General features: G+C 69.4%; 54 protein-coding genes (1 of these 54 cut by a window edge). 41 read left to right on the plus strand and 13 right to left on the minus strand.

Annotation, left to right across the window (positions count from 1 at the left end):
- Positions 1-157: 157 nt before the first annotated feature.
- From AB6V29_RS12030 to AB6V29_RS12045, 4 genes are all read right to left on the minus strand, one after another.
- Complete coding sequence (locus AB6V29_RS12030) at positions 158-3,508, minus strand: discoidin domain-containing protein (RefSeq protein WP_369358879.1); 3,351 nt, start codon at positions 3,506-3,508, stop codon at positions 158-160.
- A gap of 596 nt (positions 3,509-4,104) precedes the next feature.
- Complete coding sequence (gene purB, locus AB6V29_RS12035) at positions 4,105-5,484, minus strand: adenylosuccinate lyase (protein ID WP_369358881.1); 1,380 nt, start codon at positions 5,482-5,484, stop codon at positions 4,105-4,107.
- A gap of 27 nt (positions 5,485-5,511) precedes the next feature.
- Positions 5,512-6,018, minus strand: coding sequence for a low molecular weight protein-tyrosine-phosphatase (locus tag AB6V29_RS12040; RefSeq protein WP_210076739.1), 507 nt, complete (start codon positions 6,016-6,018; stop codon positions 5,512-5,514).
- Between the two features lie 34 nt (positions 6,019-6,052).
- Entirely contained in the window at positions 6,053-6,457 is a 405-nt protein-coding gene (locus AB6V29_RS12045; RefSeq protein ID WP_369358882.1) for a phage holin family protein, read from the minus strand.
- A 133-nt stretch (positions 6,458-6,590) separates the two neighbouring features.
- Here AB6V29_RS12045 and AB6V29_RS12050 point away from each other — a divergent pair, with 133 nt between their 5' ends.
- From AB6V29_RS12050 to AB6V29_RS12070, 5 genes are all read left to right on the plus strand, one after another.
- Entirely contained in the window at positions 6,591-7,667 is a 1,077-nt protein-coding gene (locus AB6V29_RS12050; protein ID WP_369358884.1) for a histidinol-phosphate transaminase, read from the plus strand.
- 98 nt (positions 7,668-7,765) lie between these two features.
- Positions 7,766-8,896, plus strand: coding sequence for a thiamine pyrophosphate-dependent dehydrogenase E1 component subunit alpha (locus AB6V29_RS12055; protein ID WP_369358886.1), 1,131 nt, complete (start codon positions 7,766-7,768; stop codon positions 8,894-8,896).
- A gap of 8 nt (positions 8,897-8,904) precedes the next feature.
- Positions 8,905-9,870 (plus strand): alpha-ketoacid dehydrogenase subunit beta, encoded by a 966-nt coding sequence (locus AB6V29_RS12060; protein WP_369359111.1) that lies wholly within the window; start codon positions 8,905-8,907, stop codon positions 9,868-9,870.
- A 113-nt stretch (positions 9,871-9,983) separates the two neighbouring features.
- Positions 9,984-11,312 carry a dihydrolipoamide acetyltransferase family protein gene (locus AB6V29_RS12065; protein WP_369358888.1) on the plus strand — a complete coding sequence of 443 codons (1,329 nt, stop codon included), beginning with the start codon at positions 9,984-9,986 and terminating at the stop codon, positions 11,310-11,312.
- Positions 11,269-11,787, plus strand: a complete 519-nt coding sequence (locus tag AB6V29_RS12070; protein WP_369358889.1) for an aminotransferase class V-fold PLP-dependent enzyme — start codon at positions 11,269-11,271, stop codon at positions 11,785-11,787. The genes AB6V29_RS12065 and AB6V29_RS12070 overlap by 44 nt, the downstream gene beginning before the upstream one ends.
- Positions 11,788-11,856: 69 nt before the next feature.
- Here the strand turns inward: AB6V29_RS12070 and AB6V29_RS12075 are convergent, their stop codons facing one another.
- The gene (locus AB6V29_RS12075) at positions 11,857-12,768 is read right to left on the minus strand and encodes a LysR family transcriptional regulator (protein WP_210076750.1); all 912 of its coding nucleotides are present in this window, start codon (positions 12,766-12,768) and stop codon (positions 11,857-11,859) included.
- 232 nt (positions 12,769-13,000) lie between these two features.
- Here AB6V29_RS12075 and AB6V29_RS12080 point away from each other — a divergent pair, with 232 nt between their 5' ends.
- Positions 13,001-14,113: a PrpF domain-containing protein gene (locus AB6V29_RS12080; protein ID WP_307313844.1), complete on the plus strand. Its 1,113-nt coding sequence runs from the start codon at positions 13,001-13,003 to the stop codon at positions 14,111-14,113.
- A gap of 57 nt (positions 14,114-14,170) precedes the next feature.
- Positions 14,171-15,529 carry an SLC13 family permease gene (locus AB6V29_RS12085; RefSeq protein ID WP_307313841.1) on the plus strand — a complete coding sequence of 453 codons (1,359 nt, stop codon included), beginning with the start codon at positions 14,171-14,173 and terminating at the stop codon, positions 15,527-15,529.
- 367 nt (positions 15,530-15,896) lie between these two features.
- On the opposite strand, the gene AB6V29_RS12090 is transcribed toward AB6V29_RS12085, so the two are convergent.
- Entirely contained in the window at positions 15,897-17,342 is a 1,446-nt protein-coding gene (locus AB6V29_RS12090) for an MFS transporter (RefSeq protein WP_369358892.1), read from the minus strand.
- Positions 17,343-17,519: 177 nt separating this feature from the next.
- On the opposite strand from AB6V29_RS12090, the gene AB6V29_RS12095 reads away from it, so the two are divergent.
- The 15 genes from AB6V29_RS12095 (at position 17,520) to rpsN (ending at position 31,463) form a co-directional block, all read left to right on the plus strand.
- A complete protein-coding gene (locus AB6V29_RS12095) occupies positions 17,520-18,419 on the plus strand; it encodes a MetQ/NlpA family ABC transporter substrate-binding protein (protein WP_369358894.1) in 900 nt (299 codons plus the stop codon).
- The gene (locus AB6V29_RS12100; RefSeq protein ID WP_307313834.1) at positions 18,416-19,441 is read left to right on the plus strand and encodes a methionine ABC transporter ATP-binding protein; all 1,026 of its coding nucleotides are present in this window, start codon (positions 18,416-18,418) and stop codon (positions 19,439-19,441) included. Before AB6V29_RS12095 ends, AB6V29_RS12100 begins: the two co-directional genes overlap by 4 nt.
- Positions 19,438-20,097, plus strand: coding sequence for a methionine ABC transporter permease (locus AB6V29_RS12105; RefSeq protein WP_307313831.1), 660 nt, complete (start codon positions 19,438-19,440; stop codon positions 20,095-20,097). The genes AB6V29_RS12100 and AB6V29_RS12105 overlap by 4 nt, the downstream gene beginning before the upstream one ends.
- Before the next feature lie 868 nt (positions 20,098-20,965).
- Positions 20,966-23,200: a putative Ig domain-containing protein gene (locus tag AB6V29_RS12110; RefSeq protein WP_369358896.1), complete on the plus strand. Its 2,235-nt coding sequence runs from the start codon at positions 20,966-20,968 to the stop codon at positions 23,198-23,200.
- Positions 23,201-23,461: 261 nt separating this feature from the next.
- Positions 23,462-24,460 (plus strand): metal ABC transporter solute-binding protein, Zn/Mn family, encoded by a 999-nt coding sequence (locus AB6V29_RS12115; protein ID WP_267788645.1) that lies wholly within the window; start codon positions 23,462-23,464, stop codon positions 24,458-24,460.
- Positions 24,457-25,272: a metal ABC transporter ATP-binding protein gene (locus AB6V29_RS12120; RefSeq protein WP_141378000.1), complete on the plus strand. Its 816-nt coding sequence runs from the start codon at positions 24,457-24,459 to the stop codon at positions 25,270-25,272. The genes AB6V29_RS12115 and AB6V29_RS12120 overlap by 4 nt, the downstream gene beginning before the upstream one ends.
- On the plus strand, positions 25,269-26,129 hold the full coding sequence (locus AB6V29_RS12125) for a metal ABC transporter permease (protein ID WP_141378002.1): 861 nt from the start codon (positions 25,269-25,271) through the stop codon (positions 26,127-26,129). The genes AB6V29_RS12120 and AB6V29_RS12125 overlap by 4 nt, the downstream gene beginning before the upstream one ends.
- 87 nt (positions 26,130-26,216) lie before the next feature.
- Positions 26,217-26,630: a Fur family transcriptional regulator gene (locus AB6V29_RS12130; RefSeq protein WP_103207737.1), complete on the plus strand. Its 414-nt coding sequence runs from the start codon at positions 26,217-26,219 to the stop codon at positions 26,628-26,630.
- Positions 26,611-27,645 (plus strand): permease, encoded by a 1,035-nt coding sequence (locus AB6V29_RS12135; RefSeq protein WP_369358900.1) that lies wholly within the window; start codon positions 26,611-26,613, stop codon positions 27,643-27,645. The genes AB6V29_RS12130 and AB6V29_RS12135 overlap by 20 nt, the downstream gene beginning before the upstream one ends.
- Positions 27,638-28,495 carry a DUF1980 domain-containing protein gene (locus AB6V29_RS12140; protein WP_210076776.1) on the plus strand — a complete coding sequence of 286 codons (858 nt, stop codon included), beginning with the start codon at positions 27,638-27,640 and terminating at the stop codon, positions 28,493-28,495. The genes AB6V29_RS12135 and AB6V29_RS12140 overlap by 8 nt, the downstream gene beginning before the upstream one ends.
- Positions 28,485-29,909: a hypothetical protein gene (locus AB6V29_RS12145; protein ID WP_267788638.1), complete on the plus strand. Its 1,425-nt coding sequence runs from the start codon at positions 28,485-28,487 to the stop codon at positions 29,907-29,909. The genes AB6V29_RS12140 and AB6V29_RS12145 overlap by 11 nt, the downstream gene beginning before the upstream one ends.
- Positions 29,909-30,607 carry a DNA-3-methyladenine glycosylase gene (locus AB6V29_RS12150; RefSeq protein ID WP_369358901.1) on the plus strand — a complete coding sequence of 233 codons (699 nt, stop codon included), beginning with the start codon at positions 29,909-29,911 and terminating at the stop codon, positions 30,605-30,607. Before AB6V29_RS12145 ends, AB6V29_RS12150 begins: the two co-directional genes overlap by 1 nt.
- Positions 30,608-30,746: 139 nt before the next feature.
- Complete coding sequence (gene rpmB / locus AB6V29_RS12155; protein ID WP_055832508.1) at positions 30,747-30,983, plus strand: 50S ribosomal protein L28; 237 nt, start codon at positions 30,747-30,749, stop codon at positions 30,981-30,983.
- Entirely contained in the window at positions 30,983-31,153 is a 171-nt protein-coding gene (gene rpmG, locus AB6V29_RS12160) for a 50S ribosomal protein L33 (RefSeq protein ID WP_013584775.1), read from the plus strand. The genes rpmB and rpmG overlap by 1 nt, the downstream gene beginning before the upstream one ends.
- A gap of 4 nt (positions 31,154-31,157) precedes the next feature.
- Positions 31,158-31,463, plus strand: a complete 306-nt coding sequence (gene rpsN, locus AB6V29_RS12165) for a 30S ribosomal protein S14 (protein WP_022878196.1) — start codon at positions 31,158-31,160, stop codon at positions 31,461-31,463.
- A gap of 81 nt (positions 31,464-31,544) precedes the next feature.
- On the opposite strand, the gene AB6V29_RS12170 is transcribed toward rpsN, so the two are convergent.
- Complete coding sequence (locus AB6V29_RS12170; RefSeq protein WP_369358903.1) at positions 31,545-32,996, minus strand: LuxR C-terminal-related transcriptional regulator; 1,452 nt, start codon at positions 32,994-32,996, stop codon at positions 31,545-31,547.
- 397 nt (positions 32,997-33,393) lie between these two features.
- On the opposite strand from AB6V29_RS12170, the gene AB6V29_RS12175 reads away from it, so the two are divergent.
- Both AB6V29_RS12175 and AB6V29_RS12180 read left to right on the plus strand, forming a co-directional pair.
- Positions 33,394-33,681, plus strand: coding sequence for an HU family DNA-binding protein (locus AB6V29_RS12175; protein ID WP_013584778.1), 288 nt, complete (start codon positions 33,394-33,396; stop codon positions 33,679-33,681).
- A 77-nt stretch (positions 33,682-33,758) separates the two neighbouring features.
- Positions 33,759-35,741, plus strand: coding sequence for a cytochrome c oxidase assembly protein (locus AB6V29_RS12180; protein WP_369358906.1), 1,983 nt, complete (start codon positions 33,759-33,761; stop codon positions 35,739-35,741).
- A 14-nt stretch (positions 35,742-35,755) separates the two neighbouring features.
- Here AB6V29_RS12180 and AB6V29_RS12185 read toward each other — a convergent pair whose 3' ends face one another.
- Together AB6V29_RS12185 and AB6V29_RS12190 are read right to left on the minus strand one after the other, a co-directional pair.
- Positions 35,756-36,835, minus strand: coding sequence for a hypothetical protein (locus AB6V29_RS12185; protein ID WP_369358907.1), 1,080 nt, complete (start codon positions 36,833-36,835; stop codon positions 35,756-35,758).
- 42 nt (positions 36,836-36,877) lie between these two features.
- Positions 36,878-37,711 carry an NAD(P)/FAD-dependent oxidoreductase gene (locus AB6V29_RS12190; RefSeq protein WP_369358908.1) on the minus strand — a complete coding sequence of 278 codons (834 nt, stop codon included), beginning with the start codon at positions 37,709-37,711 and terminating at the stop codon, positions 36,878-36,880.
- Positions 37,712-37,763: 52 nt separating this feature from the next.
- On the opposite strand from AB6V29_RS12190, the gene AB6V29_RS12195 reads away from it, so the two are divergent.
- Positions 37,764-38,249: a MerR family transcriptional regulator gene (locus AB6V29_RS12195; RefSeq protein ID WP_267788617.1), complete on the plus strand. Its 486-nt coding sequence runs from the start codon at positions 37,764-37,766 to the stop codon at positions 38,247-38,249.
- A 9-nt stretch (positions 38,250-38,258) separates the two neighbouring features.
- Complete coding sequence (locus AB6V29_RS12200; RefSeq protein WP_369358909.1) at positions 38,259-39,632, plus strand: ATP-dependent RecD-like DNA helicase; 1,374 nt, start codon at positions 38,259-38,261, stop codon at positions 39,630-39,632.
- Positions 39,633-39,653: 21 nt separating this feature from the next.
- Here AB6V29_RS12200 and AB6V29_RS12205 read toward each other — a convergent pair whose 3' ends face one another.
- Positions 39,654-40,307 carry a heme oxygenase (biliverdin-producing) gene (locus tag AB6V29_RS12205; protein ID WP_210076792.1) on the minus strand — a complete coding sequence of 218 codons (654 nt, stop codon included), beginning with the start codon at positions 40,305-40,307 and terminating at the stop codon, positions 39,654-39,656.
- Positions 40,308-40,494: 187 nt separating this feature from the next.
- Here AB6V29_RS12205 and AB6V29_RS12210 point away from each other — a divergent pair, with 187 nt between their 5' ends.
- The 6 genes from AB6V29_RS12210 (at position 40,495) to AB6V29_RS12235 (ending at position 47,956) form a co-directional block, all read left to right on the plus strand.
- On the plus strand, positions 40,495-41,766 hold the full coding sequence (locus tag AB6V29_RS12210) for a serine hydrolase (protein WP_307313807.1): 1,272 nt from the start codon (positions 40,495-40,497) through the stop codon (positions 41,764-41,766).
- 7 nt (positions 41,767-41,773) lie between these two features.
- Positions 41,774-42,733: a DMT family transporter gene (locus AB6V29_RS12215; protein ID WP_369358912.1), complete on the plus strand. Its 960-nt coding sequence runs from the start codon at positions 41,774-41,776 to the stop codon at positions 42,731-42,733.
- A 436-nt stretch (positions 42,734-43,169) separates the two neighbouring features.
- Positions 43,170-44,723 (plus strand): RCC1 domain-containing protein, encoded by a 1,554-nt coding sequence (locus AB6V29_RS12220; RefSeq protein ID WP_369358913.1) that lies wholly within the window; start codon positions 43,170-43,172, stop codon positions 44,721-44,723.
- Between the two features lie 198 nt (positions 44,724-44,921).
- On the plus strand, positions 44,922-45,251 hold the full coding sequence (locus tag AB6V29_RS12225; RefSeq protein WP_369358915.1) for a DUF3140 domain-containing protein: 330 nt from the start codon (positions 44,922-44,924) through the stop codon (positions 45,249-45,251).
- Between the two features lie 88 nt (positions 45,252-45,339).
- On the plus strand, positions 45,340-46,338 hold the full coding sequence (gene corA, locus AB6V29_RS12230; RefSeq protein WP_141378021.1) for a magnesium/cobalt transporter CorA: 999 nt from the start codon (positions 45,340-45,342) through the stop codon (positions 46,336-46,338).
- Positions 46,339-46,429: 91 nt separating this feature from the next.
- Positions 46,430-47,956: an amino acid permease gene (locus tag AB6V29_RS12235; protein WP_307313801.1), complete on the plus strand. Its 1,527-nt coding sequence runs from the start codon at positions 46,430-46,432 to the stop codon at positions 47,954-47,956.
- A 336-nt stretch (positions 47,957-48,292) separates the two neighbouring features.
- Here the strand turns inward: AB6V29_RS12235 and AB6V29_RS12240 are convergent, their stop codons facing one another.
- Positions 48,293-49,474: a 4-hydroxybenzoate 3-monooxygenase gene (locus AB6V29_RS12240; protein ID WP_369358919.1), complete on the minus strand. Its 1,182-nt coding sequence runs from the start codon at positions 49,472-49,474 to the stop codon at positions 48,293-48,295.
- Between the two features lie 164 nt (positions 49,475-49,638).
- Positions 49,639-50,391 carry an IclR family transcriptional regulator gene (locus tag AB6V29_RS12245; protein ID WP_210076812.1) on the minus strand — a complete coding sequence of 251 codons (753 nt, stop codon included), beginning with the start codon at positions 50,389-50,391 and terminating at the stop codon, positions 49,639-49,641.
- Positions 50,392-50,481: 90 nt separating this feature from the next.
- Here AB6V29_RS12245 and pcaH point away from each other — a divergent pair, with 90 nt between their 5' ends.
- From pcaH to AB6V29_RS12290, 9 genes are all read left to right on the plus strand, one after another.
- Positions 50,482-51,294 carry a protocatechuate 3,4-dioxygenase subunit beta gene (pcaH, locus tag AB6V29_RS12250; RefSeq protein WP_267788605.1) on the plus strand — a complete coding sequence of 271 codons (813 nt, stop codon included), beginning with the start codon at positions 50,482-50,484 and terminating at the stop codon, positions 51,292-51,294.
- The gene (gene pcaG, locus AB6V29_RS12255; RefSeq protein ID WP_369358921.1) at positions 51,291-51,848 is read left to right on the plus strand and encodes a protocatechuate 3,4-dioxygenase subunit alpha; all 558 of its coding nucleotides are present in this window, start codon (positions 51,291-51,293) and stop codon (positions 51,846-51,848) included. Before pcaH ends, pcaG begins: the two co-directional genes overlap by 4 nt.
- Entirely contained in the window at positions 51,838-53,208 is a 1,371-nt protein-coding gene (locus tag AB6V29_RS12260; protein ID WP_267788603.1) for a lyase family protein, read from the plus strand. Before pcaG ends, AB6V29_RS12260 begins: the two co-directional genes overlap by 11 nt.
- Complete coding sequence (locus tag AB6V29_RS12265) at positions 53,205-53,978, plus strand: alpha/beta fold hydrolase (protein WP_369358923.1); 774 nt, start codon at positions 53,205-53,207, stop codon at positions 53,976-53,978. Before AB6V29_RS12260 ends, AB6V29_RS12265 begins: the two co-directional genes overlap by 4 nt.
- Positions 53,978-54,358 carry a 4-carboxymuconolactone decarboxylase gene (pcaC, locus tag AB6V29_RS12270; protein WP_267788601.1) on the plus strand — a complete coding sequence of 127 codons (381 nt, stop codon included), beginning with the start codon at positions 53,978-53,980 and terminating at the stop codon, positions 54,356-54,358. Before AB6V29_RS12265 ends, pcaC begins: the two co-directional genes overlap by 1 nt.
- Before the next feature lie 84 nt (positions 54,359-54,442).
- Entirely contained in the window at positions 54,443-54,832 is a 390-nt protein-coding gene (locus AB6V29_RS12275; protein WP_210076822.1) for an ester cyclase, read from the plus strand.
- A 134-nt stretch (positions 54,833-54,966) separates the two neighbouring features.
- The gene (locus AB6V29_RS12280) at positions 54,967-55,251 is read left to right on the plus strand and encodes a hypothetical protein (RefSeq protein ID WP_210076823.1); all 285 of its coding nucleotides are present in this window, start codon (positions 54,967-54,969) and stop codon (positions 55,249-55,251) included.
- Positions 55,248-55,685, plus strand: a complete 438-nt coding sequence (locus AB6V29_RS12285; RefSeq protein WP_369358926.1) for a BLUF domain-containing protein — start codon at positions 55,248-55,250, stop codon at positions 55,683-55,685. Before AB6V29_RS12280 ends, AB6V29_RS12285 begins: the two co-directional genes overlap by 4 nt.
- A gap of 40 nt (positions 55,686-55,725) precedes the next feature.
- Positions 55,726-56,349 carry a Pr6Pr family membrane protein gene (locus AB6V29_RS12290; RefSeq protein ID WP_369358929.1) on the plus strand — a complete coding sequence of 208 codons (624 nt, stop codon included), beginning with the start codon at positions 55,726-55,728 and terminating at the stop codon, positions 56,347-56,349.
- Here AB6V29_RS12290 and AB6V29_RS12295 read toward each other — a convergent pair.
- Positions 56,344-56,584: the end of an SGNH/GDSL hydrolase family protein gene (locus tag AB6V29_RS12295; protein WP_369358931.1), read on the minus strand. 464 nt of this gene lie beyond the right edge of the window; only the last 241 of its 705 coding nucleotides appear in the window; its start codon lies beyond the right edge, outside the window; its stop codon occupies positions 56,344-56,346. The two genes, AB6V29_RS12290 and AB6V29_RS12295, sit on opposite strands and share 6 nt — an antisense overlap.

Below are 56,584 nucleotides of genomic sequence, written 5' to 3' on the forward strand. Positions count from 1 at the left end.
AACAGTCGGCGGCCTGCGCGGCGCGCGCTGCCTCCGCTGGGCGGTCGGTGACGCGTCGTCTGCCCGTTGAGTGTCCAAAACACCCGGACGTTCCGAAATTTCGTCCGGGTGTTTTGGACACTCGCGAGGTGCGCGGCGGGGGAACGCGCGCACCCGGTCAGGCGCGGCGGCGGCGTGCCCCGAGCAGTGCGGCGCCGAGAGCCGACAGAGCCAGGGCCAGGATGCCGAGAACCACGGGCGCCTCCGAGCCTGTGCCGGCGAGACCGCTGGCGGTGCCGCCGTCCGAGCTCCCCGGCCCGCCGATCGTTCCCGCGGGAGCACCGGGCGTGCCGGAGCCCGTGCCGGGGCCCGTGCCGAAACCGTCACCGTCGCCCGGGGCGGTGCCCGCTCGCACCGTGACGGTCACGGACTGCACCTGTTCGCGGTTGCCCGCCACATCGGTCGAGCGGAACTGCACGACGTGGTCGCCGGCGCCGGTGAGGGTCACGCGGGAGCCGGCGGTCCATGTGGTTCCGTCGAGCGAGTACTCGGTCAGGGCAACGCCCGAGGTGGCATCCGTCGCCGCGAACACCACCGTGGCTTCGGTGGGGGCCAGAGCCTGGAACACCGCGGCCGGCTGCATCAGGCGCCGCAGGGTCGAGGGCTCCTCGACCGAGGCCGCGGTGGTCGGGGCGGCGGTGTCGATGCGGACGGGCAGGGATCCGGCGACCTCGGGCACCTCACGGCCGTTCCACAACGCGCGGTAGTCGACGGTGTGGTCGCCGTCGGCGGTGATCGTGAAGTCGAGGTCGTCGCTCCACGCCCCGCCGTCGAGGCGATGCTGCACGACGACGTCGCTGTTGCCGTCGTGGTACAGCGAGACCGAGACGGGAGCGGTGGTGTGCCAGCCCGAGGCGTTCGGGGCCGTCTTCACTGCCGGGTCGATGTGCACGATGCCGCCGGCCTCGGGCACGAAGATCTCGGGGATCTTGAGATACGACCCGGGGGTCGCGAAGGTGAGGCGCAGACCCGTGGCGAGGACCTTCGGGAACGACAGCGTCGTCTCGGTGCCGTTCGTCACGGTGGGCGCGTCACCCGTGAGAGGCAGCGGCTTCCACTGGTTCTCGTGGTAGTCCCGGTACTCCAGCGAGACGCCGGCGATCGATCCCTCGATGTTCGTGAAACGCACCTCGTTCAGGCGGTGGATCTCGAACGTCTCCATCGTGAAGGTCGCGGTGTCCTTGTAGCCCGCGTCGGTCCAGGTCGACCATGCCGTCCCCAGTCGGCCGTCGCACGCGTTCGAGGCGGGCATCGTGGCCCACTTCGTCTGGTGGAAGGATGCCGACACCTGGGCGTCGCCGCCGCGGCACACGTTCACGGCCGAGGCGCCGCCCCACACGTCGACCTCCGAGATCGACTGCCACGTGTTCGCCTCGCTCGTCAGACGCAGTCGCAGAGCGCTCGCTGCCGGAAGCGTCCGGGCGTTGATCACGGCCGTGGGGGCCGGGGTGCTGGCATCCTGAGCGAGGGTCGCCTCGACCGTGGTGTCCTTCCACGCGCCGGCCGGGTCGCGGTACTGCACCTGGATGCGCGAGGGCCAGGTCGCGGTCGAGCCGTCCTTGTACGTGTGCACCACGATCGAGTCGAAGGTGCGGTCCGTACCCCAGTCGAACTGCAGCCAGCTGTCGCGCGGATAGCCGTTGCCGGTCCAGTCGTCCCAGCCCTTGGCCGTGGGATTGTCGTCGGTGAGCGTGCCGACGAGGTCGTTGCGGCTCGACGCGGTGACGGTCGCCTCGGGGGCGATGTCGGCGACGCCGGGCTCGGCGACGGTGATCGTGCGCTGGAACGTGCGACCGGCGGTGAAGCTCGCGTCGGCGGCGAGAGTGCCGGTGATGGTCTGGGGGCCGAGCGCGCTCGTGTCGATCGTCGACCACGTGACGGCGACCGGGGCGGTGCCGGCGGAGGTGGTGATGGGGACGCTGGCCGGCAGCTGCGGGGTGGCGCCACGTCGGACGTTCTGGGGGAGCGCGGCGGTGTCGGCCTTCCAGGTGCCGTGACCGAAGCCCTTGTCATCCCAGTAGGAGGCATCCCAGCCGTCGCCGTAGCGCGCGGGATCCTCCGCCGCGGGGTTGTGCATCTCCAACCGGCCGTTCTCGCCCACGGTGAGCGGGAGCCAGACGTAGGTCGAGTCGGACTTTCCCTCGTTCCAGCGATCGCCCATGTAGACGAACTTGCCGGGCTCGAGCTCGAACACGTTCGTCGTCTGCGAGCCGAAGGTCGAGCGGCGCACGTCGCCGATCGAGAGCAGGCCGTCGCCCCCGTCGGGGATGGCTTCGTACGAGACGGTCTCGTTCACGTCGTTCGCATCGACACCGCGGATCCACGTGCCCATCAGGTTCTTCGTGGTGTAGTACGTCTGCGGGTTGGGTGCCCAGCCGGTCGCCCCGGAGGTGACGACGCTGTAGGTGCCGTCGCGCTCGAAGATCGCGGGGGCCTCGAGGTGGCCGCATTCCTTGACGATCTGGAAGTCGGTGCCGCGCTTCGGCGCATCGGGCGTACCGTCGGCGAACACGTAGGGGTACCGGCCGTCCTCGGAGTACTGGTTCACGTCGAGGGTGTCGCGGTCTGTGGTGTGCGTGACGTTCGTGTAGCTGTCGTCGAGCGCGGCGACGTAGAGGCTGTAGTTCTCCTCCGACGAATACGAGATGTACGCCTTGCCGTCGTCGTCCTGGAACACCGTCATGTCGCGCGCCTGACCGGGCACCGCGTACTGCGTGCACGCCTGGTAGTCGGTGCGGTTGGGCATGCGGAAGGCGCCCGTCATGCGGAAGGGCCCCGCGGGGGAGTCTGAAACGGCGACCGCCGCCATCGATCGGGCATAGGTGCTGCCGCCGGGTTCGATGCGTCCGTCGGCGTGCCACCACATGACCCACTGGCCGGTCTTGTTGTTGTGCAGCACCTTGGGGCGCTCGAAGATCGCGGTGTAGTCGGAGTTCTGCGTCGAGTTCAGGTGGTAGGCCAGGGCATCGATCTTCTCGGTGCGCGGCTGGCCGTTCTCGTCGACGGTGTCGTAGAGGTCCTCGAAGTAGGGCGTGAGGAGGTCGTCGCGCGTCGAGATGCTGCGCAGGGCGTCTCCGAGGTTCGTCCAGTTCTTGGCATCCGTCGACCGGTAAACCGCCACGCCGGGGCTGTTCCAGTAGCCGTTCGTGCGGTCTTCGCCGTACCAGTAGTAGACGGTCTGGCCGTTCTCCTCGGTCGTGACGACCTGCCCGCCGTGCGCCTGGATGTGCCGGCCGTCGGTGTCGAACCACTTCGGCTGGAAGTAGTCGGTCGCGCCGGAACCCGGATCAGCGAGCGGCTGGAAGGTCGTATACGTGACGGGTGGGTCGACGCGGGGGACGCCGTCGTTCGGATCGGTTGGGACACCGGCTGCCGCGCTCGCCGCGAGGGGGGATGCCAGGGCGGTGGCGAGCAGAGCGGCCGTGGCGGCGGCCAGCAGGCGGGAGGTGAGCGGGCGTCGAGGCGTCATTGCGTCTGTTCCGATCCGCGCCGCGACGGTGCGGCGCTGGGCGACCCGGGGGTCGAGGGGGTGTTGACGTCAACACTATGGGCCGGCGGTGCGCGGCGTCCAGGGGGGATTTGCGTGGACGCTGGCCGGGGGCGGCGCGTCGCTCGCCGCCCGCGCACCCACGTCGAGTGTCCAAAACACCCGGACGTTTTCAAATTTCGTCCGGGTGTTTTGGACACTCAACAGGCGGGCGACGCGACACGGCGGACCCGGTGCGGAGCCACGGGAAGGGACGCGTCATGGCGCCGTTGCCGCCCGCGCACCCACGTCGAGTGTCCAAAACACCCGGACGTTTTCAAATTTCGTCCGGGTGTTTTGGACACTCAACAGGACGGCGGGCGACGCGACGCGCGGAGCCTGGCGCGGGGACACGCGAAGGCGCGGCGCGGGGGACGCGAAGGCGTGACGCGGGACACGCGAAGGCGCGGCGCGGGGACACGCGAAGGCGCGACGCGGCCCCACGTCACGACGTGAGTGTCCGAGAAACGCCGTCGGCGCGGGGGCCGACGCGGCGTGTCTTGGACACTCGACGGAGGGGGCGCGTTCCCCGCAGCGCGTTACAGCGCGTCGACCACCCGCGACGCCAGTCCCGCGTACGCGGCGGGGGTCAGCGCGAGCAGGCGCTCTTTCGCGGCGTCGCCGATGTCGAGGCCGCGCACGAACTCGGCCAGCTCGGCCCCGCCGACGCGGCGGCCGCGCGTGAGGTCCTTGAGCAGCGCGTAGGGGTCGGTGATCTGCGAGCGGCCCGCGGCGATCTCGGCGCGCACGACCGTCTGGATCGCCTCGGCGAGCACTTCCCAGTTCACGTCGAGGTCGGCCAGCAGCACGTCTTCGGCGAGCGAGATCTCGGTCAGGCCACGCTGCAGGTTGTCGAGCGCGAGCAGAGAGTGCCCGAAGGCGACGCCGATGTTGCGCTGGGTCGTCGAGTCGGTGAGGTCGCGCTGCAGGCGGCTCGTCACGAGAGTGGATGCCAGGGTGCCGAACAACCCGCCCGCGATCTCGAGGTTCGCCTCGGCGTTCTCGAACCGGATCGGGTTGATCTTGTGCGGCATGGTCGATGACCCGGTGGCGCCCGCGACGGGGATCTGGGTGAAGTACCCGAGCGAGATATACGTCCAGATGTCGGTGGCGAGGTTGTGCAGGATGCCGCCGGCGTGACGGGCACGGTCGTAGAGCTCGACCTGCCAGTCGTGCGACTCGATCTGTGTGGTGACCGGGTTGAAGCCCAGGCCGAGCGACTCGATGAACGCGCGCGTCAGCTCGGGCCAGTCGACGTCCGGCTCTGCGGCGACGTGCGCCGACCAGGTGCCGGTGGCTCCCGAGAACTTCGCGAGGTACTCGCCGGCATCCAGTTGACGGATGACGCGCTCGAGGCGCCACGCGAAGACGCCGATCTCTTTGCCCATCGTGGTGGGCGTGGCCGGCTGGCCGTGGGTGCGCGAGAGCATCGCGGCGTCGCGGTGCTGCTTCGCGAGCTCGGCGAGTGCGGCCGTGACCGAACGGAGCTTGGGCAGCCACACGCGTTCGACCGCGCGCTGCACGGTGAGGGCGTAGGCGGTGGAGTTGATGTCCTCGCTGGTGCAGGCGAAGTGCGTCAGCTCGGCGAGGGCGGTGAGGCCGAGGGTGTCGAGGCGGTCGCGCACGAGGTACTCGACGGCCTTCACGTCGTGGCGGGTGACCGCCTCTTTCTCTTTCAGCCACGCGATCTCGTCGGCGCCGAACTCCTCGTACAGCGCGCGCAGGCGGGTCCGGTCGTCGTCGGAGACGGGAGAGGTGCCGAACAGCGAGCGGTCGGTGAGTGCGAGGAGCCATTCGACCTCGACCTCGACGCGGGCGCGGTTAAGCCCGGCCTCCGACAGGTAGTCGCCGAGCTCTGCGACGGTGGCGAAGTATCGGCCGTCGAGGGGGCTGAGGGGCTGCGGGGGCAGAGAGGACACGGGTCTCCCGGGGATCGCGCGAACGGGTCAGCCCGCGGAACGGATGGCGGGCTCGAGCTGTCGGAACAGGGCTCGGCTTGCGCGTTCGATCATACCGAGCACCTCGTCGAACATCGGGGCCCCGGCGTAGTACGGGTCGGGGACGTCGAGGGTCTCGGCATCCGTCAGGAAGGACTGCAGCAGCGCGATCTTGTCGGCGTCGTCGTCGTCACGCGCCCACCCGCGGAGCACGCGTTCGTGGCTGCGGTCGAGGGCGACCACGAGGTCGTTGCGCTCGAAGTCGGCGTACTGGAACTGGCGGGCGCGGTGCGACGAGCCGTCGTAGCCCAGGCGCTCGAGGGCCGCGAGGGTGCGGTGGTCGGCGCGTTCGCCGACGTGCCAGTCGCCGGTGCCGGCCGACGTCGACGCGATGTGCGCTCCGAGACCGGACGTGTGGGCGATGCGGCGGAACACCACGTCGGCCATCGGTGAGCGGCAGATGTTGCCGCTGCAGACGAACACGACGCGGAACGGCGCGTCGGGGTTCGCGGTCATCCCTCCATCATGGCGGTGATGAGCCCCGCGCGCATCAGCGGCGTTCGCGCTCCTCGCGCCGCGGGCGCAGGATGCCGCCGAGCACGGCGTTGATGATGCCGATGACGAGCGCCGCGACGACCGTCAGCCAGAACTCGCCGGTGCGCAGGCCCCAGTCCCAGTTCTCGGTGATGACGCCCGTGAGCCACAGCAGGAAGCCGTTGATGATCAGCGAGATGAGCCCGAGGGTGAGGATGTAGAGCGGGATCGCGGCGATCTTGACCACGGTGCCGATGATCGTGTTCACCAGGGCGAAGATGAGCCCGACCAGCAGCAGCGTGAGCAGCACCTGGAACCACTCGCCCGGCGCGAACGGGATGAGCCGCACCTGCAGGGCGGGCAGCAGGGTGACGATCCAGATGGCGAAGGCGTTGACGGCGACGCGGACGACGAAGCGCATGCCCCCATCGTGGCACGCACCCGCTGGAGCACCACGGCCTTGTGGAGAGCTCGCGGCTCTCCCCATCGTGGGGAGGAGCGGGTCGGAAAAGTCGGACTGACGCGCGCGGCGGGCCCCCGGTTAGGCTCGCGGGGTGAGTGAAGAGCCGGTTCTGCCCCGTATCCGCCCCGAGATCGCCGCCCTGCCCGCGTACCGCCAGGGGCGACAGGCCAGCCCCGACGCCTTCAAGCTCTCGAGCAACGAGAACCCCTTCGAGCCCCTCCCCGGCGTCCTCGATGCGGTCGTCGCGGCGGGAGCGTTCAACAGATACCCGGATGCCACGGCCGCACGCCTGCGCGAGCGTCTCGCCGCGCGGTACGGCGTCTCGCCCGACGAGGTGCACGTCGGTGCCGGCAGCGTCTCGGTGCTCGCGCAGCTGCTGCTGGCGACCTCGGGCCCCGGCGACGAAGTCGTCTACGCCTGGCGCTCGTTCGAGGCCTACCCCTCGCTGGTCGCCGTCGCGGGCGCGAAGAGCGTGCAGGTGCCGTTGACGGCGGACTCGCGTCACGACCTTCCCGCGATGGCCGCCGCCGTCACCGAGCGCACGCGCCTCGTGATCGTCTGCAGCCCCAACAACCCCACCGGCCCGACCGCCGGCTACGACGAGTTCGCTGCCTTCGTCGACGCCGTGCCGCGCGATGTGCTGATCGTTCTCGACGAGGCCTACGCCGAGTTCGTCACCGACCCCGACTCGGTCGAGGGCAGCCGCGTGCGCGCCGTGCTCAACCGGCCGAACGTGGTCGTGCTTCGCACCTTCTCGAAGGCGTACGGTCTCGCGGGTCTGCGCATCGGCTACGCGATCGGCCACACCGGCGTGCTGAACGCCGCGCGCAGCACCGCGATCCCGCTCTCGGTCACCGCTGCCGGCGAGGCCGCGGCGATTGCGAGCCTGGATGCCGAGAGCGAGCTGCTGCACCGCGTGAAGGTCATCGCCGATCGCCGCGACCGGCTGGTCGACCGCCTGCGCGAGGCCGGGTGGGACGTCCCCGACGCGCAGGGCAACTTCGTGTGGCTCGCCGCCGGCGACCGCACGGTCGAGGTCGCCACCGCTTTCGAAGAGGCCGGGCTCATCGTGCGCCCCTTCCCGGGCGACGGCATCCGCATCTCGATCGGCGAAGAGGAGTCGCTCGACCGCGTGGTCGAGGTCGCCGCGGCCGCCGCCGTGCGCTGACCCGCGGGGGCGCCTTTGTCGATCGGGCACGTCGGATTCCGGCATCCGTTGTGCACCTCATGCGGTCGCGCGCATGGGTCGCGCGTTAGCGTGGGACCATGACCCCGCTCGACGATCCCGCTCTCGTGCGCGTTCTGGCAGCCGACGGCACGCTGGCGCCCACGCCCGCGGCCGAGCGCTACCTGCCGCTCATCGACGCCCTCAGCGACGCCGAACTCGAGACCTTCTACCGCGACATGGTGTCGATCCGCGCCTTCGACGTGCAGGCGACCAACCTGCAGCGTCAGGGCCAGCTGGCCCTATGGCCGCCGTCGTTCGGGCAAGAGGCGGCGCAGGTCGGCTCGGCTCGCGCGGCCCGCGCGCAGGACCACATCTTCCCCTCGTATCGCGAGCACGTGGTCACCCGCATTCGCGGCGTCGACCCGCTCGACATCATCCGGCTCATGCGCGGACTCACCCACGGCGGGTGGGACCCCACCGACCCGAAGAACGGCAACACCCACATCTACACGCTGGTCCTCGGTGCGCAGACCCTGCACGCCACGGGTCTGGCCATGGGCCTGTTGTTCGACGGCAAGAGCGGCAGTGGCGACCCCGATCGCGACGAGGCCGTCATCGTCTACTACGGCGACGGTGCCTCCAGCCAGGGCGACGTGCACGAGGCGATGGTCTTCGCCGCCAGCTTCCAGACCCCCGAGGTCTTCTTCCTCCAGAACAACCAGTGGGCCATCTCGGTGCCCGTCGCCACGCAGTCGCGCTCGCCGCTGTACAAGCGCGGCGAGGGCTACGGCATCCCGAGCCTCCAGGTCGACGGCAACGACGTGCTCGCCAGCTACGCCGTGTCGAAGGTCGCCCTCGACGAGGCGCGCGCGGGCGGCGGCCCCCGCGCGATCGAGGCGATGACCTACCGTATGGGCGCGCACACCACCAGCGACGACCCCACGAAGTACCGCACCTCCGACGAAGAGAAAGCGTGGGCCGGGCGCGACCCGATCGCCCGTATGCGTGCGTTCCTCGAGGCCCGCGGCGCCTCGCAGCAGTTCTTCGACGACGCGGATGCCGAGGGTGCCGCCCTCGCCGACGACGTGCGCGTGCGCACGAACGAGCTCGGTTCGATCCCCCGCGCGCACATGTTCGACAGCGTCTACTCCGAGGCGCACGCGCTGATCTCCGAGGAGCAGCGCTGGCTCGACGACTACGAGGCCTCGATGGAAGGGGGCGCGCAGTGACCGAGAACATGCCCATCAGCCGCGCCCTGAACGCCGGTCTTCGCCGCGCCCTCGAGACGGACGACCGCGTCCTGCTCATGGGCGAGGACATCGGCCCGCTCGGCGGCGTCTTCCGCGTGACCGAGGGCCTGCAGAAGGACTTCGGCCCGCGTCGCGTCATCGACTCCCCGCTCGCCGAGTCGGGCATCGTCGGCACCGCGATCGGCCTGGCGATGGGCGGTTTCCGCCCCGTCCTCGAGATCCAGTTCGACGGCTTCGTCTTCCCCGCCTTCGACCAGATCACCTCGCAGCTGGCGAAGATCACGAACCGCCACGAGGGCGCCGTGCGCATGCCCGTCGTCATCCGCATCCCCTACGGCGGGCACATCGGCGCGGTCGAGCACCACCAGGAGAGCCCCGAGGCGTACTTCACGCACACCGCGGGACTCCGGGTCGTCAGTCCGTCGAACGCGAACGACGCCTACTGGATGATGCAGCAGGCGATCGCCTCGCCTGACCCGGTGATCTTCCTCGAGCCGAAGGCGAAGTACTGGCAGAAGGGCGAGGTCGATACCGAGGCGCCCGCGCTGCCGCTGCACGCCAGCCGCATCGTGCGCCGCGGCACCGACGTCACGCTCGTCGGCCACGGTGCGATGGTCACGACGCTGCTGCAGGCCGCGGCGCTGGCCGAGAGTGAGGGCACGAGCTGCGAGGTCATCGACCTGCGCTCCCTGTCACCCGTCGACTACGGTCCGTTGCTCGACTCGGTGCGCCGCACCGGCCGCATGGTCTACGCGCAAGAGGCCCCGGGCTTCACCTCGCTCGGCTCCGAGATCGCCGCGACCGTGATGGAGAAGGCGTTCTTCGCCCTCGAGGCGCCCGTGCTGCGCGTGTCGGGCTTCGACGTGCCCTTCCCGCCCGCGAAGCTCGAGGGCACCTACCTGCCCGACGCCGACCGCATCCTCGAGGCCGTCGACCGGTCTCTGGCCTACTGACCCGCTCTTCCTCTCCCCGCCATGAACCGCGAGACTGCATCTCGCTGACGAAACAGCGACAACCTGCCACCGTTTCGTCAGCCGATTGCCGTCTCGCGAGCAAAGGACACCCCGTGACCGAGCAGACCTTCGTTCTCCCCGACGTCGGAGAGGGCCTCACCGAGGCCGAGATCGTGCAGTGGCGCGTGGCGCCCGGTGACAGCGTCGCCGTCAACGACGTGATCGTCGAGATCGAGACCGCGAAGTCGCTCGTCGAGCTGCCGTCGCCCTACTCGGGGACGGTCGGCGAGCTCCTGGCATCCGAGGGCTCCACCGTCGAGGTCGGCGCCCCGATCATCACGATCGGATCGACGGATGCCGGCACCCCGGCGCCCGCGGCCCCGGTCAGTGTCCCCGAGCCCAGCGACCCCGGCGGAGCGGTGCTCGTCGGTTACGGCACGGGTGGGGCGGTGTCGTCGCGTCGTCGCAAGCCCGCCGAGCGCCCCGTGAAGGCCTCGGTCGGCGTGGTCGCGAAGCCCCCGATCCGCAAGCTCGCGCGCGACCTGGGCGTCGATCTCTCGGCCGTGACGCCGAGCGGCCCCGCGGGTGAGGTGACCCGCGACGACGTGGTGAAGCACGCCGAGCAGGCGAGCGTCTTCCGCAACATCGAGACGCCCGCGTGGGGCGCGGTGCGTGAGGAGACGATCCCGGTGTCCGCTCCCGCGGCGCCCGCGCCCGTGGCATCCGCCCCTGCCTCCGACGCCCGCGAGGAGTCGATCCCCGTCCGGGGCGTCCGCAAGGCGACCGCGAACGCGATGACCTCGAGCGCCTACTCGGCGCCGCACGTGTCGGTGTGGGTCGACGTCGACGCCTCGCGCACCATGGAGCTCGTCAAGCGTCTCAAGGCCTCACCCGACTTCGCCGACGTCAAGATCTCGCCGCTGCTGATCATGGCGCGCGCCGTGATCTGGGCCCTGCGTCGCACGCCGATGATCAACGCCGCGTGGGTCGACACCGAGGACGGCGCGCAGATCTCGGTCCGCCACTACGTCAACCTCGGCATCGCCGCGGCGACCCCGCGCGGCCTGCTGGTGCCGAACATCAAGGACGCGCAGTCGATGAATACGCGCGAGCTCGCCAAGGCGCTCGAGCACCTGACGCTCACGGCGCGCGAGGGCAAGACGAGTCCCGCAGACCAGACCGGCGGCACGTTCACGATCACCAACATCGGCGTGTTCGGAGTGGATGCCGGCACCCCGATCATCAACCCCGGCGAGGCGGGCATCATCGCGCTCGGCGCGATCCGCCAGAAGCCGTGGGTCGTCGACGGCGAGGTGCGCCCCCGCTGGGTGACCACGGTGTCGGGCTCGTTCGATCACCGCGTGGTCGACGGTGACGGGATCTCGCGGTTCATCGCGGATGTGGCATCCGTGCTGGAGGAGCCGGCGCTGCTGCTGGACTGAGTTCGCGGATACGGTCCCCGGCGCAGCCGGAAGTCTGCTCGAACAGACGGCTGCTCACACCGGGCGACGTGTCGCGCGCCCGCCTCGAGACCCCGGGAACCGCGCATGTCGCGCACCTGAACAACGCCGGAGCGTCGGATGCGACGTGCTCTCGGGCACGGGACGCGAGTTCTTGCGCAGCCCCCGCGGCGCCGGCTTCCTGTACGTGCGCGAGAGCTTCCTCGACCGCATCGAGCCGCCCTTCCTCGACCTGCACGCGGCACGCTGGACGGGCCCCGACAGCTACGTCGTGCGCGACGATGCCCGTCGGTTCGAGAACTGGGAGACCAACTACGCGGGCAAGATCGGTCTCGGTGTCGCCGCCCGGTACGCGGCGGGCTGGCGGCGCGACGGGATCGGGCCTCGGCAGCACGGCATCGGTCCCCGACGATTCGCCGTGATGAGGCCGCCCGGCCGGCGAGAGTCAGGGCAGTGACGGGTGCTCCCCGGCGATGTTCGACGTCATCCGGCCGCTCGACGTCTGCGCCGCTCCGCGCGGCGTGCCTCACCCTGTCGTCAGGTGCTCGCGGGCGACCTCGACGAGGATCTGGTGCATCGCGCGCTCGCCCGGGGGCCGTACGCGGTCGCTGCGGTGGGCGACGACGACGCGCCGTGAGGGCGCTTCCTGGCCCAGGCTGACGATCCTCACGTCGGGCCGCGCGGACTGCACCGCGGTCCGTGGGGCCAGGGCTACGCCGAGTCCGACGCTGACCATCGCGAGCGCCTCCTGATAGTCGTTCGCCTCGAAGGCGATCGTCGGAGTGAACCCGGCTGCGCGCGAGCTGCGTTCCAGCACTTCGGCGACCGGATGGTCGCGTTTGCGAACGATCCACTCGTCGTGTCGCAGCATCGACATGCTGACCTGTCGGGCTCGGCCGAGACGGTGATCTTGCGAGACGACGAGCACGGTGGGGTCCTCGAAGAGCGGGGTCACCGACAGGTCGGGTTCGTCGATGCGGTTCCATTCGTAGTCCCACAGCAGCGACAGGCCGATGGTGTTCTCGAGCAGGGACGCCACGAGCTCGTCGAACCTCGCACTCTGCACGTCGAGCCGGACCTGCGGATAGTCACGGCGGAAACGGCTGATGGCGATCGGCATGAGCGTGCTGCCGATGGTCGGGAAAGTCCCGACCGCGATCCTTCCGCGGCGAAGGCCGGCGAGCTCGCCCAGTTCCGATTCGGCGGCTTGCAGACGGCGGAGGATGTAGCGAGCGTGCCCCGCGAGGAGGGCCCCGGCCTCGGTCGCGATCACGCCGCGGGGCTGCCGGCGGACGAGCGGCTGGCCGACCTCCTGCTCCAGGCGCTGCAATTGCTGCGAGAGAGCCGACGTGGAGTAGCCCAGCGTCTTCGCGGCAGCCGTCAGGGAGCCGCTGTCGAGGATGGTCACGAGCACGGAGAGGCGACGAACGTCGAGCATGGAACCTCCGACTTTTGTGTACAGCCTCCCGGCCTTCGGTAAATGTGCGTTAAGCAAACCTACATGCATAGCAGTGCGCTGAGGCCGTCGTCACAGCCCATATCCACTCGCAAAGAGCGTTTTTGCCGACCTAGTGAGGGTTAAGCAAGACAGTACCCCAATGAAGCAAGTGACTGTTTTTATGAACCTTCGCTCGGACGAGTATGGAGCCCGATCCACCGAGGAGGCTTTGATGCTCGACATTCCTGCGACGCTCATGCGAGGCGGAACCAGCAAGTGCTGGGTCTTCCGCCGAGACGACCTGGAACGGGTCGGCGCCCCGATCGACGAGGTGCTCCTGCGCTTGTACGGTAGCCCCGACGGACGGCAGATTGACGGGATCGGCGGCGGCACCTCCACCACCAGCAAGGCCGTCATCCTCGCACCCAGCCGGCGCGACGACGCCGACATCGACTACTCCTTCGCCCAGATCGGACTCGCCGATTCCCGCGTGGACTGGTCGAGCAACTGCGGCAACTGTTCCGCGGCGATCGCGCCGTATGCATTGCACGCTGGATGGCTCCGGCCGAGAGGAGAACGAACGGCCGTCCGCATCCACAACACCAACACGGGCCAGCTCATCGTCTCCGACGTGCCCACGCCCGGCGGAAACTTCTCCGAGTCGGGAGACGCGCGAATTGCGGGCGTCCCCCACGCGGGGCTCGCGGTCACGCTGTGGTTCGTCGATCCGGCTGGTCGAACGACGGGCAGCCTGCTCCCCACCGGTCGGACGGCCGAGTCGATCGGCGGCGTGCCGGTGACGCTCATCGACGCGGGCGCGCCGGTCGTCGCCGTGATGGCCGCATCGCTCGGGCTCAGCGGGTTCGAGAGCCCGGCCGACATCGACAGCCGCCCCGACCTCCTGGCCCGGATCGACGGCATCCGGCGCGAGGCGGCGGTGCGCATGCGTCTGGCCACGACTCCGCAGGAGGCGGCGAAGGCGATTCCGAAAGTCGCACTCGTGTCCGCTCCGCGCGGAGACGACCACGATCTCGGCGTGGTCATGATGTCGATGGGAAAGACCCACCCCGCCCTGGCGATCACCGGCAGCGTCGCCCTGACGCTGGCCGCGACCACGGAGGGCACCGTCGTCCATCGACTCGCCGCATCTCGCGAGCCGGGGGCCGTCTCGTTCCGGACGCCGTCAGGCGTCATCACCACCCAGGCGGGGCGCCGAGGCGAATCGCCGGCGGTCGGCGTCGTGCGCACGGCACGTCGACTCGCCGATGCGTCCGTCACGCTGCCGACCGAACAACTCGTCGGCTTCGCTCCGGCCCTGGCCGAAACCGCCGTTCTCGTTCCATGATCAATTCGGCGGACAACCGGTAACGCGGACGTTCGCCTCCATCCTCGGGAGACAAAGATGTCACCAGAACTCATTTCCATCCTCGCCCTCTTCGCGATGGTCGTCATCGCGACGCTTCGTCCGATCAACATCGGCATCCTGGGCTTCATCGGCACGTTCCTCGTCGGAACGCTCGTCCTCGGACTAGACGAGAAGCAGATGCTGGCGGGGTTTCCCGCCGACCTCTTCCTCACGATCGTCGGCGTGACCTATCTCTTCGCCGTCGCCAAGCTGAACGGCACCGTCGACCTCATCGTCGACCGTGGGGTGCGTCTCGTCCGGGGGCGCACCGCGCTCGTTCCCTGGGTGCTGTTCGGCGTCGCCGCACTCCTGACGGCGATGGGAACCTTCCCGCCTGCCGCGGTCGCTCTCGTCGCCCCTGTCGCGCTCAGTTTCGCGGCGAAGCACGGGATGGATCCCCTGCCGGTCGGAATGACAGTCGTGTACGGCGCGCTTGCCGGTTCGCTATCGCCGATCTCGGTGCTGGGGCTTCTCGTCAGTGGCATGGTCGGAGACGTCCCTGGGTTCTCCCCGATCGTGCTCTTCGTCACGGCTTTCGTGTACTCGACGCTCATCGCGGTCCTCACCCAGGTGTTCTTCGCTTACAAAGCCCGAATCACCGGTTCTCGACACAGCGCCTCAACGGCCGACGGATTCGTTGGGACGGGCGGTGCGGTCCGCGGCCCACGTGTGCCGGCCACCGGCAACATCTCGGTCGATAGCGTGTCGGGGGGCGCGACCATGACACTGACCGAAACCTTGCAGACCACGCGCCTTAGGGTGACACCCGCCCAGGTGCTGACCCTTCTCGCGCTCGTTTCGCTGGCCGTCGGCGCGATGGTCTTCCACCTCGACATCGGCATCCTCGCGCTCGTCGCGGGAACGATCATCGCCTTCATCGAGAAGCGCCACCTCACGGCGGCCGTCGAGGGCATCAGCTGGTCGACCATCCTGCTGGTCGCCGGAATGATCACGTACATCAGCATCGTCGAGGAGGCCGGTGCGATCGAATGGGTCGCCAGCGGCATCGGCAGCCTGGGTTCTCCCCTGATCGGCGTGCTCATCCTGTGTGTCATGGCCGGCATCGTCTCCGCCTTCGCGTCGTCGACAGCCGTCATCGCCATCTCGATCCCGATGCTGCTGCCTCTGATCGAGAGCAGCCCGGTCGCAGGAGGCATGGCGATCTCCGCGGTGGCCATCGCCGCGAAGGTGGTCGACGTCTCGCCCTTCTCCACGAACGGCGCACTCGTCCTCGCGAACGCGCAGAACGTCGATCCGGCTGCCTTCTACCAGCGGATCCTCCGCTACTCCGCGGTCATCGTGCTCGTCGGGCCCCCGCTGGCGTGGGGGGCACTGGTCGTACCCTTCTCGCTCTGACGATTGCAAGCTGTGCCGGGTGGCTGCTGACGCCACCCGGCTCCGTCATCGACGGCGAGATGCGCGATGATCCGTGCCGCCGACGCCGAAGACCCCGGCTGGGTTCCTCCCACGCGAACACGGCCTCCCACGCTGCGTTCGTCGAGATCGGCGACAACGACGACGCGCCGGCTGCGCGGCACGGTCTGCACCGCCGTTCACGCATCGGTGCGCGCACCTCCAGCGCAGAGCGCATGCGGGAGATCTTCGCCGAGCACGAGGTGATCGTCGAGGCGGTGATCGCCCCGGTGACGCTGAAGCAGCATCGGCGGCGGCGCTCGACCACGCCGAGAAGGCGCGCGCGATCACCTTGGCGCGCTCGCTCGCCTCATTTTCCGGGCAGGGAAGGCCGCTTCTCGATCGGCGTCGATCGCGTGGGAATGAGCAGCGCCAGCACCAGCGCGACCGCCGCGGCTCCGATTCCCAACAGGAACGACACCTGGAACGCCTGCGAGGTCGGGACGCGGGTGTCGCCGTCGCCGGTCGAGAGGGTCGCGAGCACGACGCCGACGATCGCGGCGGCCGTGCTCGTCCCGAGCGAGCGCGCGAGGGCGTTCAGGCCGTTCGAGGCGCCCGTCTCGCTCGGCGGCACCGCGCGCATGATGAGCATCGGCATGGCCGCATAACCGAACCCGATCCCGAAGCCGATGAGGATGTTCGCGACGACGAAGTGCCAGACCTCGGTCGAGAAGATCAGACTGAAGCCGTACGCGAGGATCAGCGAGATCGAGCCGGCGACCAGCAGCACCCGGGGGCCGATCGTGCGGGCGAGGGTGCCCGAGATCGGCGAGAGCACCATCATCACCAGGCCCGACGGCATGACGACGAGGCTCGCGGCCAGCAGCGACAGGCCGAGTCCGACGCCGGTGGCGACGGGCAGCTCGAGCATCTGCGGGTACGCGACGTTCGAGGTGAACAGGGCGAAGCCCATCGCGACGGATGCCAGATTGGTGAGCAGCACGGGGCGGCGGGCCGCAACCCGCAGGTCGAGCAACGGGTTCTCGACACACAGCTCGTACCAGCCCCAGACGAGCAGGATCAGGATGCCGCCGATGGCGAGGCTCAGCGTCAGCGGCGACGTCCAGCCCCACGAGTTACCGCGCGAGATGGCCAGCAGCACGCCGATCAAGCCGATCGCGAGGCCGACGGCGCCGAGGTAATCGAAGCGCCCCGCGGTGCGGAGCACGCTGACGGGGACGATCCAGAGGATCAGGACGAAGACGAGCGCGCCGAGGGCGCCGGCGATCCAGAACAGCCAGTGCCAGTCGGTGTTCTCGGCCACGAGCGCGCTGATCGGCAGACCCAGGGCGCCGCCGACGCCGAGGGTCGCGCTCATGAGCGCGATCGCGCTGTCGACGCGGTTCTCGTGCAGAACGTCGCGCATGATCGAGATCCCCAGCGGCACCACGCCGACGACCGCCCCCTGCAGGGCGCGACCGATGATCATGCCGATGATCCCGGTCGACAGTGCGGCGACCACCGAACCGAGCATCATCACGACCAGCAGCACCAGCACGATGCGGCGCTTTCCGTACATATCGCCCAGGCGGCCGGCGATCGGGGTGATGACGGCCGCAGCCAGCAACGTCGAGGTCACGACCCAGGCGGTGTCGTCGCGCGAGGCGTTCAGCAGCTGCGGCAACTGCGACTGGATGGGCACCACGAGCGTGAACATGAACGACGAGCACAGGCCCGCGAGGGCCAGGATCGCGACGATCAGACCCTGCGGGCTGTTCCGGGACAATCTTTTACGCGCGTTTTCATCCCGTGACATCGCCCCCCAGGCTACGCCCGCACTGAGAGCCCCGGGCTGCGCTCCGCGGGTAGGCGGCGGTCGGGGATGATCGCCGATGCCTCGGCATCCACCCAATCCATTACCCCGCATGACAGCCCGTTACCGGCCGTAACGCCTCGACTTCGGCATCCGCTGTGTCCGTGGTGGCCTGGAGCTATGACTTCTCGCACCTCCCGCCTGGCCACGATCCTCGGCGCCTCCACCGCAGCCCTCCTCCTCACCCTCACCGGTTGCGCCGGGGGTGCGGCATCCGGAGGCGACTCCTCCCGCCTCGTGCTCGGAGCCGACGACGGCAACGAGACGCACTGGACGGTGCTGAAGCAGAAGCTCGCCGACGAGGGCATCGACCTCGAGGTGCGCACCATCAACGACGGCGTGCAGCTCAACCAGGGCGTGCAGGACGGTGAGCTCGACGGCAACCTCTTCCAGCACCTCATCTACCTGTCGCAGTTCAACGTCGAGAACAACGGCTCGCTCGTTCCGGTCGGCGCAACCGCGGTGTACCCGCTCGCGCTGTACTCCGAGCAGTACACCGACGTGAAGGACCTGCCCGAGGGCGCGAAGGTCGCGATCCCCAACAACCCGACCAACCTCGCCCGCGGCCTGCTCAACCTGCAGACGGCGGGGCTGCTCACCCTCAAGGACGGCGGCAACGCCCTCTCGACCCCGGCCGACATCGTCTCGACCAAGGTCGAGCTGCTGCCCGTCGACACGAACCAGACCGTGACCGCGCTCAAGGACGGCAGCGCTCAGGCCGCGATCGTCAACAACACGCAGGCGCAGAAGGGCGGGCTCGGCGACGAGCTCATCATCTTCAAGGAAGACCTGAACAACCCGCAGCTCGCGCCCTACATCAACGCCTTCGTCACCCGCGACGACAAGAAGGACGACCCCCGCTGGGCCAAGCTCGTCGCCGCGTACCACTCGCCCGAGGTCGAGGCCGCGGTCACCGAGCTGAACCAGGGCAACCTGCAGTTCAAGACCGAGTGGACCGCCGCGCAGCTGCAGGACGAGCTGACGAGCCTCGAAGACGCCCTCAAGGCCCAGAAGGGATGACCGCGGTCATCGAGCTGCGGGGCGTCACCAAGAGCTTCCGCACCGATCGCCGCTCCACCACCACCGCGGTCGACGACGTGTCGTTGACCGTGGAGGAGGGGTCGATCGTCGGCGTCATCGGATACTCCGGAGCCGGCAAGTCGACCCTCGTGCGCCTGCTGAACGGCCTCGAGCAGCCGACGTCGGGCACCGTCGAGGTGCTCGGCGTCGACGTGGGAGCAGCGTCCGAGGCGAAGCTGCGCGACCTGCGGCGCCGCGTCGGCATGATCTTCCAGCAGTTCAACCTGTTCACCTCCCGCACGGTGGCGGCCAACGTCGCCTACCCGCTCAAGGTCGCGGGCTGGAAGAAGGCCGACCGCGACAAGCGCGTCGCCGAGCTGCTCGACTTCGTCGGCATCGGCGACAAGGCGAAGCAGTACCCGCGGCGCCTGTCGGGCGGGCAGAAGCAGCGCGTCGGCATCGCCCGCGCGATCGCCACCGACCCGCGGATCCTGCTCGCCGACGAGGCGACGAGCGCCCTCGACCCGCAGACCACGGCCGAGGTGCTCGACCTGCTGCGCGAGATCAACCGACGCCTGGGCATCACCATCGTCGTCATCACGCACCAGATCTCGATCGTGCACGAGCTGTGCGACCAGGTGATCGTGATGGAGGGCGGCCGCGTCGTCGACAGCGGCGACACGTACCGCGTCTTCGCCCACCCGCGCGCCGAGCTGACCAAGCGCTTCGTCGCGGCGGTCACGCAGGGCGTCCCGTCGGGTGAGGCGCTGGCGGCACTCGCCGCGGGCGGCGGCGACCTCGTCAGCGTCGAGGTGAACGAGTTCTCGAGCGAAGACGTCTCCGAGGTGTTCCACCGCCACGGCGCGCGCCACTCCGTGGTCTATGGCGGAGTCACCGACGTGCTCGGCAAGCAACTCGGCACGCTCACGTACCGGGTGCACACCGAAAATCTGGATGCCGTCGTGAACGAGCTGCGTACGCATACCGACGTCGTCGTTCCCACCGTGGAGGCCCGCGCATGAACAAGTGGGACACCCTCACCCCGGTGCTGCTGCAGTCCATCGGCGAGACCGTCTACATGGTCGCGGTCTCGCTGCTCATCTCGGGCCTCGCGGGCCTGGTCATCGGCGCGCTGCTGTACGCCACGCGGCCGGGCAACCTGTTCGAGAACCGCGTGGTCTTCGCCGTCGCGAACCTCGTGATCAACCTCATCCGCCCGATCCCCTTCATCATCTTCCTCACCGCCGTGGCCCCGGTCACGCGCGCGGTGACGGGGACGACTCTGGGGACGGATGCCGCGATCGTGCCCATCACGATCATGGCCACGGTCGTGATCGCCCGCGTCGTCGAACAGAACCTCGTGGCGGTCGACCCGGGCACCGTCGAGGCGGCTCGGGCCGTGGGTGCGCGCCGCATCGGCGTGCTGTTCGGCGTCGTCATCCCCGAGGCCCTCGCCCCGCTGATCCTCGGCTACACGTTCATGTTCATCGCGGTCGTCGACATGTCGGCGATGGCCGGATACATCGGCGGCGGCGGCCTCGGAAACTTCGCCATCATCTACGGCTATCAGCAGTTCAACCAGCAGGCGACGTGGGTGACCGTGGCGATCATCGTCGTCATCGTGCAGGCGGGCCAGCTGATCGGCAACGCGCTCGCGCACCGCATCCTGCGCCGCTGACGCGGATCGGCTCGCACGGCGCGGCGCTCGCGCCTCGGCATTCCGGCGGCTGCCCACACACGCCGCTCTGCCTCACGGCGGGGCGGCGTGTTCACGACACCGGGCACAGAACACCGGATGCCGGGGACTCGGCGCGCATATCCGTCGCTCGGGCGGTCGAGGTCACGGTCGCGGCCTCGTACCCATTGCGTTCCGTCCGATACCGTTTCTTTCCCTATGGTACCTTTCGTTGGTCTACATCGGTCCGCGGCTGCCCGAGGTCTCGGCGCGAGCGGTGAGGGGTGGGCGCACTCGCGTTGAGTTACCGCAGTCAATGAGTCCAGATGAGAGGTCGGACGGGATGTCTAAGAGTTTGAGGTGGGGGCGACCGGTGCTGCCCGGGGTCCTGGTGGGGGTGCTCGCACTGTCTGTTCCGACAGCGGCCTCCGCAGCGGACGTCACTAGCATTCCGGTCGGCAAAGGACCGTTGTCGGTGGCGGTGTCCAAGGATGGGGCTGTGGCATACACCGCCGACTTGGATAATAAGACGGTGTCGCGGATCACAGATCTGGCGGCTGCGACTCCGAAAGTCGTGAGCATCCCCATTGGTGTGGGCCCCCGCGCGGTGGCGGTTTCTCCGGACGGGAATGCGGTTTTTACGGCCAACTCCGACGCGAACACCGTGTCACGGGTCACCAATCTGACCGCAGTGACGCCGACCGTCACGAGTATCCCGGTCGGCACGAGACCCTGGTCGGTCGTTGTGTCCCCCGACGGCGCGGCCGTGTATACCGCCAACGTGGGCGATAGCACTGTGTCGCGCATTACGAATCTGACTGCAGCGACTCCCACTGTCGCGAGCATTGGGTTAGGGAAAGGCGCAGTATCTGTGGCGGTATCTCCCGACGGGGCTACTGTCTACACGGCCAACGGCCGCGACAACTCGGTGTCGCGAATAACAAACCTCACTTCGACGAACCCGACGGTGGCTCACATCCAGATCGGCTCGAGCGTCGACGCCGTGGCGGTGTCCCCTGATGGGGCGACTCTGTACGCTGCCAGTCCCCAGACGTTGCATCGGATTACGAACCTGACCGCCGTCACCCCGACCGTGAGCGACATCTCCATCGGGGTCCAGGCGAAGTCGTTGGCGGTCTCACCCGATGGAGCGACGGTCTACACCGCTAATCCCTTCAGCAACACGTCGACGCAGATCACGAACCTGTCCAGTGCGACCCCCACCGTGACCAGCACCGGCGTCGGAAGCTACCCCTACTCCGTCGCGGTGTCCCCGGACGGATCCGGTTTCTACACTGCGGATTACTCGGACAATGCGGTGTCGCGGGTGTCGTCGACCGCCGCGCCGGCATTCACGGCGGCCGCGCCGCCCGCGGCAACGGCGGGATCGGCGTACTCGTACACGTTCACCGCGTCGGGTAGCCCCGCTCCGACGTTCTCGGTGGCGGCGGATGACACTCTCCCCGCCGGGCTGACCCTCGATGCCACCACTGGCGAACTCTCGGGTACTCCCACCTCTTCCGGGACCAGCACGTTCCGAGTCGTTGCGAAGAACTCCGCCGGTGAGGTCACGTCGGATCTAATCACGTTCACCGTCCGCGAGAAGCCCGTGTTCACAGCGGTGGCACCGCCCGCGGCGGAGGTGGGTTGGGCGTACTCGTACACCTTCACCGCGTCTGGGTATCCCGCCCCGACGTTCTCGGTGGCGCAGGGTGACACTCTCCCCGCCGGTCTGACGTTGGACGCCACCTCTGGTGAGCTTTTGGGTACTCCTGCTGCGGCGGGAACGAGCACCTTCCAGGTGGTTGCCGAGAACTCCGCCGGTCAGGTCACATCGGATCCGATCACGTTCATCGTTCAAGAGGGTCCGGCGTTCACCGCGGCTGCACCGCCTGTTGCGACCGTGGGAACGGCCTACTCGTACACGTTCGCCGCGTCGGGCACCCCCGCGCCGACCTACAGCCTCGCGTGGGGGAGCACTCTTCCCGCCGGCCTGAGCCTGAACGCCACCACCGGTGAACTCTCCGGTACGCCCACGGCAGAAGGCTCCAGTACGTTCCAGATTGTGGCCGCGAATTTGGCGGGGATGGAGACGTCTAATCCGATTACGTTCACCGTGCAGGCGTCACCGGTGTTCACCGCGGCCGCTCCGCCGGCTGCGGTGGCGGGTTCGGAGTATTCATATTTCTTCGCCGCGTCGGGTTACCCTGCGCCGACCTACAGCCTGGAGACGGGAGACGCCCTCCCCGCGGGCCTCACCTTGTATCCCGCGACCGGCGAGCTCGCGGGCATCCCCACGACGGCGGGCACGAGCACGTTCCGACTTGTCGCGACGAACGCTGCAGGCAAGGTGACGTCGGACCTGATCACATTCACCGTGCAGGATGACCCGGCGTTCACAGCGGCGACTCCTCCTGCGGCGGTCGAAGGGTCGGCGTATTCGTACACGTTCGCCGCGTCCGGTGTCCCTGCACCGACGTTCAGCCTGGCGACGGGGGACGCTCTCCCGGCCGGTTTGACGTTGAACGCGACGACTGGTGAGCTTTCCGGTACACCCACCACTGCGGGGACGAGCACGTTCCGGGTGGTCGCAACCAACGCCGCTGGTTCTGACACGTCGGATCCGATCACGTTCATCGTGCAGGCGCCACCGGTGTTCACCGCGGCAGCTCCGCCGGCAGCGACAGTCGGGACGGTGTACTCGTACACCTTCGCCGCCACGGGCACTCCTGCTCCGACTTTCAGCCTGGCGACGGATGATGCCCTTCCTGCGGGTTTCACCCTGGACGCGACCACGGGCCAGCTGACGGGCACTCCCACGGCTGCGGGCTCGAGCACGTTCCGAATCGTTGCGGCGAACGCTGTGGGGACCGTGACCTCGGATCCGATCACGTTCGTCGTGAGGCCGGCTCCTGCCCCCTCTCCGTCGCCCACGCCCTCGGCGGTAGCAGACAGCTCCGCGGTCTCGCCGGCTGCCGCACTGGCGGTCACCGGCATGGCGGGAGTATCGGTCGCCTTCACCCTCGCGGTGATCCTCGTCGCCGCGGGCATCGTGGTCCTTTTCACCCGCCGACGTCGCCGCAAGAACAACAACCCCACGCCGTAAAAGCCCCTGTGGCAACCGGCCCCGACAGGAGGGGCCAGCCCGCGGGCTGGCCCCTCCTCCATCGTTGATGTCGAGCTCGTCAGCGTCCAGAGGCGGAGGATCGACCGACCTATGTGAACTGACGGGTAGCGGGAGACGGCGTCTGCGGCGGCCGCTCCCAGAATCACGCGATGCGATCCCCGACGCGACCCGAGGCTGAGAACCTCGTATGCGCTACGCTCTGAGTTTGAGAACGATTATCAACGGCGATACGGTTTCCGTATGAACCGTCGCTTCCTCGCCCCCGTCCTTCTCGGGACCGTCTCCGTTCTCGCGCTCGCCGGTTGCGCCGGAGGCACCGCCTCCCCCGCGTCGTCGGACTCGTCCGCAAAGATCAAGGTCGTGGCATCCACTGACGTCTACGGCTCCATCGCTCAGGCGGTCGGCGGGGACTACGTCGACGTCGCCTCGATCATCACCTCGCCCAGCCAGGACCCGCACGAGTACGAGGCGAGCGCGCAGGACCAACTGACGCTCAAGAACGCCGGCCTCGTGATCGAGAACGGCGCCGGCTACGACGCCTTCATGGAGTCGCTCATCCAGGCCAGCGGCACCACGGCCCCGGTGCTCACCGCGGTCGAGTACAACCACGACTACCCCGGCTCGAAAGAGCACTCCGACGACGCGAGCCCGGCGCCCAGCGAGAGTGCCGACGACCATGGCCACTCGGACGAAGACGGCCACGCCCACATCGAGGGCTTCAACGAGCACGTCTGGTACGACCCGCACACGGTCGAGGACCTCACCGAGGCCATCGCCGAGCAGCTCGGAACGCTCGCCCCCGAGCACGTGGCCGACTTCAACGCGAACGCCGAGGCCTTCACCCAGCAGATCGCCGGCCTCGAGGACTCCCTCGACGCGATCAAGGCGAAGGATGCCGGCAAGAAGATCTTCGTGACCGAGCCGGTGCCCGTGTATTTGACCACGGCGGCGGGCCTCGACAACGCGACGCCCAACGAGTTCAGCGAATCGGTCGAAGAGGGCCAGGACGTCCCGCCCGCGACCCTGCTCGAGTCGCTGCAGCTGCTGGACTCGGGCCAGATCGGCGTCATGATCGTCAACCCGCAGACCGGCGGCGCCGAGGTGACGCAGGTGCAGAACGAGGCGAAGGCCAAGAACATCCCCGTGATCGAGTTCACGGAAACGCTCCCCGAGGGTCAGACTTACATCTCGTGGATGCAGAGCAACATCACGGCGCTGTCCGACGCGCTGGCGGCGTGAGCGCGGCCGCACCGCTGCGCGTTCGCGGCGCCGCCCTCGAGAGGGGTGGCCGTGAGCTGTGGGCCGGGCTCGACCTCGAGGTCGAGCCCGGCGAGCTCGTCGCCGTGCTCGGCCCGAGCGGCTCGGGCAAGACGACGCTGCTGCGCGCGATTCTGGGGCTCGAGCGGTTGAGCTCCGGCTCGATCGAGGCGCTCGGAGCCCCCGTGCGCCGCGCCGGTAACCGCCGCATCGGCTACATCCCGCAGCAGCGTCCGCTCCCGCGCGAGACGCCCCTGCGCGGCCGCGACATCATCGGTCTCGGGGTGGACGGGCACCGGCTCGGCCTGCCGCTGTCGCGAAAGAAGGACCGCGCGCGCATCGACGAGTTGCTCGAGGCGGTGGGGGCCACCGCCTTCGGTGACCGGCCGGTGGGTCTGCTCTCGGGCGGAGAGCAGCAGCGCCTGCGCGTGGGCCAGGCTCTCGCGGACGACCCCGCCCTGCTGCTCTGCGACGAGCCGCTCACGAGTCTCGACCTGGCCAACCAGCAGGCCGTCGTCCGGCTCATCGACCGTCACCGCCGCGAGCGGGACGCGGCCGTCCTGCTGGTCACGCATGACATCAACCCGGTGCTCTCGCGCGTGGACCGCATCCTCTACATCGCCAACGGCCGCTTCACCCTCGGCACACCCGACGAGGTGCTCACGACCGAGACGCTCTCGGCCCTCTACGGCGCCCCCGTCTACGTCGTGCGCGCGGGCGGTCAACTGATCGTCGTCGGAGCGCCGGATGCCGACGAAGCCCACCACCATCACCACGACGAGGACGACGCATGAACTGGTCCGACGTCGGCAACGCCCTGTTCGGCGGGGTGAGCCAGTACGGCGCGATCCTCGAGCTCGTGCAGAACTCCGTGTACGCGGGAGCCGTGCTCGGCCTCGTCGGCGGACTCATCGGCGTCTTCGTCATGCAACGCGACATGGCCTTCGCCGTGCACGGCATCAGCGAGCTGTCGTTCGCCGGCGCCGCCGTCGCCCTGCTCGTCGGTGTCGATGTGGTCTCGGGATCGATCGTGGGCTCGCTCATCGCGGCGGCTCTCATCGGAGTGCTGGGCGCCCGCGCGCGCGATCGCAACTCGATCATCGGCGTGCTCATGCCGTTCGGTCTCGGGGTCGGCATCCTGTGCCTGTCGCTCTACAACGGACGCAGTGCCACCCGCTTCAGCCTGCTCACCGGCCAGATCGTGTCGGTGCAGAGCGAGCAGCTGGGGTGGCTCGTCGTGATCGGCGTCGCGGTGTTGGTCGCCCTGCTGCTCATCTGGCGCCCGTTGCGCTTCGACTCGCTCGACCCGCAGTCGGCCGCGGCCCGCGGCGTGCCGACCACGGCGGTGTCGCTCGCGTTCATGCTGCTGCTGGGACTCATCGTGGCGGTCGCCGTGCACATCATCGGTGCCCTGCTCGTCATGGCGCTGCTGGTGACTCCGGCCGCGGCGGCGATGCGGGTGGCATCCGGTCCGCTGTCGGTGCCGCTGCTCGCGGCGCTGTTCGGTTTCGTCTCGGCCGTGGGCGGGGTGCTCCTGGCCGTAGCCGGGACGCTGCCGGTGAGTCCGTACATCACGACCATCTCGTTCGCGATCTACCTCGCGTGTCGTCTGGTGGGTGCGCGACGCGACCGGACGACCCGCGCCCTCTGAGCCGTCCGGCCGGGGCGGGAAGGGCTCCCCCCGCCGACTTCGAGCACGCCCAGCCGATTCACCGATCCCCTCGCTAGACTCGCGGCCATGGTCCAGCGCAACACGTGGCAGCGCGAACGCGTGCGGGAGGCTCTCTCCGGAGCCCCCGGCTTCGTCAGCGCCCAGTCGCTGCACGCGACCCTGCGCGACGAGAACACCGGCATCGGCCTGGCGACCGTCTACCGCACGCTCGCGGGTCTCGCGGCCCGCGGTGACGCCGACTCGCTGCAGAGCCCCGACGGCGAGAACCTCTTCCGTGCCTGCGAGACGCGCGGCCATCATCACCACCTGATCTGCCGCTCGTGCGGCAAGGCCGTCGAGATCGCCGCGACCGACGTCGAGGAGTGGGCACAGCGCACCGCCGCCCAACACGGGTTCAGCGAGGCCGAGCACGTCGTCGACATCTTCGGCATCTGCACCGATTGCGCCCGCGCCCGGGCTCGTGAGCGTGGCGACGAATAGTCGCACCACGGCTCCCACGCCGCAACGCTCGGGCGCCTCCCGCACCCTCGTCGCGCTCGGCCTGGGTGTCGTCGTGGTCACGGCGCTGTTCCTGGTCGACGCCTTCGCCCCCACGTTCTTCGCACAGCCGTTGCCGACCCGCGCGCAGGACGGTCTCACCCTCGCTCTCAGCGTGCTCATCGAGTCGCTGCCCTTCGTGGTCCTCGGCGTGGTGCTGTCGATCATCGTGCAGGTGTGGGTGCCCCCGGGAGCGATCGAGAGATGGATGCCGCGCGCGCCCTGGGCGCGCCGGGCGGTGCTGTCGCTGCTGGGGATGTTCATCCCCGTCTGCGAGTGCGGCAACGTGCCCTTCGCCCGCGGTCTTCTCATGCGCGGCTTCGGAGTGAGCGACACGCTGACCTTCCTGGTTGCGGCCCCGATCGTGAACCCGATCGTCATCATCAGCACCCACGCGGCCTTCGGATTCAGCGACGGCATCCTGGTGGCGCGCCTGATCGGCGGGTACCTGGTCGCCAACCTGATCGGCTGGCTGTACAGCCGGCATCCCGATCCCGACAAGCTGCTCACCGAACGCTTCCTCGAGACGTGCGAGATCGTCGTGCAGGAGCGCGGCGACCGTGGTCGGCGCACCCTCGCCCAGTTCGTCGTCGAGCTGCGCTCGGTCATGCCGGCCCTCATCATCGGCTCGCTGCTGGCCGGAGCAGTCCAGGTGCTCATCCCGCGGAGCGCCCTGCTGGCCATCGGGTCCGACCCGGCGCTGTCGATCGCCGCGATGATGGCGCTGGCGATCGTGGTGTCGCTGTGCTCGAACGTCGACGCGTTCTTCGCGCTGTCGTTCGCCTCGACCTTCACGCCCGGATCGATCGTGGCTTTCCTCGTGGTGGGGCCGATCATCGACCTGAAGATGATGGCTCTGCTGCGCACGACCTTCTCGACGCGCGTGCTCGTGGGCATGACGGTCGTCGTGGTGCTCTTCGCCTTCACACTCGGAACGGTGGTGAACCTCCTTGTCTAGAACGGGTGCTCTCGCCACGCGCTGGCTCGGGGTGGGCCTGACCGCGTGCCTGTCGATCACGACCATCACGCTGTGGGCCACCGGCCGTATGGCGCTGTACATCAACCCCGATTCGGCGTGGTTCGCCGTCGGCATGGCCTTCCTGGCGCTGGTCGGCTCGATCGCCTCGTTCGCCCTGCCGCTCGGCGCCGAGGCCGACCACGGACACGATCACGAGCACGGCCACGCCCCCGCCGCGGCCTCCGCCCGGCGCGAGGCGTTCGCGCACGCCGATCACGAGCACACCGATCCGCTCGACGCGCACGATCACGCAGCCCACGATCATCTCGCGGCCCGTCCGCGCCTGACCCCCGGCGGGATCGCGGCGTTCACCGGCGGCGTGCTCGCCTCGGGTGCGGTGATCGCGGTGCTGCTGACTCCCGCGGCGTCGCTGTCGACCGAGCTCGCGGTGTCGCGCGACGTGGGAGCCCCGCCGCTGTTCGCCGGCTCCGACGTGGTGACCCTCGCCGCCTCGGGCGACACCTCGAAGTTCGGCATCGGCGACTGGTCGGCGGTCTTCGCCCACGCCACCAACCCCGAGACGTTCGACGGAAAGCCCGTGACCCTCACGGGCTTCATCACCCCGGCCAACGACGGATCGAGCTTCGACCTCACCCGACTCGTCATCACGCACTGCGTGATCGACGCGCAGACCGCCCGCCTGCCTATCGCGGCCACCACCGACGCCCCCTCGACCGGGCAGTGGGTGACCGTCACGGGCACGGTGCGTTCGAGCGGCGACGGCAAGCTCGCGGTGCACGCCGACCAGGTCGCTGCCATCGCTGAGCCCTCGGACCCATATGAGTACTGATTCCCGTCGCGGCGGCGACTCCCGGCGTTCGCGCGCGCGTCGGCGGCGCGGACGCGGCTTCGCGATCGCCTTCGCCGCGATCCTCGTCGCTCTCGTCGTCGTCGGCGGCCTCGGCGCAGTGGTGGCCGTGGCCCAGGGGCCGCGCGTCACGGACGTGCAAGTCGATCCGGCGGCCGCCGTCGCGGCATCCGGCTCCCGCGTGATCCTCACCACGACCCAGTCCCTCGAGAAGGTGGACGCCTCGCAGGTCCAGGTGGACCCGGCGACCCCGTTCACCGTCGACACCTCGGGTCGCAGCGTCGGCGTGCGTTTCACGCTGCCGCTGCGCGACGACACCGACTACACGATCACCGTCAACGGCGTGAGCGGCCTCGGCGCCGGCCCCGCCTCGACCCTGACCGAGTCGTTCCGCACCCCCGCCCTGCAGGCCTACCTGATGCAGCGCGGCACGCCCGAGGGCGACACCATCTTCCGCACCGACCTGCAGGGGCAGGCGGGTCTGCCCGTGTTCGTGCACCCGCACATCGAGGACTTCCGCGCCACCGCCAACCACCTCGTGATCTCGGTGCGCGACGGCGACACCCCGCGGGTCATCGTGACCGACCCCGACGGCAAGAACCAGCGCGACATCGCCCTCCCGGGCCCCGGCTACGTCACCAACCTGCAGTCGGCCGACCGGGGCGAGCGCATCGGATTCACCTTCTCGGATGCCGACCTGGGCGCTGCCGGGGGACGCGAGAGCCGTCTGTTCACGGCGTCGGCGGCCGACGACGCCCCGCCCGTCGAGGTGGGGCTGAACGGCGGCGACGTGCGCATCGCCGACTACCGTTTCGTGCCCGACACCGACAGCATGCTGGTGCTGACCTTCGACTCGCGACTGCTGCTGACCGACGCGCAGGGCGGTAACGCCGCGCCTCTCGGCAGCGCCGTCTCGATCGACGGCATCGCGCGCGGATCGTCGGTCGCGATCGTGGAGCGCCTCGAGGGGATCCGCGAGATCAACCTCACCGACGGCTCCGAGCAAGCGCTGGTCGACCCCGTCGATCCCCCCGGCATGGCGGGGCGCGCGACGCCCCTGCCCGGGGCGGGCACGGGCACGATCCGCTCGTTCGCCGACATCAGCTCCGACGGGGTCTCCCGTTCCACGATCGTCTCGCACGTCGACACCGACGGAACCGTCCGTCAGCTGCTGAGCGTGCCGGGCTCGGACACCGTTCTGCAGACCTGCGTGTCTCCGAGCGGCCGCTACGCCGCCGTGCTCGTGGCTCCCCGAGCCGTCGACAACCCCTTCGACCGGTATCAGCTGCCGCTTCCGCAGCGTCTGCTCACGCATCTCGTCGAAGTCGACAGCGGCCAAGAGGTCGTGGCGCTGCAGGGCTTCGACCTCTCGTGGTGCCAGGTTCCCCCGCAGTGATGCGACCCGCGACCCGCGCCGACCTCGTCGACCTGCCGGTCGAGGCCGCGCCGCGGCTGCTCGGCGCCGTGCTCGAAACCGAGGTCGCCGGCGAGCGGGTCCGCGCGCGCGTGACCGAGGTCGAGGCGTACCACGGCCGCGGCACGGGCGACCAGCCCGATCCGGGCTCGCACGCGCGCATGGGACCGACCGCGCGCAACGCCACCATGTGGGGCGAGCCCGGTCACCTGTACGTGTACCTGAGCCACGGCATCCACTCGTGCGTCAATGTCGTCTGCGGCCCCGAGGGCGTCGCGGGTGGAGTGCTGCTGCGCGCCGGAGAGATCGTCGAGGGTGCGGACATCGCCGAACGCCGACGCCTCGAACGCCGCGGGGCCGTGCGCTCGTCGCGCGATCTCGCCCGCGGCCCCGGGCGATTCGCAGACGCGGTGGGTCTTCGGCATCCGATCCACGACGGCATCGACGCGGTCACCGGCGAGGTGCGCGCGGGCGCGCGAGCGCGGTTGCTCCTGCCCGACGCGCCGCCGCCGGGCGTGGCGATCGGACCGCGCGTGGGTGTCGCGGGCATCGCGGGCACCGACGCCTTCCCCTGGCGCTTCTGGATCGAGGGGGATGCCACGGTCTCGGCGTTCCGATGGGGGCGGGGCGCGGCCGAGGCGGCTGCCCGTCAAGGCGACACGCCGTCCGTGCTAGACTGACCCCTTGTCTGCGCGCACTCCAGCACGCAGTTCGCATCCCTCACTCTCGAACGTGGGCTTCGGCCGCGCTCGGACGGGGTGCAGACAAGGGATCTTGGGTGGCACCGTCCGGTGTCACGGTACAGAAGGAGACATCACCATGGCAGCAGTGTGCCAGGTGACTGGAGCGGTTCCCGGCTTCGGTCACAACATCTCGCACTCGCACCGCCGGACGAAGCGCCGCTTCGACCCGAACGTGCAGAAGAAGACCTACTTCGTTCCGTCGCTGGGTCGCAACATCAAGCTCAACGTTTCGGCGAAGGGCATCAAGGTCATCGACGCTCGCGGCATCGAGTCCGTCGTCCGTGACCTGCAGGCGAAGGGCGTGAAGCTGTAATGGCGAAGAAGGCTCAGGACGTTCGTCCGATCATCAAGCTGCGTTCGACCGCCGGCACGGGGTACACCTACGTGACGCGCAAGAATCGCCGCAACAACCCCGACCGCATCGTGCTGAAGAAGTACGACCCCGTGGTCCGCAAGCACGTCGACTTCCGAGAGGAGCGCTAAGCACATGGCTAAGAAGAGCAAGATCGCGCGCAACGAGCAGCGCAAGGTCGTCGTCGAGCGCTACGCCGCGAAGCGCGCCGAGCTGAAGAAGACCCTGGTCGACCCCAACGCGACCGACGAGGCCCGCGAGGCCGCCCGCGTGGGCCTGCAGAAGCTGCCCCGCAACGCGTCGCCCGCGCGCGTGCGCAGCCGCGACGTCATCGACGGCCGCCCCCGTGGTGTCCTCACGAAGTTCGGCGTCTCGCGCGTCCGCTTCCGTGACATGGCCCACCGTGGCGAGCTGCCCGGTGTGACCAAGTCGTCCTGGTAAGCACCAGACACCCGTTCGAAGGGCGGGGGTTCCGAGAGGAGCCCTCGCCCTTCGGCGTTTCCGGTGAGCGCCGCGCGCCCTTCAGGCGTCGACGGAGTTCAGCTGCTCGATGGCCTCGGTGCGACCGCTGACGCCGAGCTTGAGGTAGATCGACCGCACCTGGCTCTTCACCGTGTTGAGCGAGACGCCGCGCTCTCGCGCGATCTCGGCCAGGCTGAGGGGGCTTTCGAGCAGGAATGCCAGGGCGCGCTCCGTCGGTGTGAGGCACGGGGTGGCGTACGCCGGGGCGCTCTCGTTGTCGGGCGCCGCCACGCGGGCGAGGATCCCCTCGAGAGAGGCCATCAGGTGCCGCAACTCCGGGTTGTGAGCGACGACGCCCTCCATCAGTTGCCGTGTCTCGTCGTGCGGGAGCATGAGGAACGGTGTCGCCCAGGTCCCCGTGCGCTGCATGATCAGCAGGGCCGCCTCCATGCTCTGGTGAGCGCGGCGGGAGTTGCCGAGCCGCTGCTGGGCGAGGGCGCGGCGCAGCAAAACCGGTGTGAAGGTGCGCAGGCAGTGTTCGGTCTCGGATGCCACGCAGGCGTCGGTCTCGAGCAGCAGCTCGCGCTCCCGTCCGAGACGCAGCAGGGCCGTGGCTCGCTGCATCGAGAAGCAGATACCGTGACCCTCGGGGTTGTCGTAGGGCGCGAGGACCGCGAGAGCCTGTGCGTCATCGCCCTGCGCGACGTAGAGGTCGGACAGGATGCACAGCAGGAAGTGGCGCACCATACGGTGGCTCGCGCTTCGCAGACCCCCGTGGAGCAGTTCGCGGGCCTCGGCCCGCCCGTCGGCGAACTTGTGCCGGAGGAGCTTGACCATCACTCCGGCGGCTCGCGCCGTGTACGTCCAATACGGGTCGTCGCGTTGGGTGAGTGCCATCGCCGAGGGGACGGCGGCGAGGCGTTCGACGTCGCAGCGTGCCGACGAGGTCAGGATGTCGGCGAGGAAGAGCAGGTAGGCGGCCTCTTCCACGGGCCATCCTTCGGCCGCGAAGATCTCCTGCGCGCCGGACGAGGCTTCTTCGGCCGCGGTGTACTCGCCGTTGATCGCGTGCCCCAGCGCGATGACCGTCAGTGCCCGATACCGCAGAGCGGGTGTGTCGGCGAAGAGGAGCGCCTCGGCGCCGAACCGGGCGGCGTGCTGCGCCGAGCCGATCGCCGCGCAGTACTCGCCCGCGCTGGCCAGCAGCAGAGCCCGGCCGCGGGAAGAGAGGGCGGCGGGGCGTTTGAGGCGCACTTCGTCGAAGTACAGACGCACCACGCCTACGCCGTCGACGAGAGCGTCGCGCCGCGCTCGCGCCGCCAGCAGCGCCCCCACCGTCTGTGCGGAGGCGTCGGTCCACATCGCGGGTGGGGCCGGGGTCTCGGCCTCGGCCAGCAATGCGAGATGACGGGTGATCGGGATGCCGTGGCCCGGTGCCAGCCGGATCGCCGTCGTGACGACCGCGGCGTGGAGGGTCGCGCGCACGTCGATGGAGGATGGGGTTCCCGACATCGCACCTCCGCTTCGCGAGCGCCTCATGGCAGTTTTGGTCCTTTCTATGGTATTTCATACCGTTTCGTGAATTGCCTGATCAGGTACCCTCGAGCGCCGGTCGACTCCCGGGGTACCGCGGTTCCCGCGCGGGGAGCGGGCCTCGATCGCGCGCTCCCCGTTTCCGGGCGAGGTGCAGGGCCGCCGACGTACGAGGGCGCCGCGCAGCTGCCCCGGTCGCCCCCTCCGCCCCGTCGACGCCGCGACACGCCGGCGCGAAAGGGGGAAAATCCGTCAGAATCCGCGTAATTCCGCGGTTCGGTTGATACTGTCGAGGCGGTCTCCCGACCACCGAGGAGGATTTTCCCCTCGTCCGCGTAACGAGAGGCGACTGAGACGTCGCCTGGAGGACAACCACATGGCTGACAAGTCCATCACCAAGACCGAGCTCGTCGCGAGCATCGCCAGCGCGACCGGGCAGAGCCAGTCCGCCGTGTCGGGCGTGCTCGACTCCCTCTTCTCCACCGTCTCCGAGGCGGTCGCCAAGGGCAGCAAGGTTTCGATCCCCGGCTGGATCGCCTTCGAGCAGGTCGCGACGTCGGCTCGCACGGGCCGCAACCCCCAGACGGGCGAGGAGATCTCGATCCCCGCCGGCAAGCGCGTCAAGGTGACCGCGGGCTCCAAGCTGAAGGCCGCCGTCAAGTAAGACGACGTCGAATCACAGAGGGGGGTTGCCACGCGGCATCCCCCCTCTGTCGTCCCCGCGCGACGTAGGCTGAGGGGGTGAATCCCCGCCTGCTCCGCGTCGCGGGACCCGTCATCCTGGTCGTGGTCTCGCTCATCGCCGTCGCGGTGGGGCTCGCCTACGGCGGCGGAGCCGCGCCCACGCAGCTCGCCGACCCGGGTCCGGTCGTGCGGTGGGGTCTGCCGATCGCCACGGTCGTCGTCAACCTCGCCGCCGCCACGATGGTCGGCTCGCTGGTCCTGGCGCTCTTCGCCCTTCCTGCGGGGGAGCGACCGTTCGAGATCGCCCTCGACACGGCATCCATCGGCGCTGCCGTCTTCACCGTCTCGGCGGCGACCACGGGGTATCTGACCTTCCTCAACGTCCTCAACGCGAAGCCGACGCTCGACGCGGTCTTCGGCCAGCAGCTCGGGCGCTTCCTCGTCGAGAGCTCGATCGGGCAGGCGTGGCTGATCACCACGATCGCGGGCGCCGTGCTGACCGTGCTCACCTTCGCCGTGCGCTCGTGGATCCCCACGCTCGTGGTCGCGATCCTCGCCCTCGCCTCGCTGATCCCGATGGGAACACAGGGACACGCCGGCGAGGAGGCCAGCCACAACGCGGCCGTCACCTCGCTCGTGCTGCACATCATGGCCGCCGCCGTATGGCTCGGTGGTCTGATCCTGCTCGTCGTGGTCCGCCCCGCGATGTCGCGAGGCCAGTTGCAGACCACGCTGCTGCGCTACTCCTCGATCGCCCTCGTCGCCTTCATCGTCGTCGCTATCTCGGGGACGGTGCGTGCCTCGATCGGTCTCTTGGGACTGCAGAACCTCTGGTCGGCGTACGGCGTGCTCGTACTGATCAAGGTGGGCGCCCTGATCGCGATGGGCGTGCTGGGCGCGTGGTACCGCCGTCGTCTCATCTCGCGCATGGCCGAAGAGCCCGGTTCCCGCCGCTTCTGGGGCGTCATCACGCTCGAGCTCGCCTTCATGGGCATCGCCAGCGGTGTCGCCGCCGCTCTCGCGCGCACGCCCCCGCCCGTGCAGCCCCCGCTCGTGGGGCAGACCCCGGCCGAGGTGCTGACCGGTGCGCCGCTGCCCCCCGACCTGACGATCGAGCGCTGGTTCACCGCGTGGGACATCGACCTGCTGTGGACGCTCGTGGTGGCTTTCGGTGTGTTCTTCTACCTGGCGGGCGTCTACCGGCTGCTGCGCCGCGGCGACTCGTGGCCGATCTACCGCACCGTGCTCTGGTGCCTCGGCATGCTGAGCGTCTTCTGGGTCACCTCGGGCCCCATCAACGTGTACCAGGACTACCTGTTCAGCATGCACATGATCGGGCACATGCTGCTGTCGATGGCGATCCCGCTCCTGCTCGTGGCGGGGGCACCGGTGTCGCTCGCTGCCCGCGCGATCCGCAAGCGCACGGACGGGACGCGCGGCGGTCGCGAGTGGATCCTCTGGGCGGTGCACAATCCGGTCGCGAAGGTGCTGACCAACCCCTACGTGGCGGCGGGCCTGTTCATCGGATCGCTCTGGGCGTTCTACTACACCGACCTCTTCCGCTGGTCGCTGTACGACCACGTCGGGCACATCTGGATGGTCGCTCACTTCCTGGTGACCGGTTACCTCTTCGTGCTGAGCCTCATCGGCATCGATCCCGTTCCGTACCGTCTGCCGTACCCGATGCGCCTGCTGATGCTCATCGCGATCATGGCGATGCACGCCTTCTTCGGCATCGCGATCATGATGAACTCGGGTCTGATGGTGGCCGAATGGTTCGGGGCGATGGGGCGCACCTGGGGGGCGACCCCGTTGCAAGACCAGTACGTCGGCGGTGGTGTCGCGTGGTCGGTGGGCGAGATCCCCACGCTCGTGCTCGCCATCGCGGTCGCCATCCAGTGGAGCCGTAGCGACGAGCGCCAGCAGCGCCGACGCGACCGCCACGTCGACCGCGTCGGCGACGTCGAGCTCGACGCCTATAACGAAGAGCTGCAGCGACTGGCCGAGCGTGACGCGCGGGTGGCGTCGCGGGGCAACTGACCCGTTCGCCGGGCTCAGTCGGACGAGCCGCCGACGAGGATCGAAGCGGTGCCGTCGGGCAGCACCGTGATCTCGCCGTCGACGCGGAAGGCAACGTCTTCTTCGACGGTGCGCACGCTGCCGTCGAAGATCGAGCGGATGTCGACCACGATGTGCGCCACGGCCTTCGCTGAGGGGATGCGCCACCCCGCCCCGTCGGGCACGACGGTCACTACCGGCTGCTCGACGATCGACCAGGTGGGGGCGTCATCGATGCGGTTGCGCACGGTGAAGCCGAAGGGGCACCCGGTCGGCTGCAGCACTTTCTGCTGGGCGCACGTGGTGAGAAAATCCTCGACACGCGACTGAACGACCGAGATGAACTCGTCGGTCGGCTGGGCCTGGACATCGACCGGGATGCCGGCCAGCGGCGCGTCGGCGAGCACGGCGACACCGGGAGTCGCCGAGATGGCGGTGTCGACGTTCACCGAGTAGAGCCCGGGTGAGAACACCAACAGGGGGACCGCGGCCGTGGGGTCCACGTCGGCGCCGTCGACCGAGACCTGACGTTTGTCGACCTCGAAGCCGTTGACGGCGAAACGCATCGACCCGTCGACCGTGAGTTTCATGACCGACAGCGGGCTCCGGGCGAACCGCCAGCGGGGGAGGAGGCCCTCGTTCGTGTCGTGCTGGATCGCGAAGGTGGTCTGTCCGCCGTAGCCGCCGGCCGTGTAGCTCACGGTGATCTGCGTCTGCTCGCCGTTCGTGCTCTCGCCGGTGATCTCGGCATCCGTCAACGCGGTGAGCGCATCGGGGCGCAGCAGTGCCTCGGAAGCGGTGGCCGGGAGACCCGCGGACTGCAGCTCGGCGGAATCGACGGCCACACCGGGGAGCGCGAGGGCCTCCGCCGTCCGGTGGTCCTGAAGCAGCTCGAGGTAATGCTGGACGAACGCGCGGGGGCTGTAGAACTCGCGATAGAGCGAGGCCCCGCCCGCGCCGAGGGCGGCGATCAGCAGGACGCCCACCAGGGTGATTCCGGCGATGGTGCGTCCTGGGCGCGCGCGCACGCCGCGAACGCCTTCGGGCGTCGCGGGGCCCCCGCCTGCGGTGTCCACGCCTCCAGTGTAGGAAAGGCTCCTGTGGAGGCGCCCCGCACGTCAGTCCATGACGAGCGACTGCACCACGGCCACCGCGGCGAGCTGACCGCTCGAGAGGGCCGCGGCGAGCGAGAACATCGGCCCCGGCAGATGGTCGGGGTGCGCCAGATCACCCACGGCGTAGACGTTCTCGACGCTCGTCCGGCCGAACGGATCGGTGCGCACGGCCCCCGACTCCTGCAGCTCGACGCCGAGTGCGTCGAGGAAGTCCGCGCGCGAGCTCCAGGTGGGCGCGACGAAGGCCCCGGCGACTTCGAGCACCGAACCGTCGGTGCGTGCGAGGGCGAGTCCGTCGGCGGTCCCGTCGACGCGGACGACGGTGGCGGGGTCGACGAGATGGACCTCGGATGCCACCGGCTCCAGCATCCGCCCGAGCACGGCGGCGTGGTCGCTGCCGTTGACGATCGCGACCGGACGGCCCGCGAACTCGTGGCCGTGGCAGAACGGGCAGTTCGCGACGCGGTCGCCCCACTGCTCGTCGAGCCCGGGGATGGCGGGGAGCCGGTCGGCGACCCCCGTGGCGAGGATCACGGCGTGGGCGCGGAGACGCTCGGCGCCGACGCTGACCGTCAGGGCGTCGTCTTCTCTCACGACGGCCGAGACGGCGGCATCCCGGATCTCGACGTCGGGGTAGGCGGCGATCTCGTCGCGGCCGAGGCGGCGGAGCTCGGCGGGGTCGCGCCCGTCGTTCGTGAGCAGGTTGTGCGCGTGACGGACGCTGCCATTGCGGTAGTCGCCCGAGTCCAGCAGCAGCGTGCACCGGTGCATGCGCCCGAGGGTGAGGGCCGCCTGCAGGCCGGCGGGGCCGCCTCCGATGATGATCGCGTCGTACACGACGTGCTCCTTTCCGCTTGCTTTCCGGACCATCCTGTGACTTCATGTCGACATGAAGTCAAGTGGCGTGCGCGCGGGCGAGTCGATCGGTGAGGCGGCAGCGCGGTTCGGTCTCGAGACGCACGTGCTGCGGCACTGGGAAGACGAGGGGCTCCTGCGTCCGACCCGGGATGCCGCGGGCCGACGCCGCTACGACGAGGCCGACAGCGTGCGGATCGCGGTGATCCTGCGCAACAAGGCGGCGGGGCTCTCGCTCGAGCAGATCCGCGTGCTGCTCGACGACGGAGCCCCCGACCGCCACCGGGTGCTCGAAGAGCACGTCGCCGAGCTCGACCGCCGCGCTGCCGACATCGCCCAGGCTCGCGCCATGACCGAGCATGCCCTGCGCTGTCGCTCGCACGACATCACCCAGTGCCCGCGGTTTCGCAGCCACGTCGCCGACGTGCTCTCGGGAGAGGCGCGCTGGCTGCTCGTCCACACCGAGCCGACGGGCGGGCCCATCCCCAGCCCGCCGCCCGAGTCGACCCGTGCGAACTAGCATGGGCCGGTGACCACGCCGCCCCTTTCCGCCGAGCAGCAGGCGCTGTTCCGGCTGATCGAGGACACCCGGGAGCACGTCTTCGTCACCGGCCGCGCCGGCACGGGCAAGTCGACCCTGCTGCAGCATCTGGCGTGGAACACGAAGAAGCAGATCGCCGTGTGCGCTCCCACCGGGGTGGCAGCCCTCAACGTCGAGGGTCAGACGATCCACTCGCTCTTCCGTCTGCCGATCGGGCTCATCGCGAACGGCGACATCGATCAGAACGACGCCACTCGAAAGCTCCTCAACGCCATCGACACCCTCGTCATCGACGAGATCTCGATGGTGAACGCGGATCTCATGGATGCCATCGACCGCTCGCTCCGCCAGGCCCGCGGTCGGCGGTCGGAGCCGTTCGGCGGCACGCAGATCGTGATGTTCGGCGACCCGTACCAACTCGCTCCCGTGCCGCCGCGCGGCGATGAGATGCGGTACATCCGCGACCACTACCGCTCGTTCTGGTTCTTCGACGCCAAGGTGTGGTCGGGCGAGGCTGCCAGCGACGGTCTCATCGACATCGGGCGCCACGGCGCCGACCTGCACGTCAACGAACTCGTCGAGATCCACCGGCAGTCCGACCCGGGGTTCAAGCAGCTGCTCAACGCCGTGCGGTACGGGCGCGTGACGGCCGAGATGGCCGGCATCCTGAACGCCGCCGGTGCCCGCACGCCGCCGCACCCGGCCGACGGCGAGCACCCGATCATCACGCTCGCGACCCGCAACGACCGCGTCAACACCATCAACCGCCGGCACCTCGACGAGTTGATCGGTCGCACGCAGACGGCCAACGCCGAGATCTCGGGCGATTTCGGTCGGGGCGAGGCGAACTATCCCGCCGAGATGGAGCTCACGCTCAAGGTCGGCGCACAGGTGATGTTCCTCCGAAACGACGCGGCGCAGTTCGGCGAGGCTCCGCGCTGGGTCAACGGCACGATCGGCACCGTGACCCGCATCGCCGGAGACAGCGTGCGCGTCGAGGTCGACGGTACCGCGCACGACGTCGAACCGGCCGTGTGGGAGAGATACCGCTACGCGTACGACCCGGGGACGAAGAACCTCTCGCGCGAGATCGTCGCCGAGTTCACCCAGTTCCCGTTGAGGCTGGCGTGGGCCGTGACCATTCACAAGTCGCAGGGCAAGACCTACGATCGCGCGGTCGTCGACCTCGGTGCGGGTGCCTTCGCCCCCGGGCAGACCTACGTCGCGCTCAGCCGCTTGACCTCGCTCGACGGCCTGTACCTGACGCGTCCGCTCAAGCCCGGCGACATCCGTGTCGACGAGGACGTGCGCCGCTTCATGAAGCAGGCGTGGTTGAGCAGGCAGGCGGCCGCGCAGGCCTGAGCGGTCACCCGCCGACCCGGGTCACGCGACCTGGCCGGCCTTGGCGCGCGTGAGGTCGGCGAACAGTTCGGTGGTGAAGCGGTAGGCCACGAGCACCTCGGCGATGACGCGCTCTTTCTCGCGATCGTCCCAGGGGGCGGCGTCGAGCTGCTCGCGGTAGACGGTCTTGAACGCCTTGGGGTCGGCGATGTCGCCGAACAGCAGGAAGCCGATGCCGTTGGTCTCGAAGCCGAAGCGGCGTCGCATGAGCCGGCCGATCGAGGGCCCGCCCGACAGGTCGCCGAGCAGGCGCGTGTAGTGGTGGGCGACGAAGCCGCCGGGCCACGTGGCGGCCACGCGGCGGATGCGCGAGACGTAGGCCTGCGTGGTCGGCAGTGGGGTGATCCGCTCGCGCCAGTCGTCGCCGATGAGGAAGCCGAGGTCGGCCTCGAGGGCGGGGAGGCGGGAGTGGCGCCCCTGGAGGAACACGGATGCCACGGGGTCGCTGCGCATGCGACCGGCGGCCTCTTCGAGAGCGGCGTAGATGAACCAGTGCTGGGCGATGAGGGCGATGTAGTCGTCGCGCGTGCCGGCACCGGTGAGGAGGTCGGTCATGAACCCGTCGCACTCGTGGGGCGAGTGCGCGTCGCTGGAACGCTCGCGCAGAGCTGTCGAGAACGGGACGACGGCGTTCATGCGGCCATCTTACGCACAGAGTTAGGTTTACCTAACCCCCATTTCGCCCAGAAACTCCTCTCACCCGGCCCGTCGTGATGCAGACGTGACGGTAACGGGTGCGCAAGCGCCGCTTTCGTTCAGGTGCCATGTGTTTGAATCTTTGGAGCGGGTGCTTCGTCGCGCGCGGAAATGCTGGGGGTTTCACATGCGGGCATGGCGTCGTTCCGCGGCCGTGGCGATCGCGGGAGCGAGCGTTCTCGCCGTCGTGCTGAGCGGGTGCTCGCCGCAGGGTTCGGTGTCGATCAACGTCCCCACCCAGGTGGATGCCCCTCTGCCCGAGGCGACGGTGACCGAACTGCAAGCGGCCGTCACCTCGGCCATGACCGCGACGGGGTCCACCGGTGCGATCGTCGGCGTGTGGGCGCCCTGGAGCGGTACGTGGGTATCGGGTCTGGGAACGCAGGGGCCCGGCGGTGCGGAGGTCACCGCAGACCTCGGGTTCCGCGCGGGCGATGTGACCGGCGCGATGACGTGCGACGTGCTGTACCGCCTCGCGGCCGACGGCACGCTGTCGATGAGCGACCCCGTGACGACCTGGGTCAGCAACCTCCCCGGCTACGACGACATCACCCTGCGTCAGCTCTGCGACGGCACCTCCGGCCTCGCGTCGTACACCTCGGTGCTCGACGGGGTCACGGCGAACAACCCCGAGCGCGTGTGGAACCCGCGCGAGCTCATGACCTACGGCATCGCGAGCCCGCGCACCAACGCCCCGGGCGCAGCCTTCGCCGATTCGGCGACCAACTTCGTCCTCGCCGGTCTCGCGGCCGAGCGCGCCGCCAACGAACCGATCGCTCAGCTCATCGCCGAGCGCGTCACCGAGCCGCTCGGACTCGACGCGACCGGTCTGCCGAACCCGGCTCCCGCCGACCCCGCCGACGCGTCGCTGCGCGGATATTGGTCGCAGCAGAACGCCGAGGGTGCCTGGAACTGCACCGACCCGCGCGACTACACGGACATGTCGTCGAGCTACGGCGGTGCGGCCGCGGGCGCGGTGACGAACATCACCGACCTCGGTCGGTACGCGCAGGCGCTCGCCACCGGAGCGCTCCTGCCCGCCGGAAACGACCGGTTCGCCGCCCCCGTGCCCGTCGGCGGCGACCAGCCGACGTGGTTCACCTCGGCCGGCGGCGCCTTCCAGGCCGGCTCGCTGATCGGGCAGTACGGTTCGATGCCCGGCTATCTGGTGGGGGCGTTCGCCGACCCGACGACCGGGATGTCGGTCGCGGTCGTTCTGAACAATTCCGGCGGCGACAAGACCACCGGCGCCTGGCTGGCGTGGGAGCTCGCGGCGATCGCCTCGAAGGCTCCCGCCGCCCAGGGGCAGACCGCACCCCAGGCGGGGTTGCCGTGGACCGCCGAGCAGATGCGCGACAACATCAACAGCAAGGCCATCTGCGCCGCTCCCGCCGGATGACCCGGCGATGACCGCGCGCGGCGGGCAGGGGTCGGCCGCCTCGCTCGTGCTGGTCGGTCTGGCGTGTCAAGAGGTCGGCGCCTCGTTCGCCGTGATGCTCTTCCCCCACACCGGGCCGCTCGGCATCGTCATGCTGCGGCTGCTGTTCTCGGCCGTGCTGCTGCTGGTCATCGCGCGCCCGCGCCTGCGCGGACACACCGGTTACGCGTGGCGCTCGGTCATCGGATTCGGCGTGGTGCTGGCATCCATGAACGGTCTCTTCTATCTCGCGCTGCAGCGTCTGCCCCTCGGCGTGACGGTGACGATCGAGGTACTCGGGCCCCTTACCCTGTCGATTCTCACCGCGACGGGGGTCGCGCGGTGGGTATGGGCGGGACTCGCGCTCGGCGGTGTGGCCGCGCTCGGCGCGGGAGGCTGGGATCGCCTCGACGCGCTCGGCGTGCTGTTCGCCTTGGGCGCGGCGGTGAGCTGGGCGCTGTACATCCTCGCGTCGGCGCGGGTCGGCCGGGAGTTCCCGCGGCTCGACGGTCTCGCGCTCGCGATGACCGTGGGCGCCGTGATCGCCCTGCCGTTCGGGATCGCCCAGGCAAGCTCGGCCCTGCTGCGGCTCGACATCCTGGCCATCGGGGCCGCGGTCGCGCTGCTGTCGTCGACCATCCCGTACGCTCTCGAACTCGTGGCGCTCCGGCGCCTGGCGGCCTCGGCGTTCGCGATCCTCATGAGCCTCGGGCCCGCCACCGCTTCTCTCGCCGGGTTCCTCCTGCTCGGCCAACACCTCTCGTGGCTCGAGCTCGCCGGGATCGCGCTCGTCATCACGGCCAGCATCGGGGCGGTGCTCGCCGCCGCGCGTCGCAGCGCCGGGGCGCGGCATCCGGGACCGGACGCCGACGAACCCCGGCGTCGCAGCGCCGGGGCGCGGCATCCGGGACCGGACGCCGACGAACCCCTGAGCGAGCCCGTCGGCTGAGCCGCACCCACCACGTTCCTCTTCGCCGCGGCCCGGGCGACGGAGGCGGCGGCTCGTTGTCGACGCCGCCGGGCGACTCTGGCGCGGGCAGTGTCGTGCGTGACTTGCTTCTCTGCGGTCGGCGCGATACGGTGAAACAGTCCTATCCGTACCGTTTCGCTCCGTCCCGTTCCTTCTGAGTTATGTTTACCCCCGAGACTGCGGGATCCGAGGCCGGCTGTGCGGAAGTGTCTCGCAACCTGAACGGGGCAAACGGCCTCACCCGAGGACGCACTCCCCAGCGAGCCGGTGGGGGTATCGAGCGTCGCACCTTACCGCCTCGCCGCTCCGTCGAGCCCCAGCGCACATTTTCGCGGCGGGAGTCAGCGGAGACATGTCACACACCCGGAGAGAATCAATGAGAAGCACTGGACGTCGTCCCTTTCGTAGGGCGAAGGTGCTGCTGTCCGTTCTCGCGTTGCTCAGCCTCGGCGTGGGTGCGGGAGGTTCGACGGGCGCGTACTTTACGGCAGCGACTTCCATAAAAGGGAACGCTCTGTCTTCGGCAACGCTCTCGAGCCCCGAAGGGCTGAGCGTCGTCGGGGGGAACGACTCGGACAGCATCTCCTGGTCGTCGGCGACCAACCAGTCCTGGGCGGTGTCCAACAACGTGTCCTCTGGTATCACTTACACCCTCAGTCGCGCATACCCGAACCAGGGCTACGAAACGGTCTACAGTGGCAGCGGTACGTCCTATACGGACCCAGGTGCTCAACAAACGGTCCTCAAGTACAAGCAGGTATCGTCCGGCTTTACCCACACACTCGGGCTCACCGAGGATGGGAGGGTCTATTCATGGGGTTCGAACAATGCGGGCCAACGCGCATACGAAGATACGTTCAAGTACAGCTTCCCAACGAAGGTCACACTCCCCGGTACCGCTGTCCAGGTAGAAGCGGGTTACGAATTCTCGCTTGCGCTCCTTCAGGATGGCACCGTGTACGCCTGGGGTCGGAACGACTACGGCCAACTCGGAGACGGGACGTCGACGCTGAAAAAAACTCCCACGAAGGTCAACCTGCCTTCAAATGTGGTGATTTCGTCACTCAGTCACCTTGCCCCGCGCTCCTTCGACGCGTTCGCCGTAACCACCGCGGGAGACGTTTACGCGTGGGGCCGGAATGGCAATGGCCAGCTCGGAATCGGTTCGGGAACCAATCAAAACACCCCCGTCAAGGTCGCTGGGACATACAAGTCGGTCGCGGCGGGAGATCTCCACACGCTGGCGATTGACAATTACGGTGACCTCTGGGTATGGGGTTACGGTAAAGATGGTCGTCTCGGCGACGGCGCGACCAACGGCTATGACAGGCCCACTCGGATGAGCAGGGACAAGGACGCCTCGTGGCTCCCCCCGTTCACAGATATTCGAGCGGGCCTGGCCTTCTCACTCGCCCTCGACAATTCCGGCAGGGTATGGATTACCGGAAGCATGTTCGACGACGTCACGCCTGGTCGAGGATATTTCGAACAACTTTCTCTGCCGGCACCAGCCGTCGCGATCGCGGCCGGACAGCACACCGCGTGCGCGATTCTGAACAACCAACAGCTGTGGTGTTGGGGTAGTAATGAGGGCACGAGCTCCCTGCTGGGAGACGGCACACAACAAACCCAGCGCTACCCCATTCGCAATCAAATGACCGGGAACCTCCCCGTGCAGAGCGTGACAATCGGCTTCTACAATGTGTTTGCCATCACGACCCAGCAAGACAGCGCGAAGAGCAATGTCCTGGCCTGGGGGTTGGACGATGACTACCAGCGCGGAACAGGCCAGGACCCCACGCCGAGCAACTCCACGAAACAGTACGCCGAATGGGTCTATCCAACCCTGGTTTGTCCGAGCGGCTCTTCCCGGAGGGGCTCGTACTGCACTATTCCCTCGGGAACGACGTATTCACTCAAGTACTCCTATTTGGGGTGGACGTCTCCGGTCAGCACGCGAACGAAGTGACGGTTTCGATACAGCGAAGTGGGGGTCGCCACAGGAAATGGTGCGAATCACGCGACTTCTCGCAGAGTGCGTGGGGCGTCTGGCGGGCCATCTTCGGGCGCCCAGCCGTGAGCGATTCCGTTCGCTGAGCGACCGCCACGTCCCCCGGGCAGATGCAAGGGGTCGGTCCCGCCTCCCCTCGGTAGTGAGGATGACGACATGAGCGACGACCAGCAGCAGACCAAGAAGGACTTCGACGAGGCGGTCAACATGACCGCGAGCGAGCTGAAGAAGTGGCTCGACACGGGCGAATCCAAATCCGTCGGACAGAAGAAGGACGGCGGCGAGTCGACCGGCCACGAGAGCGGGCGCCACATCGTGCGCATTCTCGAGAAGAAGAAGGCCGACCTCACCGACGACGACTATGCCCACATGCGGAAGGTCGTCGGGTACGTCAAGCGGCACAGCGCGCAGAAACCGAAGGGCGATGTCACCGACACCGACTGGCGGTACTCGTTGATGAACTGGGGCAACGACCCGAAGAAGTGAGCGGCGCCGGGGAACGGCCCGTATACATCGCGTAAGGATCGCGCGTCGTCGGGCCCCGCGTCATAGCCAGGCGGGGTACAACGGAACCATGCCCATCATCGACAGCGCCGTGTACGTCGACGGACACCGGATCGAGAACCCCGCGAGCCTCGACCAGACCTTCGAGTACATGGAAGCTCACGGAGGCATGGCGTGGATCGGGTTGCTCCGCCCCGCGCCCGAGGAGCTCGAGCGCGTCGCCGCCGAGTTCTCGCTGCATCCCCTCGCCGTCGAGGACGCCCTCGCCGGGCACCAGCGCGCGAAGCTCGAGCGGTACGGGGGCAACCTCTTCGCGGTTCTGCGCCCCGCCCGCTACATCGACGAGACCGAGACCGTCGAGTTCGGCGAACTGCACGTGTTCATCGGCCCCGATTACGTGGTGACGGTGCGGCACGCAGAGGTGCCCGACCTCGCGGCCGTGCGCAAGCGGCTCGAGAAGAACCCCGACCTGCTCGCGCGGGGGCCCGAGGCGGTGCTCTACGCGATCCTCGACGAGGTGGTCGACCAGTACGACCCCGTCGCCCGCGGCCTTCAGAACGACGTCGACGAGATCGAGGACCAGCTGTTCGGCGAGGGCGGTGCCGATCTGACGCAGCGCATCTACGAACTCGCGCGTGAGGTCATCCACTTCCAGCGGGCGGCCGAGCCCCTGCGCGACATGCTCGAGGCGCTGCTGCGCGGCGCCGACAAGTACGGCGTCGACCTCGAGCTCCAGCGGTCGTTGCGCGACGTGCTCGACCACGTGCTGCGGCAGTGCGAGAAGCTGACCGCCCTCCGGGCGATCCTCGACAACGCCCTCACCGTCAACGCGACGCTCGTGACGCAGCGCCAGACCGAGACCTCGCTTAAGCAGAACGAAGAGGTCAAGAAGATCTCGGGCTGGGCGGCGATCCTGTTCGCCCCGTCGCTCGTGGGCGGCATCTACGGCATGAACTTCAAGAACATGCCCGAGCTGGACTGGACCTTCGGTTATCCGATGGCCCTCGCGCTCATGGCCGCCACCTCGGTCGGTCTGTGGTTCGCGTTCAAGCGCAAGCACTGGCTCTGACCCGTCGCGCCGGGTCGCGGCATCCCGTCCGGGATGCCGACATGTCGGCGCGCTTGCTGGACAGACGCTGCGCAATTCGCACGATGGGTAGGTGACCGACTCCTCCCCCCGCTCGAGCGACGCCGCCGAGCCGCCCCGCACCACCTCGACCGTCCAGCTCGAGGACAGCGGCTATCACAAGCGACTCACGTCGCGTCAGGTGCAGATGATCGCCATCGGCGGCGCGATCGGAACGGGCCTGTTCCTGGGTGCTGGCGGTCGCCTGGCGCAGGCCGGCCCCGCGATCGTGCTGTCGTACGCCGTGTGCGGGGTCTTCGCCTTCTTCATCCTCCGCGCGCTCGGCGAGCTGGTGCTCCACCGGCCGACCTCGGGGTCGTTCGTGTCGTACGCGCGCGAATTCTTCGGCGAGAAGGCGGCGTTCGTCTCGGGCTGGTTCTACTGGATCAACTGGGCGACGACCACGATGGTCGACATCACCGCCGCCGCGCTCTACATGAACTTCTTCGGCAAGTACGTGCCGTGGATCGCCGCCGTCCCGCAGTGGGTGTGGGCGCTCGCCGCGCTCGTCACCGTGCTGGCCGTCAACCTGGTGTCGGTGAAGGTGTTCGGCGAGCTGGAGTTCTGGTTCGCTCTCATCAAGGTCGCCGCCCTCGTGGCGTTCCTGCTCGTGGGCATCTACTTCGTCGTCTTCGGCACCCCCACGGGCGCCCCCACCGGGTTCTCGCTGATCGCCGACAACGGCGGGTTCTTCCCCAACGGCATCCTGCCCGCGATCATCCTCATGCAGGGCGTGGTGTTCGCGTACGCCTCGATCGAGCTGGTCGGCACCGCCGCCGGCGAGACGAAGAACCCCGAGAAGGTCATGCCGCGGGCGATCAACTCGGTCATCTTCCGCGTCGCGATCTTCTACGTCGGCTCGGTGCTGTTGCTCGCCCTGCTGCTGCCGTACACGGCGTACACGAAGGACGAGAGCCCGTTCGTCACCTTCTTCGGGTCGATCGGCGTGCCGGGCGTCGACGTGATCATGAATCTCGTCGTGCTCACCGCTGCGCTGTCGTCGCTGAACGCGGGGTTGTATTCCACGGGCCGCATTTTGCGCTCGATGGCGGTCGCGGGATCGGCGCCGAAGTTCGCCGCGCGCATGAACAAGGCGGGCGTCCCCTACGGCGGTATCGCGATCACCGCGGTCGTCGCATTGCTCGGCGTCGCCATCAACTACGTCAACCCCAGCGACGCGTTCGAGACCGTGCTGAACGTCGCCGCCGTCGGCATCCTGGTCACCTGGGCGACGATCATCCTCTGCCAGATGAAGTTCAAGCGCCTCGCCGACCGGGGCGAGCTCGTGCGGCCGAAGTTCCGCCTGTTCTGGGCGCCCTACACGGGGTACGCGACGCTCGTCTTCCTCGCGATCGTGCTCGTGCTGGTGTTCATCGACTCTCCCGCGACGCTGCTGGTGGCCGTGCTCGCGAGCCTCGCCATCACGATCGGCTGGTTCGCCTGCCGCAAGCGCATCGCCGAGCTCGCCGCCGAGCGCGAGGGCTACACGGGCACGGTGCCGGTGGTGCCGAGCCCCTTCCCGCAGCCGCGCGAGAAGAAGGCGCGCGACACGAAGCGCTGAGCCCGCGGGCTCTCGGCGCGGCGCTCGGGCTTCGGCTCGGGCGCCGCGCTCTTTCATGGGGGCGTGTTCACCTCCGTTGAGTGTCCGAAACACCCGGACGTTTTCGATTTTGGTCCGGGTGTTTTGGACACTCGGGAGGGGGTGGGGCGCCGGATGCCGGCATCCCGTCGCTCGTGTTCCGGCGCGGGGCGTCGCCAGCCCGCGCCCCGGACACGATACGTTGAGTGTCCAGAACACCCGGACGTTTTCGATTTTGGTCCGGGTGTTTTGGACACTCGAGAGGGGGTGGGGCGCCGGGGCACGGGGCGGGGTTCGGGGTTCGGCTCGGGCGGCGGGTCAGGCGTCGGAGGGCCAGCCGCAGTAGGCCTCGGCGAGGTAGGCGCGGCCGTGCTCGGACTCCACGACGGTGCGCAGTTCGCCGATCTGGCGTCGACGGTCGAAGTCGGTGGCATCCGGGGCCACGTGCAGCAGGCTCGTCATCCACCATGAGAAGTGCTGCGCCTTCCAGATGCGGCGGCTGGCGGTCTCGGGGTACGCGTCGAGCAGGCGCTCGTCGTTCTCGAGCAGCAGCGCCTCGAGGGCGGCGGCGAGCAGGCGCACGTCGGCGATCGCGAGGTTCATGCCCTTGGCGCCGGTGGGCGGCACGGTGTGCGCGGCATCTCCGACGAGCGCGACGCGGCCTCGGCGCAGCTCGTGCGCGACGAAGCTGCGGAAGCGCAGGACGTCGCGCTGGAAGATCGGGCCCTGCTTCAAGGTCGTGCCGGGCACGCGCCTCTGCAGCTCGTCCCACAGCTGGGACTCGGAATACGCGTTCGTGTCGGTGTCGGGGTCGCACTGGAAGTACATGCGCTGCACGGTGTCGGAACGCTGGCTGACCAGGGCGAAGCCGTCGGGGGAGTTGCTGTAGATGAGCTCGTCGCTCGAGGGTGGGGCCTCGCACAGGATGCCGAACCATGCGAACGGGTACTCGCGGAAGTATCCGCCGGTGCTCGAGCCGGTGACTGCGGCGCGAGCGACGCTGCGCGAGCCGTCGGAGCCGACGACGAAGTCCGCCTCGATCTCGAGGGGCTGCCCGTCGGCGTCACGCGCGATGACGCGGGGGCGGGCGGTGTCGGCGTCGTCGACGCGCTCGGCCGTGACGCCGAAACGAAGATCCTGCCCGGCGTCGAGCCGCGAGGCGATCAGGTCTTTCAGCACCTCGTGCTGCGGGTACAGCCAGACGGCACGGCCGACGGATGCCGCGAAGTCGATGCGGTGACCCTCGCCCTCGAAGCGCAGTTCGACGCCGTCGTGGCGGTGCCCCTCGGTGCGGGCACGCGAGGCGGGACCGAGGGTGTCGAGCAGTTCGACGGTGCCCTGCTCGAGGATGCCGGCCCGGATCGTGCTCTCGATGTCGTCGCGCGAGCGCTGGTCGATGACGACGGACTCGATGCCCGCTCTGTCGAGCAGGTGCGAGAGCAGGAGCCCCGCGGGGCCGGCGCCGACGATGGCGACGCGGGTACGGACGGTGGTGGTCATGGCGTCTCCTTCGACGGTGGCTGTGTCGATGGTGCCCCTCGCTCCGCCGCTGCGCCGCGGTGTTCTCATTGAACGGGATAGCGCTCACGCCCGCGACGAGTCCGCTCCCGCCGCCTCTTCGCCCCGCGGACGACCGAAGTCCACCCCGCGCGACGAGAACGGGGTCAGCGGCGGTAGCCGAGGGCGCGCTCGGTGTCGCGGGCGGCGCGGTGCAGCTCGACCAGGGCGAACGGGGTCTCGGCGTCGCGGGGGAGCACCACCGACAGGGCGGCGATCACCGCCCCCGTCTCATCGCGCACGGGCACGGCGACTCCCGTCGAGACGCTGTCGACGTAGCCGGGGGCGATGACCCGGCCCAGGCTGCGGATCTCGGCGAGCACGCGGCGCAGGGCCGCCGGGTCGACGATCGTCTCGGGGGTGACGGCGCGCAGGGGTCCGGCGAGCACGCGCTCCCGCAGATCGTGGGGGGCGAAGGCGAGGAGGACGAGACCCGACGACGACGCGTGCAGGGGAAGACGCCCTGCGATGCGCGTGATGTTCGCCCCCGAGTCGGGGGCGCTGAGCCGCTCGAGGAAGAGGGCTTCCTCCTGCTCGAGGATCGCCAGCTGCGTGTGTTCGCGCACGCGCGTCTGCACCCGCTCCATCGCCGGCAGTGCTGCTTGGCGCAGGCGCAGGGCGTGAGAGGACCGCGTGGCCAGTTCCCAGAGGCGCATGCCCACGCGGATGCGGCGCTCTTCGTCGCGCTCGAGCAAGCCGGCATCCACCAGCTCGTTCACGATCCGATGCGCCGACGAGCTCGGCAGACCCGCCCGCCGTCCGATGTCGGACGTGGTCTGCGCGGTGCGCGTGGGGGTGAAGGTCTCGAGGATCCGCACCAGGCGGTCGGTCACCGAGTCGCCCGAGGGGGAGTTCGCCATGGGGTCAGGATGCCATGATTCCCATTCAGCGGGAACCGCTCGCCACTGCTGGGGACGGTGTCGGAGCATTGTCTGGTCGAAGGAGACCCCATGTCGAACCCTCCCGCCGCCGCCCCCGAATCGCTGCTGGCCGCACCCGATCAGGCCACGCAAGACGAGATCGTCCGCGAGATCCGCGCCCGTCACGCCGAACTCGACGCGCTCGAGGCCGCGGGCACGCATGTCGCCGCGACCGCCCACGACTTCCCGGCGTATCGGTCGAGCGTGCTGCGGCATCCGACCAAGAATCCGAAGCTCGTCGACCCCGAGACGATCGAACTGTTCTCGCCCGCGTTCGGACAGCGAGACGTCGCCGCGATCGAGTCCGACCTCACGCTGCAGCACGCGGGCGAGCCGCTGGGGGAGCGCATGAGCGTGCAGGGGCGCCTGCTCGATTCGTGGGGCCGGCCGGTGGCGAACCAGCTCATCGAGATCTGGCAGGCCAACGCCGCCGGGCGCTACATCCACCAGCGCGACCAGCACCCCGCCCCGCTCGACCCGAACTTCACCGGCGCCGGGCGCGCGGTCACGAACGACAACGGCGAGTACCGGTTCACCACCATCAAGCCCGGGCCCTATCCGTGGAAGAACCACCGCAACGCGTGGCGGCCCGCGCACATCCACTTCTCGGTGTTCGGCTCGTCGTTCACGCAGCGGCTCGTGACGCAGATGTACTTCCCCGGTGATCCGCTCTTCGCGCTCGACCCGATCTACAACTCCATCCACCGTCAGAAGGACCGGGACGCCCTCGTGGGCGTCTACGACCACGACCTGACCTCGCCCGAGTGGGCGACGGGCTACCGCTTCGACATCGTGGTCGACGGGCCCGAGCAGACCTACTTCGAGCAGGAGGGCGACGAGTGATCCCCGCCAAGACGCACCGCGCCACCCCCGGCCAGACGGTCGGACCGTTCTTCGCCTACGGCCTCGAGTTCGACAAGCAGCATCAGGTCGTCTTCCCGCACTCGCCCGGGGCGATCGTGCTGAGCGGCACCATCCTCGACGGAGCGGGAGCGCCGATCCCCGACGCCCTCATCGAGATCTTCGGGGCGGATGCCGACGGCTCGGTGCCGCGCGCGCGAGGCGCGTTCCGCCGCGACGGTCACACGTTCACCGGCTTCGGCCGCGCCTTCACCGACGACGAGGGGCGCTACTCGTTCTGGACGCGGGAGCCGGGCGGCATCTGGGGGCGCGCGGGATTCTTCGCCGCGATCGTGTTCGCGCGCGGCCTGCCCGACAAGCTGCACACCCGCATCTACTCGCCCGCCGACCAGGACGCTCTCGCCGCCGACCCGCTGCTGTCGTCGCTCTCGAGCGAGGAGCGCGCTAGCCTCGTCGCGACCCGGACGCCCGACGGGTACCTGTCGCACGACATCCGACTGCAGGGCGAGAACGAGACGGTGTTCCTTGCGTTCTGATCCCCTTCCGCGCATCGACCTCGGCCTGCTCTCGCCGGTGAGCGTCGGTCATGACGCGCTGCTGTCGGACGGGTTCGTGCTGTCCACGATGATCCGCGTCGAGTGCGCGCTGGTCGCGGCGTACGTCGAGGTGGGGGCCGCCCCGCGCGGGGCGCGGGTCGAGATCGACCACGTCTTCGGGATCGACGAGAAGGGTGGCGCGTCCCCGCGCGGGATCGACGTCGACGCCCTCGTCCGCGACGCGGTCGCCGGGGGCAACCCCGTGATCCCGCTCGTCGGCGCGCTGAAGGCGCAGGTGCCCGAGGAGCATCGAGCGTGGATCCACCGCGGGGCGACGAGCCAGGACATCCTCGACACAGCGCTGATGGTGGTCGCGCGGCGCGCGGTCGAACAGACGCGTCGTTCGGTCGAGAACGCGGCCGTCTGGGCCCGACAGCTCGCCACCGCGCACGCCGACGAGGTGTCCGCGGCCCGTACCCTCACCCAGCACGCCGTGCCCACCACGATCGGTGCGCGCGCCGCGATCTGGGCGCGCGGACTCGAGCGCGCCGTCGTGCGGCTGGATGCCCTTGTCTTCCCCGCGCAGCTCGCGGGTGCGGGGGGGACGCTCGCGTCGTTCGTCGAGATCACCGGATCGACGGATGCCGCCGATGCCCTTCCCGCGGCTTTCGCCCGGGCCCTCGAACTCGACGCCCCCGACGCGCCCTGGCACGTGGCGCGTTGGCCTGTGACGGAGATCGGAGACGCCCTCGTCCAGGCCATCGATGCGCTCGGCAAGATGGCCGCCGACGTCGCGACGCTCAGCCGCACCGAGATCGGCGAGGTCTCGGAGGGCGTGGGCGGAGGATCGTCGGCGATGCCCCAGAAGCAGAACCCCGCCGAGGCGGTGCTCACCCGCTCGGCCGCCCTGCGCGCACCGCACCTGGGTGCGACCCTGCACCTCGCCTCGGCCCTCGCGGTCGACGAGCGCCCCGACGGCGCCTGGCACTCCGAGTGGCCGACACTGCGCGAGCTGCTCCGGCTCGCGGTCGGCGCGTCGGCGCACGGATCGTCCCTGCTCGCGCACCTGCGCGTCGACGCGGCCGCCGCCGCCGCCACCGTCGGTCTGACCGGCGGGCGCATCGTCAGCGAGCGCCTGCGGGGAGTGCTCGTGCCGCTCATCGGTGCCGAGCGCTTCGCGGCCCTGCTCGATGGTGACGACGACCTCGCCCCGCGTCTGCGCGCGCTGCCCGAGGCGGCCGGTCTCGACGTCGACACGTTGCTCGACCCGGCTCGGTACCTCGGCCTCGCCCCCCGCCTCGCGCGTGGCACGGGTCACGCGGGCGGCGGCACGGCACGCAGCAGGGGAGTCGACGCATGAGCCTCGTTTCGCTGACCGAGCCGGTCGGACCCGCCGACGCGCCCCTCGTGGTGCTGGGGCCGTCGCTGGGCACCTCGACGATCCTCTGGGAGGACGTCGTGCCCCTCCTCGCCGACGACTACCGCGTCTGCGCATGGGACCTCCCCGGCCACGGCGCGGGGCCCCGGGCGCACGAGGCGTTCACCGTCGGAGACCTCGCGGATGCCGTGGCCGCCGCCGTACCCGAGGAGACGTTCCTCTACGCCGGGGTGTCCCTGGGCGGTGCGACGGGGCTCGAGCTCGCGCTGCGGCACGGCGAGCGTCTTCGAGGCGCCGCGATCGTGGCATCCGGAGCCGTCCTGGGAGAACCCGCGTCGTGGACGGACCGGGCGGCGCAGGCCCGGGCGCAGAGCACGTCGAGCCTCATCGTCGGCTCGGCCCAGCGCTGGTTCGCCCCCGACTCGATCGCGCGGCGTCCCGAGTTGACCGGGCGTCTGCTGCACGTCCTTCAAGATGCCGACGACGACGGCTACGCGCGCTGCTGCGAGGCGCTCGCCGCGTACGACGTGCGGCCCGTGCTGGGCGAGATCCGCGTCCCCGTGCTCGCCGCCTGGGGGTCGTTCGACGCCGTCGCCCCCGAGGCCAAGGCGGTCGAGATCGCCGAGGGTGTGGCGGACGGCCGTGTCGCGCGCATCGACGACGCCGGCCATCTCCCGCCCGCCGAGCAGCCCGAGGCCGTGGCGGCGCTGCTGCGGTCGTTCTTCGTATCTGCGACCGGAAAGGACGCCTGATGCCCACCGACCAGGAACGCCACGACCAGGGCATGGCCGTTCGCCGTGCCGTGCTGTCGGACGAACACGTGGACCGCGCGACGGCGGCGACGACCGAGCTCACCGCCGACTGGCAGGACTTCATCACGCGCGTGGCCTGGGGCGACGTCTGGTCACGGCCCGGTCTGGATCGCCGCTCCCGTTCGGTCGCGGTGCTGAGCTCGCTCATCGCCCACGGCCACCACGAAGAGCTCGCGATGCACCTGCGGGCGGCACTGCGCAACGGCCTCACGATCGACGAGATCCGCGAGGTGATCCTGCAGTCGGCGATCTACTCGGGTGTGCCGGCGGCCAATACGGCGTTTCGCATCGCGACTCAGGTGTTCGCCGAGGACGCGTGAGAGGTCGAGAGTCGTTGGAGCCAGGGACGCTCCCCCTCTCGCGCGGACGGGCCGGGTCCCCGGCATCCCGCCGATAATGGGGGAGTGGAGGTCTGGGAGACGCGAGAGTGGTTCGCCGACTACCTCGACGCCCTCAACAGGCACGACCTTGAAGCCGTCCGTGGGTTCTTGCACCCCGCGGTGCGCCGTGCGCACCTGCCCGCGGGGGCCGAGGCGTGGATCGCCGATCTGGCGGAGCTGCTGCACGGCTTCCCCGACTGGCAGTGGAAGCGCATTCAGCTGATCGTGGAGGACGACCGTCTGGCGGTTCATCTGCGGGGCGGGGGAGCGCACACCGGCGCGTTCGCGCACGTGATGCCGACCCGCCGACGCGTGAACATCGCCTCGTTCGCGATGTACCGCATCGAGAAGGGGCGGATCGCCGAGGCGACCGGCACCGACGATTCCGCGCAGATCCGCGCCGCGTTGGTCTGACGGGGACGCGGCCGTTCGACGCCTCCGCCCGGTGGCTCGTCCGTCGGGCGATCTGTCAAGGGCGCCTCGATGTCGGAGGGGGCCGGTACGGTCGCATTCGCCCGTTTCCATCCCGGGCAGAAAGAGGGGCGACCATGGTGTCTCACGACCGCCCCGGCGCCGGAGTCGTCTGGGCTCGCGTCGAAGACGGCTTCCACGTCGGCAGTAAGAGCGGGGTGTTCCTCGGCTACATCGACCGCCAGAGCGGCGGCGGGTACCTGGCGTACAACGGTCGCTCGCGCCTCGTCGGTCGCTTCGAAGCCCTGACCGCCGCGATGGCCGCCGTGACCAACGACCAGCCCCCGCACGACGCCGAGATCACGCTTCGCGAGGTTCGCGTCCCCGCGCCGCGGTCGATCGACGGCGGGAGGGCCTCGTGAACTCCGACCTCGTGTCCATCTCGTACGTCAGCGCGGCGTCCGATCCGTTCGACGACGACCGCCTCAACGACCTCCTCACGCAGAGCCGCCGGTCGAATCACGAGCACGATCTCACCGGCATGCTGCTGTATCGCCGCGGGCGTTTCTTCCAGGTGCTCGAAGGGCCGCAGGATGCCGTGGACGAACTCATGACGAAGATCCGACGCGACCCGCGGCACACGGACGTGCGCGTGCTGCTCTCGGAGCACATGGACGAGCGCCGCTTCACGGAGTGGACGATGGGGTACGAGCCGATCGGCGTTCCCACGACACCCGCGCCCGAGGGCTTCCGCGACACCTTCGACGACCTCGAGGCCGACGACGAAGACGCGAGCATCCGCGCCGTGCGCGAGCTCACCGTGTGGTTCCGCGCGCGGACGGCGAACGGCGCCTGACGCAGCGGCCGGTCCGGGGCGCGCACGGTAGCGTCACGGGGTGACTTCCCACCCGGCAACCGTGCGTTCCTTCGCTCGCGTCGTCGCCGGCGCGATCGTGCTCGTCGTGGTGCTGTTCGCCTACGTGCTGCGGATCGCGGCGGGCGACGCCAACCCCCTCGACTACTTCGGATACTTCACCAATCAGACGAGCAGTCTGACGGCGCTCGTGCTGATCGCCGTCGGAGGAATCGGCCTGGCGAATCGAGCCCTGCTGTTCCCGCTCGCTCTCGCGTGGGCGATCGGCGCGGCCTGTCTGATCGTGGTCGGAGTCGTCTACAACGCTCTGGTGCCCGGAACGGGGTCTGCCCCGCCGTGGGTCAGTGCGGTGTTGCACGTCGTGTTCCCGGTCATCGTCGTCCTTGACATCGCGACGGCTCGCGACCGGCCCCGGCTCGCGTGGCGGCACCTCTGGTGGGTACTGCCGTACCCGCTGCTCTGGATCACCGTCGTCCTCGTGCGCGGGGCGACCGACGGGTGGGTTCCCTACGGCTTCCTGCTGCCCGAGCGCGGCCTCGCTTCGCTGGTGCTGCACATCGTCGGCATCCTGGCTCTGCTTCTCGTCGCGGCGGCGGGGGTCTGGGCGCTCAGCCGACGGCGGATTTCGCGAGCGTCGCGGTCATAGGGGCGGATCGAGGGCGCCCAGCGCGGCATCCATCCGCTCCGCCAGGTACGCGTACCCGGTGTCGTTCGGGTGCAAGCCGTCGCCGGCCATCCAGCTGTCGGGCGAATCGGCGTAGTGGCCGTCGAGCCAGTGGCTGGCCCCCGCGATGTGGTCGGCGCCGATCCGCGCGGCGGCGTCTTCGACCCAGCCCGCGATGACGTCGACCGATGCCGGGCGGTCGGCGGTGTACCAGAAG

This window comes from Microbacterium sp. 20-116 (assembly GCF_041079415.1).
Taxonomy (GTDB): domain Bacteria; phylum Actinomycetota; class Actinomycetes; order Actinomycetales; family Microbacteriaceae; genus Microbacterium.

What these genes read in the sequence shown, in the direction of transcription:
- AB6V29_RS12030 (WP_369358879.1), bottom strand. Translation starts at nt 3,508, where the DNA reads ATGACGCCTCGACGCCCGCTCACCTCCCGCCTGCTGGCCGCCGCCACG.
- AB6V29_RS12040 (WP_210076739.1), bottom strand. Translation starts at nt 6,018, where the DNA reads ATGACCGCGAACCCCGACGCGCCGTTCCGCGTCGTGTTCGTCTGCAGC.
- AB6V29_RS12045 (WP_369358882.1), bottom strand. Translation starts at nt 6,457, where the DNA reads ATGCGCTTCGTCGTCCGCGTCGCCGTCAACGCCTTCGCCATCTGGATC.
- AB6V29_RS12055 (WP_369358886.1), top strand. Translation starts at nt 7,766, where the DNA reads ATGACCCCGCTCGACGATCCCGCTCTCGTGCGCGTTCTGGCAGCCGAC.
- AB6V29_RS12060 (WP_369359111.1), top strand. Translation starts at nt 8,905, where the DNA reads ATGCCCATCAGCCGCGCCCTGAACGCCGGTCTTCGCCGCGCCCTCGAG.
- AB6V29_RS12070 (WP_369358889.1), top strand. Translation starts at nt 11,269, where the DNA reads ATGTGGCATCCGTGCTGGAGGAGCCGGCGCTGCTGCTGGACTGAGTTC.
- AB6V29_RS12075 (WP_210076750.1), bottom strand. Translation starts at nt 12,768, where the DNA reads ATGCTCGACGTTCGTCGCCTCTCCGTGCTCGTGACCATCCTCGACAGC.
- AB6V29_RS12080 (WP_307313844.1), top strand. Translation starts at nt 13,001, where the DNA reads ATGCTCGACATTCCTGCGACGCTCATGCGAGGCGGAACCAGCAAGTGC.
- AB6V29_RS12085 (WP_307313841.1), top strand. Translation starts at nt 14,171, where the DNA reads ATGTCACCAGAACTCATTTCCATCCTCGCCCTCTTCGCGATGGTCGTC.
- AB6V29_RS12090 (WP_369358892.1), bottom strand. Translation starts at nt 17,342, where the DNA reads ATGTCACGGGATGAAAACGCGCGTAAAAGATTGTCCCGGAACAGCCCG.
- AB6V29_RS12095 (WP_369358894.1), top strand. Translation starts at nt 17,520, where the DNA reads ATGACTTCTCGCACCTCCCGCCTGGCCACGATCCTCGGCGCCTCCACC.
- AB6V29_RS12100 (WP_307313834.1), top strand. Translation starts at nt 18,416, where the DNA reads ATGACCGCGGTCATCGAGCTGCGGGGCGTCACCAAGAGCTTCCGCACC.
- AB6V29_RS12105 (WP_307313831.1), top strand. Translation starts at nt 19,438, where the DNA reads ATGAACAAGTGGGACACCCTCACCCCGGTGCTGCTGCAGTCCATCGGC.
- AB6V29_RS12115 (WP_267788645.1), top strand. Translation starts at nt 23,462, where the DNA reads ATGAACCGTCGCTTCCTCGCCCCCGTCCTTCTCGGGACCGTCTCCGTT.
- AB6V29_RS12125 (WP_141378002.1), top strand. Translation starts at nt 25,269, where the DNA reads ATGAACTGGTCCGACGTCGGCAACGCCCTGTTCGGCGGGGTGAGCCAG.
- AB6V29_RS12130 (WP_103207737.1), top strand. Translation starts at nt 26,217, where the DNA reads ATGGTCCAGCGCAACACGTGGCAGCGCGAACGCGTGCGGGAGGCTCTC.
- AB6V29_RS12145 (WP_267788638.1), top strand. Translation starts at nt 28,485, where the DNA reads ATGAGTACTGATTCCCGTCGCGGCGGCGACTCCCGGCGTTCGCGCGCG.
- AB6V29_RS12150 (WP_369358901.1), top strand. Translation starts at nt 29,909, where the DNA reads ATGCGACCCGCGACCCGCGCCGACCTCGTCGACCTGCCGGTCGAGGCC.
- rpmB (WP_055832508.1), top strand. Translation starts at nt 30,747, where the DNA reads ATGGCAGCAGTGTGCCAGGTGACTGGAGCGGTTCCCGGCTTCGGTCAC.
- rpmG (WP_013584775.1), top strand. Translation starts at nt 30,983, where the DNA reads ATGGCGAAGAAGGCTCAGGACGTTCGTCCGATCATCAAGCTGCGTTCG.
- rpsN (WP_022878196.1), top strand. Translation starts at nt 31,158, where the DNA reads ATGGCTAAGAAGAGCAAGATCGCGCGCAACGAGCAGCGCAAGGTCGTC.
- AB6V29_RS12170 (WP_369358903.1), bottom strand. Translation starts at nt 32,996, where the DNA reads ATGTCGGGAACCCCATCCTCCATCGACGTGCGCGCGACCCTCCACGCC.
- AB6V29_RS12175 (WP_013584778.1), top strand. Translation starts at nt 33,394, where the DNA reads ATGGCTGACAAGTCCATCACCAAGACCGAGCTCGTCGCGAGCATCGCC.
- AB6V29_RS12195 (WP_267788617.1), top strand. Translation starts at nt 37,764, where the DNA reads ATGAAGTCAAGTGGCGTGCGCGCGGGCGAGTCGATCGGTGAGGCGGCA.
- AB6V29_RS12205 (WP_210076792.1), bottom strand. Translation starts at nt 40,307, where the DNA reads ATGAACGCCGTCGTCCCGTTCTCGACAGCTCTGCGCGAGCGTTCCAGC.
- AB6V29_RS12210 (WP_307313807.1), top strand. Translation starts at nt 40,495, where the DNA reads ATGCGGGCATGGCGTCGTTCCGCGGCCGTGGCGATCGCGGGAGCGAGC.
- AB6V29_RS12215 (WP_369358912.1), top strand. Translation starts at nt 41,774, where the DNA reads ATGACCGCGCGCGGCGGGCAGGGGTCGGCCGCCTCGCTCGTGCTGGTC.
- AB6V29_RS12225 (WP_369358915.1), top strand. Translation starts at nt 44,922, where the DNA reads ATGAGCGACGACCAGCAGCAGACCAAGAAGGACTTCGACGAGGCGGTC.
- corA (WP_141378021.1), top strand. Translation starts at nt 45,340, where the DNA reads ATGCCCATCATCGACAGCGCCGTGTACGTCGACGGACACCGGATCGAG.
- AB6V29_RS12240 (WP_369358919.1), bottom strand. Translation starts at nt 49,474, where the DNA reads ATGACCACCACCGTCCGTACCCGCGTCGCCATCGTCGGCGCCGGCCCC.
- AB6V29_RS12245 (WP_210076812.1), bottom strand. Translation starts at nt 50,391, where the DNA reads ATGGCGAACTCCCCCTCGGGCGACTCGGTGACCGACCGCCTGGTGCGG.
- pcaH (WP_267788605.1), top strand. Translation starts at nt 50,482, where the DNA reads ATGTCGAACCCTCCCGCCGCCGCCCCCGAATCGCTGCTGGCCGCACCC.
- AB6V29_RS12265 (WP_369358923.1), top strand. Translation starts at nt 53,205, where the DNA reads ATGAGCCTCGTTTCGCTGACCGAGCCGGTCGGACCCGCCGACGCGCCC.
- pcaC (WP_267788601.1), top strand. Translation starts at nt 53,978, where the DNA reads ATGCCCACCGACCAGGAACGCCACGACCAGGGCATGGCCGTTCGCCGT.
- AB6V29_RS12280 (WP_210076823.1), top strand. Translation starts at nt 54,967, where the DNA reads ATGGTGTCTCACGACCGCCCCGGCGCCGGAGTCGTCTGGGCTCGCGTC.